The organism is Methylobacterium brachythecii (assembly GCF_014196345.1).
GTDB lineage: Bacteria > Pseudomonadota > Alphaproteobacteria > Rhizobiales > Beijerinckiaceae > Methylobacterium > Methylobacterium brachythecii.
Window position 1 is genome coordinate 1 of the sequence record NZ_JACIDN010000006.1, and the last position, 54,814, is coordinate 54,814.

A 54,814-nucleotide genomic window follows, 5' to 3' on the forward strand; every position below is an offset into this window, starting at 1 on the left:
GGCATCCGCCCGACGGTGTCGACCACGGTCACCGGCGTCGAGATGTTCCGCAAGCTGCTCGACCAGGGTCAGGCCGGCGACAACGTCGGCGTGCTCCTGCGCGGCACCAAGCGCGAGGACGTCGAGCGCGGCCAGGTCGTGTGCAAGCCGGGTTCGGTGAAGCCGCACACCAAGTTCAAGGCCGAGGCCTACATCCTGACGAAGGAAGAGGGCGGCCGCCACACGCCGTTCTTCACCAACTACCGTCCGCAGTTCTACTTCCGCACCACGGACGTGACCGGCATCTGCACGCTGCCCGAGGGCACCGAGATGGTGATGCCGGGCGACAGCGTGACCATGGACGTGGCGCTGATCGTGCCGATCGCCATGGAAGAGAAGCTGCGCTTCGCCATCCGTGAAGGCGGCCGCACCGTCGGTGCAGGCGTCGTCGCCAGCATCCAAGAGTAAAGCCCCTTCAACCAAATCGACAGGGGACGTTGAGGGGCGGGCCCTCCCGCCCGCCCTTCACGTTTCCGCCGAGGTATAGGTTATGTCCGGTCAGAATATTCGCATTCGCCTGAAGGCGTTCGACCATCGCATCCTCGATGCGTCGACCAAGGAAATCGTCTCGACGGCCAAGCGCACTGGTGCGCAGATCCGTGGTCCGATTCCGCTTCCGACCCACATCGAGAAGTTTACCGTGAACCGTTCGCCCCACATCGACAAGAAGTCGCGCGAACAGTTCGAGATGCGCACGCATAAGCGAGTGCTCGATATTGTCGATCCGACCCCCCAGACCGTGGACGCGCTGATGAAGCTCGACCTCGCCGCTGGCGTGGACGTGGAAATCAAGCTCTAAGTCCCGCGGGATTTAGAGCTTCAGCGATCAACGCGCGAGGGAGAGACCTATGCGCTCAGGCGTCATTGCACGAAAGGTCGGCATGACCCGCGTCTTCACGGACGCAGGCGAGCACGTGCCGGTTACCGTGCTTCAAATCGATCAGTGCCAAGTCGTGGCACACCGCACAACCGAGAAGGATGGCTACGTCGCCCTCCAGGTCGGCGTCGGCAAGGCCAAGGTGAAGAATGTGTCGGCTGCCGAACGCGGCCGGTTCGCTGTCGCCAAGGTCGAGCCGAAGCAGAAGCTTGCCGAGTTCCGCGTCAGCGAGGACTCCGTGATCCCGGTCGGTGCCGAGATCACCGCGGACCACTTCATCCCAGGTCAGTTCGTCGACGTGACGGGCACGACCACGGGTAAGGGTTTCGCCGGTGGTATGAAGCGCTGGAACTTCGGTGGCTTGCGTGCCACCCACGGCGTGTCCGTCTCGCACCGTTCGATCGGTTCGACCGGTGGCCGCCAGGACCCGGGCAAGACCTTCAAGAACAAGAAGATGCCCGGTCACATGGGCGTCGAGCGTGTCACCACACAGAACCTCAAGGTCGTGCGCATCGATCCCGAGCGTGGCCTGGTCCTCGTCGAGGGCGCCGTTCCCGGCGTCGCCGGTGGCTGGATCCAGATCCGCGACGCGGTCAAACGCAAGCTGCCCGCCGAGGTGCCGCATCCGGGCAAGTTCCGTGAGAACGGTTCGAATGGTTCGGCTTCCAAGGAGGCGCCCGCTGAGGCGCCCGCAGCCGAGGAGAACGCGTGATGAAGCTCGATATCACCACGCTCGACGGGTCCTCCGCCGGCTCGGTCGAGCTCAACGAGGCCATCTTCGGCCTCGAGCCCCGCGCCGATCTTCTTCAGCGCATGGTTCGTTACCAGCTCGCCAAGCGGCGTGCTGGTACCCATGCCGTCAAGAACCGGTCAGACATCGATCGGTCGACCAAGAAGATCTACAAGCAGAAGGGCACCGGTAACGCCCGCCACGGCGCCGCCTCCGCTCCGCAGTTCCGCGGTGGTGGACGTGCGTTCGGTCCGGTGGTGCGCGACCACAGCCACGACCTGACCAAGAAGTTCCGTGCGCTGGCCCTGCGCCACGCCCTCTCGGCCAAGGCCAAGGCCTCGACCCTGATCATCGTCGACGACATCAAGGTCGACGACCACAAGACCAAGACCATGGTCGAGCGGCTGGGCAAGCTCGGCTGGTCGAGCGCCCTGATCATCGGCGGTGCCGAGGTCGACGAGAATTTCGGCCGCGCCGCCCGCGCCGTGCCGAAGATCGACGTCCTGCCCGTGCAGGGCATCAACGTCTACGACATCCTGCGCCGCGACACGCTCGTGCTGACGCGCGCGGCCGTCGATGCGCTGGAGGAGCGTTTCAAATGAGTGCCGATCCGCGCCACTACGACATCATCGTCTCCCCGGTCATCACCGAGAAGGCGACGAACCTCACCGAGCAGAACAAGGTCGTCTTCCGGGTCGCCCCGAAGGCTACCAAGCCGCAGATCAAGGAAGCGGTCGAGAAGCTGTTCGACGTCAAGGTGACCGGCGTGAACACGCTCGTCACCAAGGGCAAGAAGAAGTTCTTCCGCGGTCAACGCGGTCAGCGGTCCGACGTGAAGAAGGCGATCATCACCCTCGCCGAGGGTGACACGATCGACGTCACGACCGGCCTCTGAGAACGCGATAGTCTAGGATCAAGCCGATGGCCTTGAAGACATTCAAACCGGTCACGCCGAGCCTTCGCCAGCTCGTGCTCGTCGACCGCCGTGAGCTCTACAAGGGCAAGCCGGTGAAGAAGCTGACCGAGGGCAAGTCCTCCTCGGGCGGTCGCAATAATCTTGGCCGCATCACCGTGCGCTTCCGCGGCGGTGGTCACAAGCGCACCCTGCGCAACGTCGACTTCAAGCGTCGCGAGAACCTCGGCCAGACGGCGACCGTGGAGCGGATCGAGTACGATCCCAACCGCACCGCCTTCATCGCGCTGATCACGTTCGAGGACGGCAAGCAGGCCTACATCCTGGCCCCGCAGCGCCTCTCGGCCGGCGACAAGGTCGTGACCGGCGAGAACGTCGACATCAAGCCGGGCAATGCCGGTCCGATCGGCAGCATGCCGGTGGGCACCATCGTCCACAACATCGAGCTGAAGATCGGCAAGGGTGGCGCGATCGCTCGCTCGGCCGGCAACTACGCCCAGATCGTCGGACGCGACCAGGGCTACGTGACGCTGCGCCTCAACTCGGGCGAGCAGCGCCTCGTGCACGGCCAGTGCTTCGCGAGTGTCGGTGCGGTCTCGAACCCTGATCACATGAACATCTCGCTCGGCAAGGCCGGCCGTAACCGCTGGCTCGGCAAGCGTCCTCACAACCGCGGCGTGGCGATGAACCCCGTCGATCACCCGCATGGCGGCGGCGAGGGACGTACCTCGGGCGGCCGCAACCCGGTCACGCCCTGGGGCGTGCCCACCAAGGGGAAGAAGACCCGGTCCAACAAGCGGACCGACACCTTCATCCTGTCCAGCCGTCATAACCGTAAGAAGTAATCGCCATGGCACGCTCCCTCTGGAAGGGGCCGTTCGTCGACGGCTACCTCCTCAAGAAAGCCGACGCCGCCCGCGGCTCCAGCCGCAACGAGGTCGTCAAGATCTGGAGCCGCCGCTCCACGATCCTCCCGCAGTTCGTTGGCATCACCTTCGGTGTGCATAACGGACAGAAGCACATCCCGGTCTACGTCACCGAGGAAATGGTCGGTCACAAGTTCGGCGAGTTCTCGCCGACCCGCACCTTCCCCGGTCACGCGGCCGACAAGAAGGCGAAGAGGCGCTAAGATGGGCAAGGCTGCCACCCCCCGCGCGCTCCCCGAGAACGAGGCCAAGGCCGTTGCGCGCATGCTGCGTGTTTCGCCCCAGAAGCTGAACCTCGTGGCGCAGCTGATCCGCGGCAAGAAGGTCGATACGGCGCTCGCCGATCTTCAGTTCTCCCGCAAGCGTATCGCCGTCGAGGTCAAGAAGTGCCTCGAGAGCGCGATCGCCAACGCCGAGAACAACCACGACCTGGACGTGGACGACCTGGTCGTCTCCCAGGCCTTCGTGGGCAAGGCACTCGTGCTCAAGCGTTTCCACGCCCGTGCCCGCGGCCGCGGCGCGCGCATCCTGAAGCCCTTCGCGAACCTCACGATCGTGGTTCGCGAAGTGCGCGCTGAAGCGGCCTGAGGAGGATTCCATGGGTCAGAAAATCAATCCGATCGGCCTGCGTCTCGGCATCAACCGGACTTGGGATTCCCGCTGGTTCGCCGGCAAGGGCGAATACGCCAAGCTGATGCACGAGGACGTCGCCATCCGCGCCGCCCTCATGAAGCAGCTGAAGCAGGCCGCGGTCTCCAAGATCGTGATCGAGCGTCCGCACCGGAAGTGCCGCGTCACCATCCATTCGGGTCGCCCCGGTGTGGTGATCGGTAAGAAGGGCGCGGATATCGAGAAGCTGCGTAAGCTCGTCGGCTCGATGACCAAGGCCGACGTGACGATCAACATCGTCGAGGTGCGCAAGCCCGAGATCGACGCTACCCTGGTGGCCGACTCGATCGCTCAGCAACTCGAGCGCCGCGTCGCCTTCCGTCGCGCCATGAAGCGCGCCGTGCAGTCGGCGATGCGTCTCGGCGCCGAGGGCATCCGCATCAACTGCGCCGGCCGTCTCGGCGGTGCGGAGATCGCGCGCACGGAATGGTACCGCGAGGGCCGCGTTCCGCTGCACACGCTGCGGGCCGACGTCGATTATGGCGTCGCCACCGCGTTCACCACCTATGGGACCTGCGGCATCAAGGTCTGGGTGTTCAAGGGCGAGATCCTTGAGCACGACCCGATGGCCCAGGACAAGAAGGCCCAGGAAGAGGGCGGCCGCTCCGGCGGGCGTCGTGAGCGTGACGGTGACGACCGTGGTGGCCGCGGCCGCCGCGAGCCGTCTCACGCTTGATCGCCTGAGCCTGAGGAGAGTTTGAGAGGCTGCCATGCTGCAACCCAAGAAGACCAAGTTCCGTAAGCAGTTCAAGGGTCGCATCCATGGCGCGGCCAAGGGCGGGTTCGACCTGAACTTCGGCACGTTCGGCCTCAAGGCCGTCGAGCCGGAGCGCGTCACCGCCCGTCAGATCGAGGCGGCCCGCCGCGCGATCACCCGCGAGATGAAGCGCCAGGGCCGTGTCTGGATCCGGGTGTTCCCGGACGTTCCGGTCACCGCCAAGCCCACCGAGGTCCGCATGGGCTCCGGTAAGGGTGCTCCCGAGTACTGGGCGGCCCGCGTCCATCCGGGTCGTATCATGTTCGAAGTCGATGGCGTCGCCGAGACGGTTGCCCGCGAGGCTCTGCGCCTCGGAGCCGCCAAGCTTTCGGTGCGCACCCGCATCGTTGCCCGCATCGCCGACTGAGAGGGGAGGGGATCATGAAGTCGTCACAGAGACTGTCGGATCTGCGCGCCCTGTCGCCGGATCAACTGAGCGATGAGCTCGTCAACCTGAAGAAGGAGCAGTTCAACCTGCGCTTCCAGGGTGCCACGGGCCAGCTCGAGAACGTCGCCCGCGTCCGTGAGGTTCGCCGCGACATCGCCCGCGTCCGTACGCTTCAGCGTCAGAAGACGCTGGCGTCGGCGCAAGGCTAAGGAGTTCCAGACCATGCCGAAGCGCGTGCTGCAGGGCACTGTCATCAGCGACAAGACCGACAAGACCATCACGGTGAAGGTGGAGCGCCGCTACACCCACCCCGTGATGAAGAAGACCGTGCGTCGCTCGAAGCACTATCATGCTCACGACGAGAACAACGTCGCCAAGACCGGCCAGACGGTGTTCATCGAGGAGTCGCGCCCCTTCTCGAAGACTAAGACCTGGAAGCTGGTTGACGACCAGGCTGCCGCGGCGGAAGCCGCCGGTCAGGCGCCTGCCGCCTGAGCCTCAGGGCTGAACGGGAGGCGGATCGACGGAAGCCTCTTGCATCGACGGTCGGCACGTAGTATCGCGCCGACCTTCGCAGACATTCCGTGAGAGTGTTCGCACTTTCACATGACCGCGGTGACCGCGCCGGCGTTTCCAACGCCGATTGCGCGGTCCGTTACATTCGGGGACCTCAGATCCCCATCAGGCGTCGTCCGCCGGACAATACCGTCCGCGTGCGGATACCCGCCCGAAACAAGGAAAGGTCACTTCCGTGATCCAGATGCAGACGAATCTGGACGTCGCCGACAACTCTGGTGCGCGTCGTGTGATGTGCATCAAGGTACTCGGCGGGTCGAAGCGTAAATATGCCGGCGTCGGCGACATCATCGTCGTGTCCGTCAAGGAAGCGATTCCGCGCGGCCGCGTGAAGAAGGGCGACGTCATGAAGGCGGTCGTCGTTCGGACGGCCAAGGCCGTGAAGCGCGTCGACGGATCGGTGATCCGCTTCGACAAGAACGCCGCCGTTCTGATCAACAATCAGAAGGAGCCGGTCGGCACCCGTATCTTCGGACCCGTGCCGCGTGAGCTTCGCGCCCGCAATCACATGAAGATCATCTCGCTCGCTCCGGAGGTGCTGTGATGGCTGCGAAGATCAAGAAGGGCGACAAGGTCGTCGTTCTCACCGGCCGTGATGAGGGTCGCTCGGGTGAGGTGATTCAGGTGCTTCCGAAGGAGAACCGCGCGTTCGTTCGCGGCGTGAACCTGGTGAAGAAGCATCAGAAGCAGACGCAGAATCAGGAAGGCGGGATCATCTCCAAGGAAGCCGCCATCCATCTTTCCAACATCGCGATCGCCGACCCCAAGGACGGCAAGCCCACGCGCGTTGGTTTCCGTATTCTCGATGACGGCCGCAAGGTCCGCTTCGCCAAGCGCTCGGGGGATCTGATCGATGGCTGATGCCAAGAAGCCTGCAAAGGCTCCCAAGGACGCCGGCAAGGCGGACGAGGCCAAGACCGTGAAGGCGGCTGGCCCGAAGCGCGGCGCGAGCGCCGACGGCTACACCCCGCGGATGCGCAAGCATTACGACGAGGTCGTTCGCCAGAAGCTCATCGAGCAGTTCGGCTACAAGAACCCGATGGAAGTGCCGCAGATCGAAAAGATCGTCATCAACATGGGCGTCGGCGAATCCACCGCGGATTCGAAGAAGGCTACCGTTGCTGCCGGTGATCTGGCGCTCATCGCCGGCCAGAAGCCGGTCATCACCAAGGCCCGCAAGGCCATCGCGACCTTCAAGGTTCGCGAGGGCATGCCGATCGGCTGCAAGGTCACGCTCCGCAAGGCGCGTATGTACGAGTTCATGGATCGTCTGGTCACGATCGCGCTCCCGCGCGTCCGCGACTTCCGCGGTCTGAACCCGCGTTCCTTCGACGGCCGTGGCAACTACGCCATGGGCCTCAAGGAGCACCTCGTGTTCCCGGAAATCTCCTACGACAAGGCGGAGCAGACCTGGGGCATGGACATCGTCGTCCAGACGAGCGCCAAGACCGACGAAGAGGCCAAGGCCCTTCTCGCCCACTTCAAATTCCCGTTCCGGCAGTGAGCCCAAAGCTCATACGCGGACACCGGAGATAGATAGACATGGCTAAAACAAGCTCAGTCGAGAACAACAACCGGCGCAAGGCGCTGGTGAAGCGCTTCGCCGCCAAGCGGCAGGCGCTGCTGGCGATCGCGAACAACGAGGCGAACAGCATGGAGGAGCGCTTCGAGGCGCGCCTCAAGCTCGCCGAGCTGCCGCGCAACTCTTCGCCGACCCGCATTCGTAACCGTTGCGAAGTCACCGGGCGCCCCCGCGCCTTCTACCGCAAGCTCGGCCTGTCCCGAATTGCCCTGCGTGAGCTCGGCAACAAGGGCCTGATCCCGGGCCTCGTGAAGTCCAGCTGGTAAGGGGGAGCCACCATGGTCAACGATCCCGTGGGTGATATGCTCACCCGCATCCGCAACGGCCAGCTTCGCCGCCGCAGCGTCGTCCAGACGCCCGGATCGAAGCTCCGCAAGAGCGTTCTCGATGTCCTCAAGTCCGAGGGCTACATCCGCGACTACGCCGTGAGCGATCTCGGCAATGGTCGGACGGAATTCGCGATCGAGCTGAAGTACTACGATGGCCAGCCGGTCATCCGCTCGCTTCAGCGCGTGTCGAAGCCCGGTCGTCGCGTCTACTCGTCGGTTGGCGAGCTGCCGCGCGTGGCCGATGGCCTCGGCATCACCATCATCTCGACCCCGCAGGGCGTCATGGCCGATCACAATGCGCGCGAGCGCAATGTCGGCGGTGAAGTGCTCTGCAAAGTGTTCTGATCCGGAGGACAGCCGAATGTCTCGCGTAGGCAAGAAGCCCGTCCCCGTTCCGTCCGGCGTCACCGCCACGGTCACGGGTCAGACGGTGAAGATGAAGGGTTCGAAGGGCGAACTGGAATTCGTGGTGCCGTCGCAGGTTACCGTCGAGTTCAAGGACGGCGCCGTCTCGGTGCAGCCCAAGGACCAGTCGAAGCAGGCCCGTTCCCTGTGGGGCACCTCGCGTGCCCAGGTTGCCAACCTCGTCGAGGGTGTGTCGAAGGGTTTCGAGAAGAAGCTCGAGATCACCGGCGTCGGCTACCGTGCAGCGATGGCCGGCAAGGCCCTCAAGCTGTCGCTCGGCTACAGCCACGACATCGAATACGAGATCCCGGCCGGCATCACGATCGTGACGCCGAAGCCGACGGAGATCACCATCACGGGGATCAACCGTCAGCAGGTCGGTCAGGTCGCCGCCGAGATCCGCGACTATCGCGGTCCCGAGCCCTACAAGGGCAAGGGCGTGAAGTACGCGGGCGAGTTTATCTTCCGTAAGGAAGGCAAGAAGAAGTAAGGGGGCGAGAATGTCTTCAAAGAACGAAGCCCTCATCAAGCGCAAGGCGCGCGTGCGCCGCGCGCTTCGGGCAGCAGCAAACGGTCGGCCGCGTCTCTCGGTGTTCCGCTCGTCCAAGCAGATCTACGTCCAGGTCATCGACGACGCTGCCGGCAAGACGCTGGCCGCGGCTTCGAGCCTCGACAAGGATCTCAAGAAGGACCTGAAGACCGGCGCCGACAAGGCTGCGGCAGAGGCCGTCGGCAAGCTCGTCGCAGAGCGCGCCAAGGCTGCCGGTGTCTCCAAGGTCGTCTTCGACCGCTCGGGCTACATTTTCCACGGCCGCGTCAAGGCTCTCGCCGACGCAGCCCGCGAAGGCGGCCTCGAGTTCTGATTGATCCAGTGCCGGGCGGCAGCGCTGCCCGGCCTCGGTACGAGCCGCTGACTCTTAATCAGCGGGTTCGGGCCATCGAGCGAGCGGGTCGTTTCGGCCTGCGCCAGTGAGATGAATAGGACAAGACATGGCACGTGAACGTGAAGGCGGTGGCCGCGGCCGCCGCGAGGATCGCGAGGAGCGCGACAGCGAGTTCGTGGACAAGCTCGTCCACATCAACCGCGTCGCCAAGGTCGTGAAGGGTGGTCGTCGCTTCGGCTTCGCCGCTCTCGTCGTCGTCGGCGACCAGAAGGGCCGCGTTGGCTTCGGCCACGGCAAGGCCCGCGAGGTTCCCGAGGCGATCCGCAAGGCGACGGAAGCCGCCAAGCGTGGCCTGATCCGCGTGTCGCTGCGCGAGGGCCGCACCCTGCACCACGACGTCAATGGACGTCACGGCGCCGGCAAGGTCATCCTGCGCGCTGCGCCCCAGGGTACCGGCATCATCGCCGGCGGCCCAATGCGCGCCGTGTTCGAGACGCTCGGCATGCAGGACGTGGTGGCGAAGAGCCTCGGCTCCTCCAACCCCTACAATCTGGTCCGTGCGACATTCGATGCTCTCAAGAACGAGGATAGCCCCCGTTCCGTCGCCGCCCGTCGTGGCCTCAAGGTGTCCGCTCTGCAGTCGCGTCGCCGCGACGCCGATCCGAACGACACCTCCGAAGCCGCTGTTGCGTAAGGGGAGGGCAGAATGGCTACCAAGACTGTCCGCATCGAGCAGATCGGTTCGCCGATCCGCCGCGAGGCCTCTCAGCGCGCGACGCTGATCGGCCTGAAGTTGAATAAGCTGCACCGCGTGTCCGAGCTGGAGGATACTCCCTCCGTGCGCGGCATGATCCGCAAGGTTGCGCACCTCGTGCGCGTCCACGGCGACGTGGCTTGAGGAGGGCGCGATGAAGCTCAACGAGATCCACGACAACGAAGGCGCAACCAAGAACCGGATGCGCGTCGGCCGGGGCATCGGCTCTGGCAAGGGCAAGACCGCTGGACGCGGCGTGAAGGGCCAGAAGGCCCGTACCGGCGTGTCCATCAAGGGCTTCGAGGGCGGCCAGATGCCGTTGCATCGTCGCCTGCCGAAGCGCGGTTTCAACAACCTGTATTCGACCGACCTCAACGAGGTGAATCTCGGCCGGGTGCAGCAGGCGATCGACGCCGGCAAGCTCGACAAGGCCGCGACCGTGACGGTCGCGTCGCTGATTGAGGCTGGCATCATCAGCCGGGCTCGTGACGGCGTGAAGCTGCTCGGCGTCGGCGAACTGACGACCAAGCTCAGCTTCGAGGTCACCCGCGCTTCGAAGTCCGCCATCGAGGCGGTCGAGAAGGCCGGCGGATCGGTCACGACTACCTTCGCCGCAGGCGTCGCCCACCGGGCGACGGTTGCGTCGGCCTGAGCCAGCGCTTAAGTCGAAACATCTGAGCGGCGGCCCGTGCTACGCGCGTGGCCGCCGTCTCTGTTTCCAGATCCTCCGGACGGCATTCTTCGGGAACCCGTGACATGGCATCAGCCGCCGAGCAGCTTGCCGCCAATCTGAATTTCGGCGCGATCGCCAAGGCCGACGAGCTCAAAAAGCGTATCTGGTTCACGATCGGCGCGCTGATCGTGTTCCGGCTCGGCACCTACATCCCGATTCCCGGCATCGACCCCGAGCAGTTCGCCAAGAACTTCCAGAGCCAGGCCGGTGGCGTGCTCGGCATGTTCAACATGTTCTCCGGCGGTGCCGTCGAGCGCATGGCCGTCTTCGCGCTGAACATCATGCCGTACATCTCGGCCTCGATCATCGTTCAGCTGCTGACCTCCGTCGTGCCGACGCTGGAAGCCCTCAAGAAGGAGGGCGAATCCGGCCGCAAGGTCATCAACCAGTACACGCGCTACCTCACCGTGGTGCTGGCTCTGGTGCAGTCCTGGGGCATCGCCTTCGGCCTGCAGGGCTCGAACGCCGTCATCAATCCCGGCCCGTTCTTCATTCTTTCGACCGTCCTGACGCTGACCGGCGGCACGCTGTTCCTGATGTGGATCGGTGAGCAAATCACCTCGCGCGGCATTGGCAACGGCTCCTCGCTGATCATCTTCGCGGGCATCGTCGCCCACCTTCCGGCGGCGATCTTCGGCGCTCTGGAGCTGACCCGCACCGGCGCGCTCTCGCCGGCCCTGCTCCTCGGCGCCACTGTCGCCGCAGTGGGTCTCGTGTACTTCATCGTGTTTATGGAGCGGGCCCAGCGCCGGCTTCTGATCCAGTATCCTAAGCGGCAGGTCGGCAACCGCATGTACGAGGGCCAGACCTCGTTCCTGCCGCTGAAGCTCAACACCTCGGGCGTCATCCCGCCGATCTTCGCCTCGTCGCTCCTGCTGCTGCCGGCCACGGTGGCGAGCTTCTCGGCAAACCAGGGCTCGACGGGGATCCTCGGCACGCTGACAGCGTATATCGGGCACGGGCGTCCGCTCTACATGCTGCTCTACGCCGCGCTGATCATCTTCTTCACGTTCTTCTACACGGCCGTGGTCTTCAATCCGCAGGAGACCGCCGACAACCTGAAGAAGCATGGCGGCTTCATCCCGGGCCAGCGGCCCGGCGAGCGCACGGCGAGCTACATCGACAAGATCCTCACCCGGATCACGGTCATCGGCGCGCTCTACCTGACCTTCGTCTGCCTGGTGCCGGAGATCGTCGCTTCGCAGACCTCGGCCAGCCTCGGCTTCGGCGGCACATCGCTGCTGATCGTGGTCTCGGTGACCATGGATACGGTCGCCCAGATCCACGGGCACCTGATGGCGCACCAGTACGAGGGCTTGGTGAAGAAGGCCAAGCTGCGCGGCGCATCCACGACGCAGCGCCGCCGCTGAAGCCGGCGGCTCTCGGCCAAAGGTCTACCGGAAGGGGCGCACAAAAGGCGTTCCTTTCCGGCCATTCGATAGACTACCCTGCCTGATGGAATAACGAGCCCGCGAGGCGGGCCTGAGGAGGATCACGGCGCCATGCGGATCATTCTGCTCGGACCCCCTGGGGCAGGGAAGGGTACGCAATCCGAGCGAATCACGAAAGCCTACGGCATTCCCCAGCTCTCGACCGGTGACATGCTGCGCGCCGCCGTCGCGGCCGGCACGCCGGTCGGGCTGGAAGCCAAATCGATCATGGAGAGCGGCGGCCTGGTGCCGGACGCCGTCGTGGTCGGCATCGTCGCCGACCGCGTCGAAGAGGCCGATGCCGAGAACGGCTTCATCCTCGACGGTTTCCCGCGCACGGTCGAGCAGGCCATCGCCCTCGACGCGATGCTCAAGGAGAAACACCTCGAGCTAGACACCGTGGTCGAGTTCGTCGTGGACGAGAATGCCCTGGTCGGCCGCATCGCCAAGCGCGCCGAGGAGACCGCGGCACGCGGACAACCCGTGCGCAAGGACGACACGCCAGAGGTCTTCAAGTCTCGCTTCGAGGCATACAAGAAGCAGACGGCACCGCTGTCGAACTATTATGCCAGCCTCGGCCATTTGCAGACGATCGACGGCATGAAGCCGATCGACGAGGTGACGAAGGATCTCACGACGATCCTCGATCGCTACCGGCAGACCGTCACCTCCTGAGCCGAACGGCTCGGGAGCAGCCTTGACTCCCCGGGTGGCCTGCGCTAGGCGGGCCACCTTCGTCCAGACCGCGATCAGGTCCAGGGTGCCTCATTGAGGCTGCTCTTGGGCCGATTTGTCGTTACGGACCGAGACACTAGCATCCGCGCGCATGGGCCGGCCTCCACCGGACGCGTGCAAAATTCGTGGCTCGGGCTCAGCCCAGCCCAGATGGAGAAGACCTTGGCCCGTATCGCAGGCGTCAACATCCCGACCAACAAGCGCGTCGTCATCGCGCTTCAGTACATCCACGGCATCGGCTCCAAGAAGGCCGGCGAGATCACCGAGAAGGTCGGCATTCCAGCCGAGCGTCGCGTCAACGAGCTGACCGACGCCGAGGTTCTCCAGATCCGTGAGACGATCGACCGTGATTACCTCGTCGAGGGCGACCTCCGCCGCGACGTCTCGATGAACATCAAACGCCTGATGGATCTCGGCTGCTACCGTGGCCTGCGCCACCGCAAGCAGCTCCCGGTTCGCGGCCAGCGCACCCACACCAACGCCCGGACCCGCAAGGGCAAGGCGAAGCCCATCGCCGGCAAGAAGAAGTAATTCGGTTCCATCGGAGGCCGGGCATCGCGCGGCCTCCTTCGTTCGCACGGCGCGATCCGATCGCAACCGTGACCGTTCGAAACGTCCGCCATGGCGGCGTATTCGGTACCGAGAGACACGCAATCCCGAGCGCCTGGCATTACGGGCGCGCCTGAAGGAAGAGACTGAGAACAGATGGCTAAGGAACCGACCCGCGTCCGCCGGCGCGAACGCAAGAACATCGTGTCGGGCGTCGCCCACGTGAACGCCTCGTTCAACAACACGATGATCACCATCACCGACGCACAGGGCAACACGATCTCGTGGTCGTCGGCCGGCGCCATGGGCTTCAAGGGCTCGCGCAAGTCGACCCCGTACGCTGCCCAGGTCGCCGCCGAGGACGCAGCCCGCAAGGCTTCCGAGCACGGCATGCGCACCCTCGAGGTCGAGGTGTCCGGTCCGGGCTCCGGTCGTGAATCGGCCCTGCGCGCTCTCCAGGCCGCGGGCTTTACCGTGACCTCGATCCGCGACGTGACCTCGATCCCGCATAACGGCTGCCGCCCGCGCAAGCGTCGCCGCGTCTGAGCGAGGATCGGAAGGAGTCTCGCGTGTCGGACGGTTCGAAGCCGCTTCCCGGAGTGCTGCGTTGGAACCTCGGTGACCTCACGGTCACCGTGCTCAACGACGGCTGGTTCCAGGACTCGGCCGAGAACCTCGTCACCGGCATTCCCGCTGCGGACGCCGTCGGGCTTCAGAAGTCCGGTCACCGGCCTTCCGATCCGCGCGTCACGCTGAACGCCTTCCTGATCACGGGGCCGGGCCGCAAGCCGCTGTTGATCGATGCGGGCTACGGCCCGCTTTCTCCGGTCGATACGCTCGGCCGGGTTCCTGCGGCTCTGGCCACGACCGGTGTCACGCCGGCCGAGATCGAGACGGTGCTCGTCAGCCACCTGCATCCCGACCATATCGGCGGCCTGCTCGGGGATGACGGCAAGGCACGTTTCCCGAACGCGACCTTGGTGTTGCACGCCGACGAGGCCGCGCATTGGCTTCCCGATGCGGCGCTCGCCAAGGCACCGGACGGGGCCAAGCCGTATTTCGAGAACGCCCGCAAGGTGATCTCGGCCTACGAGGGCCGGGTTGTCGAACATCGGGGCGGCGAGGTCGCACCAGGGATCGTCGCCGTTCCGCTGCCCGGCCACACGCCGGGCCATACCGGTTTCCGGATCACGTCGGGCAGCCGGTCGCTGCTGATGTGGACCGACGTCGTCCACCTGCCGGCGATCCAGTTCGCCAAACCCGAGGCAGGGGTCGGCTTCGACGTCGATGGTGATCAGGCACGGGAGACGCGCAAGCGCATCCTCGCCGAGGTCGCCGACAACGGCACGCTGATCGCCGGATCTCATCTCGAGTTTCCGGCGCTCGGCTACGTGGCGCGCGATGGCGGTGGCTACCGCTTCGTGCCCGAGCTCTGGGTTTCAGGGCAGCAATAGTTTCAGGGACCGATCTCGACGCGGGGGCGCGTGGGGGTCGGCCGAAGCGTGATCCGGGACGCCGGACACGCGAGTACGACGAGAGGTAGGACCGTGGTCATTCAGAAGAACTGGCAAGAGCTCATCAAGCCGAACAAGCTGCAGGTTTCGGCCGGCGACGACCCGAAGCGGGTCGCCACCGTCGTGGCCGAGCCGCTCGAGCGCGGCTTCGGCACGACGCTCGGGAACTCGCTGCGCCGCGTGCTGCTGTCGTCCCTCCAGGGCGCCGCCGTGACCTCGGTGCAGATCGACGGCGTGCTGCACGAGTTCTCGTCGATCCCGGGCGTCCGTGAGGACGTCACCGACATCGTCCTGAACATCAAGACGATCGCCATCCGCTCGCAGACCGACCAGCCGAAGCGCATGACCCTGCGCAAGACCGGCCCGGGTCTCGTGACCGCCGGCGATATCGGTGCGATCGGCGACATCCAGATCCTGAACCCGGACCTCGTGCTCTGCACGCTCGACGACGGCGCTGAGATCCGCATGGAGTTCACGGTGGCCACCGGCAAGGGCTACGTCCCGGCTGAGCGCAATCGCCCCGAGGATGCGCCGATCGGCCTGATCCCGGTCGACGCCCTGTTCTCGCCCGTGACCAAGGTCAGCTACCGCGTCGAGACCACCCGCGAGGGCCAGGATCTCGACAAGGACAAGCTGACCATGACGGTCGAGACCAACGGCGCGATCTCGCCGGAGGATTCGCTGGCCTACGCTGCGCGCATCATCCAGGACCAGCTGCAGATCTTCGTGAACTTCGAGGAGCCCCGCAAGGAAGAGGCCGCGCCGCTCGCGCCGCAGCTCCCCTTCAACCCGGCTCTGCTCAAGAAGGTCGACGAACTCGAGTTGTCGGTGCGTTCGGCGAACTGCCTGAAGAACGACAACATCGTCTACATCGGCGACCTCATCCAGAAGTCCGAGGGCGAGATGCTTCGCACCCCGAACTTCGGCCGCAAGTCGCTCAACGAGATCAAGGAAGTGCTCGCCGGAATGGGCCTGCACCTCGGCATGGACATCCCCGGCTGGCCGCCGGAGAACATCGAAGATCTCGCCAAGCGCTTCGAAGAGCACTACTGAGCCGAAGCTGTCATCCCGGGGCCGCGATGCGGAACCCGGGATGACGTCCGGAGAAGAATCCCGCCGCGGGGTCAAGCGGATAACATCAGAAGGAGCCCCAATCGTGGGGCACTCGGCCGTACCGTGGCACGGCGGCCGTGAGAAAAAAGGATAGCCACCATGCGTCACGGATTTCGCGGTCGTCGCTTCAATCGCACCACCGAGCATCGTAAGGCCATGTTCGCGAACATGACCGCAGCGCTCATCAAGCACGAGCAGATCGTCACCACCCTGCCGAAGGCGAAGGACCTTCGTCCGGTCATGGAGAAGCTGATCTCGCTCGGCCGTATCGACAGCGTCCACACCCGTCGTCTCGCCATGGGCCAGATCCGTGACGCCGATATGGTCGTGAAGCTCTTCACGGTGCTCGGCCCGCGCTACACCTCGCGTCCGGGCGGCTACTGCCGGATCATGAAGGCCGGCTTCCGCAAGGGCGACAACGCCCCGCTTGCCGTCATCGAGTTCGTCGACCGTGACGTCGATGCCCGCGGCAAGGATTCCGGCCCGGTTCAGGGCGGCGAGGCAGAAGCGGCCTGAGCCGCGAACCTCAAAGGATGTTCGAAAAGGCGGCTCTCGGGCCGCCTTTTTTGTGTCTCCGATCCGGCGGGTGGCGGATCGTTGTGATCGGTCGCCTAATCCTTGCGGCGGGTCAGCAAGTCCGGCCGCCGCTCCCGCGTGAGCCGCTCGCTTTCCGCCTCCCGCCACTTCGCGATGGCGCCGTGATTGCCGCCATTGAGGATGTCGGGGATCGCGTGCCCCTCCCATTCGCGGGGCCGTGTGTATTGCGGATATTCGAGGCGCCCGGATTCGAAGCTCTCGTCTTCGCCCGATGCGACCTTGCCCATCACGCCGGGCAGCAGCCGCACGCAGGCATCGACGAGCACGAGGGCCGCGATCTCACCTCCGGACAGCACGTAGTCGCCGATGGACACCTCTTCGAGGCCGCGTGCGCTGATCACCCGTTCATCCACCCCCTCGAAGCGGCCGCAGACGATCACCGCACCGGGTCCGGTGCTCAACGCGCGGACCCGCGCCTGGCTCAGAGGTTTTCCGCGCGGAGACATCAGCAGGCGAGGACGGGGATCGTCGGGGGCGACGACCGCGTCGATGGCGGCGGCCAGCACGTCACAGCGCAGCACCATGCCGGCGCCGCCGCCAGCCGGCGTGTCGTCGACGCTGCGATGGCGTCCGATGCCGTGCTCACGGATCTGACGGGCCTCCAGCGCCCAGGTGCCACGCGTGAGCGCGTCGCCGGAGAGGGAGATCCCAAGCGGCCCGGGGAACATCTCTGGATAGAGCGTAAGGATGGTGGCGCGCCAGGGCGCAGGGTCGGTGGTCATGGCCTCCCATGGCGCGTCGCGCGGGCGGGCGTCAAATGTGCTCGCGGCATCCAAGCCGCCGTTGGGTTATGCTCGCCTGATGATCCTTCGCGCGCTCGCCATCCTCGCCCTCACGGCCGCTTTCGCGAACAGCGCCGTCGCCGAGGACGTCCAACCGATGGCGCCCCCTGGCCTGCCGGCCGACCGTTTCCCGAAGCCTGATCGTCCGGTCGCCGAAATCGTCTCACCGGCCTGGGCGCTCGAGAAGCGGCGCAACCAGGCCGACGAGGTCGGGCAGGTCGCCGCGCTCATGAAGATCCGCGAAGGCCAGACCTTGGCCGATATCGGCGCCGGCAACGGCTACTACGTTTTTCGGCTCGCAAAGCGCGTCGGGCCGAGCGGTAGGGTGCTCGCGGAGGACATCACGCCCGACTATCTGGCCGAGCTCGACAGGAAGGTCCGTGAGAGCGGACAGACCAACATCGCAGTGGTGCGCGGCGAGGCGCATGATCCGCGGCTTCCGGCCGCCTCACTCGATGCCGCCGTGCTCGTTCACATGTATCATGAGATCAGCCAGCCCTACGGCCTGCTACACAACCTCGCGGCTGCGATGAAGCCGGGCGGACGGGTTGGGATCGTCGATGCCGACGACATCCCCTCGAAGCATGGGACGCCGCCGAAGCTGCTGCGCTGTGAGCTCGCTGCCGCCGGCTACAAGGAGGTGAGTCTCGCGACGTTGAAGGGCGGCGTCGGCTATCTCGCGATCTTCGAGGCGCCAACCCCCGAGGGGCGGCCCGATCCGTCGACCATCACGCCCTGCAAGGACGAGACGACGCGAAAGAAAAGGGACTGAGGAAGATCGGCCCAGCGCTTCGCTTTCACTGACGCAAGCGACTTTTCACAAACGGCATGACGCCGTTCACGGCTTGCGAGGATTCCCAGGGTAGCTTGTCCGGTTCCACCCCCGGATGCTCTCATGATCCTCGGCCTTTGGCTCGATCAGCCCGTCTGGCTGATGTTCGCCCTGCTTGCCGTGCCGTTTCTCGGCCTCTGCGCGATCCTATCAGTGTTGACGCTGTGGCGGCGCTCGCGCCCGCTGATGCAGGCCTGCGGCACCGGGATTGTCGCCCCGTATTTCAGCGCGATCTCGGTGTTGCTCGCGCTGTTGACGGGCTTTGTCGCCAATGATGCCTGGGAACGTCAGCGCCAGGCCTCGCGCGTCGTGCAGTCCGAACGCGCCAATGCCCGCGCCGTCTACGATCTCAGCATCGCGACCGTTTCGGACATGAGCGGGATCCGGGCCTCCCTCGCCAACTACCTCGATGCCGTGATCGGAGACGAATGGCCGGCCATGGCGGAGACTGGCCACGCGTCGCAGCGCGCCGGCGCGGCACTGGGACGGCTGCTCCAGGCAGTCGCCGACCCGAAGGCCGGCGCCGAGTCGGGTCCGGCCGCGCAATCGGCCTTGCTCGATGCGGTGATGAACCTGCGCTCGGCACGCGGCGAGCGCCTCGCCTTGGCGGATGCGCAGGGCGACGAGACCAAGTGGTTGACGCTGCTGGTGCTCGCCGCGCTGACACTCGTTGCGCTCGCGCTGATTCACCTGGAGAAGCCACGCGCGCAGGCGACCGTCCTGCTGCTCTTCGCGGCGGCGATGATCTCGACGCTCGGGCTGATCGCCCTGCACGAACGGCCCTTCGACGGCCCGATGGCGCTGAAACCGGATGCCCTGCGCGCAGCCCGGGCCGGGATGGAGATCAAAGCGCCGTAGGCGCGTTCTCGATCAATCCGGCTCGTCGGCAGGCTTGGGTCCAGCCGGCGCAAAGAAATCCTCGGGAGGGTCGACCACGACGCGGCGGTTCGGGACGTCGAGTGTCGGCACGAACGCCTTGGTGAAGGGCAACAGCGCAGTGGCGCCGCCGGTCGCGGACCGGATCTCCAGGAGATCGCCGCCGCCGTAATTCGGCACGGCGACGATGGTGCCGATCGCGAGGCCTTCTACGTCCACCGCGTCGAGGCCGACGAGATCGGCGGCGAAGAACTCGTCCTCGTCCTGCGGCGTCCCGAGTTTGTCCCGATCGCAGTAGAGGGCGACGCGCGTCAGCGCCTCGGCGCCGGTGCGATCGATCACGCCTTGCACGCGAACCACCAGAAGGTCGGGCGAAGAGCCGGGTGCCAGCTTGGCATCGGTGAGAACGAAGCTTCGCCCATCGGCCGCGCGGAGCGGACCATAGCCGGCGATGGCGAGCGGGTCGCTCGTATAGGATTTCAGCCGAATCTCGCCACGCAGGCCCTGCGCGCGGCCGAATTCGCCGAGGATGACGAGATTTTCGGGGACCGACCGTGGCTCGCTCGCGGCGCGCGATGGGGGGCCGGGGCGACGGGGCATGTAGAGATCTCGAAAGGTGGGGCAGCTATTCCCTCTGCCCTTTCAGGCAGAGGTCGGGGGGGCGTTTGCCGCCATCGGCGTGTCGGCACGACCCCCACCCTCGATCCCTCCCCGCAAGGGGGAGGGACGTCGGTCCAGCTTACGCTGCGGCGTCTTCGGCCGGGGCGGCGGCCTTCTCGGCGCGCTTGGCGGCACGCTCCTTGGCCTTCTCACCGGGCTCGGCCTTCTGCGGATTGTTGCGGGCCGGGCGCTTGGCGAGGCCAGCCTGGTCGAGGAAGCGCAGGACACGGTCCGTCGGCTGGGCGCCCTTGGCGAGCCAGGACGTGATCTTGTCGGTGTCGAGCACGACGCGGGCCGGATCGTCCTTGGCCTTCATCGGGTCATAGGCGCCGACCTTCTCGATGAAGCGGCCGTCGCGCGGTGCGCGGGCGTCGGCGACGACGATGCGGTAGTAGGGGCGCTTCTTGGCGCCGCCGCGGGTGAGGCGGATCTTGAGGGACATCAGTCTTTCCTTTCGGTGTCGTTGTTCAGATCGGCATTGAGTGCGATCGTCTGGTGGTGCCGGATGACTTCCTTGACCACGAAGGCCAGGAACTTCTCGGCGAAGTCGGGGTCGAGCTTGGCATCGACCGCGAGTTTTCTCAGTCGGGTCACCTGTCGTGCCTCCCGGTCGGGATCGGAGGCCGGCATACCCTTGCGAGCTTTGAGCTCGCCGACCCGCTGCGTGCAGCGAAAGCGCTCAGCGAGTAGGTGGATCAGCGCCGCATCGAAATTGTCGATGCTGTCGCGCAGACGGACGAGTTCCGGGTCGACGCCCTGTGCAGCCAGGATCGTCATTTCTTCTTCCCCGGGATGAAGCCGCCGAGGCCCGGCAGCTTGGGTCCGCCCAGGCCCGGCAGGCCGGGCATCTTCGGCATCCCGCCACCCAGGCCCGGAGGCATGGGCGGAAGCTTGCCGCCGAACTGCTTCTGCATCTGCTCGATCTGCTCCGGCGTCGGCTCGGGCATGCCGGCCGGCATCTTCATGCCGCCGGGGAGCCCGCCAGGCATGCCGCCACCGAGGCCGAACATCGAGCCGAGCGCCTGGCCGATGCCGCGTTTGCCCGAACCCATCGCCTTCATCATGTCGGCCATGGTCCGGTGCATCTTCAGAAGCTTGTTGATCTCCGAGACGTCGACGCCGGAACCGGCTGCGATGCGCTTCTTGCGGCTGTTCTTGAGGATGTCGGGGTTTTTCCGCTCCTGCGCGGTCATCGAGGAGATGATCGCTCGCTGGCGCTTGAACATCTTCTCGTCGAGGTTGGCGCCCTCGACCTGCTTTTTCATCTGGCCCATGCCGGGCAGCATGCCCATCAGGCCGCCGATGCCGCCCATCTTCTCCATCTGGGCGAGCTGCATGGACAAGTCCTCGAGATCGAACTTGCCCTTGCGCATCTTCTCGGCGGTGCGCATCGCCGCCTCGGCGTCGATGGTCTCCGCCGCCTTCTCGACGAGGGAGACGATGTCGCCCATGCCGAGGATACGGTTGGCCACGCGTGCCGGGTGAAATTCCTCGAGCGCGTCGACCTTCTCGCCGACGCCGACGAGCTTGATCGGCTTGCCCGTGACGGCGCGCATCGACAGCGCCGCGCCACCGCGGGAATCGCCGTCCATCCGGGTCAGGACGATGCCGGTGACGCCGATGCGCTGGTCGAAGGCGCGCGCCGTGTTGACGGCGTCCTGGCCGGTGAGGGCGTCGGCGACGAGCAGCACTTCGTGCGGCTTGGCGACGGCCTTCACCTCGGCGGCCTCGGCCATCAGCGCGTCATCGACCGTGGTGCGGCCGGCTGTATCGAGCATCACCACGTCGAAGCCGCCGAGGCGCGCGGCCTCCATGGCACGCCGCGCGATCTGCACAGCGGTCTGGCCGGCGACGATCGGCAGGCTCTCGACCTCGACCTGCTTGGCCAGAACTGCAAGCTGCTCCATCGCCGCCGGACGGCGGGTGTCGAGGGAGGCGAGCAGCACCTTGCGCTTGTCGCGCTGATTCAGCCGGCGGGCGATCTTGGCGGTGGTGGTGGTCTTGCCCGAGCCCTGCAGGCCGACCATCAGGATTGCGACGGGGGCAGGGGCGTTGAGATCGATGACACCGGCCTCGGTGCCGAGCATCGCCACGAGTTCGTCGTTGACGATCTTCACGACCATCTGGCCGGGCGTGACCGACTTCACGACCGTGGCGCCGACGGCCTTTTCGCGCACGGCATCGGTGAAGCTGCGGACGACTTCGAGAGAGACGTCGGCCTCGAGCAGCGCACGGCGCACTTCGCGCATCGCGGCGGTGACGTCGGCCTCCGTCAGGGCGCCACGGCGGGTAAGCCCGGAGAGAATGCCGGAGAGGCGGTCGGAAAGGCCTTCGAACATGCGGGTTCCGGTCGCCTACTGATAGATGCCGGCATTCGCCGCGCGGCGCGCCTGCAGCGCATCCTCGAAGCTCGCCAGGGCACGGGCGAACTTGTCCCGGCAGTCGGGATTGCAGAAGCCGACCACGGCGCCGTTGTAGAGCGTCAGCGAGTCGGCCGCGATCGGCTTGCCCGACCAGGGGCAATTCTCGTTGATCGCATCCTCGATGCGCAGGGTGGTCTCGCTTGCAGGCGCCATGGGCTGCTGCTCGCCTCGCCGGTGAGGACGCCGTACCGCCAACGCAAAGCCCGCCCGAGGGCGCAGACGCGCTGTCGGGCGTTGACCTCCGGCCTCTCGGGCCAGTCGGCGGCTCTCGGTGACGACATGTCGTCGGATTGAGCCGTGGGCGGTAGGCCCTGCGGGCGTGTAAGTCAAGATCCCGCACCGGCACGCCCTCAGGCGTGTTAACCTTTACCGTTCATTAAGCATGTCTGGTTGAAATAGCCTCGAAATCGAGGATCCAGCCGATGTCGGAACCTGCTCGTAACTCTTCTCTACACGACACCACGAGCCGGTCTGCCGCTCAGTCGGGTCCCTTGCGCGACTGGCTCGCCGCCATGAGGGCGACCACGCCGGAGGCCCGCCAGCCCGAGCCGGAGGCACCGCAGCCCGTCGTCGAGGAATCGAAGCCGAGCGGCTGGGCGCCGCGCCTCGTTGTTCCGGCCGAGGTGCAGCAAGCTCAGACCCAGGTTCAGGCACAGGCCCAGGACGACGAGGTCGCCGAGCTGATCGCCGAGAACATGATGCTGAAGGCCAAGCTGCGGCTCGCCGCGGATCGCCAGGACGAGTTCCAGATCCTGTTGGCGCAGGAGGTCCGCGAGCTGCGCGCGCATGTCAGCGAGGAGATCGGCAAGCTCGAAGACCTGCGCGGAGAGCGCGACCTCTGGAAGGCTCGCTGCGAGGCGCTGATGCAGCCGCTCTTCAACGGCGCTCGCTGACCCGATCCAACACCCCGAAAAGCCGAAGGGCCGCCCCGATGAGGGCGGCCCTTCCATTGTCGAACCGCGGTTCGACGAAACCTGTCGCGTATCCCGCGAAAGCTAGATGCTCTCGCCGGAGGTAACGGTCCAGGTCTTGGTCGCCGACAGCGGCTGATGACAATGAGACACTGGATCACCTCCTTTCGTTCGTTGCTGGGACTACGAAGGTAGGGAGTGCGGGCGGCTTTCGTAAAGCCCCCCGCCTGCGTTCTCTCGCCGCAACGCACAAGTGGGTGCTGGGCCACGCTGCTGGCAACGCCTCCGGCGGCGGCGTAAGAGGGCTCGACCGCGCCTCGCCGGCGCAGCCTCAGACGCAGCAGGCCCCGCATGCTCGCCGCGACGACGCGCGCCGCAGACGACACCGTAACGGACGCCCTCGATCCGAAGGCCATGCGCGAGCCGCTGCCGAATGCCTGGTATTGCATCGGGCAGGCGGCAACGCTCAAGCCGGGTGGTATGCGGCCGGTGGAGCTGAACGGCGAGCAGATCGTCGTCGGCCGCGATGCCTCCGGTGCGCTCTTCGCGATGCGCGATCGCTGCCCCCATCGCGGGATGGCGCTCTCCAAGGGCCGCTTCGACGGAAGCACCGTGATGTGCCCCTTCCACGGCTGGCGCTTCGGAACAGATGGCCGATGCCGCGACGTCCCGACCCTGTCGGAGACCGATTCCTCCGACTTCTCCCGCATCGTCGTGCAACGCTTCCCGGTGATCGAGAGCGCCGGCTTTCTCTGGATCAATCCCTATCTCGGGCCGGCCGTCACCGAAGATATCCCAGCAGTGCCCGAACTCGGTTTCGAGGCGGCCGGATGCCTCGTGGTCGAGCTGGTTGTGGAGGCGAGCTTCGACCTGACGACGCTCAGCCTGGTCGATCCCGGCCATGTCGCCTTCGTCCACGATTCCTGGTGGTTCCGGCCGTCCAAGGAACTGCGCGAAAAGGTGAAGACCTTCATCCCGGTGCCGCACGGCTTCGTCATGTCGAGCCACGCGACCACGAAATCCTCGCCGGTCTACAAGCTGCTCGGTGGGGTACCGGACGTCGAGATCGAGTTCCGGCTGCCAGGCGTGCGACTGGAGCGGATCGTAGCCGGCGACAAGCGGGTAGCGAACTATACCTTCGCGACGCCGCTCTCGAACAACCGCACCATGCTCACCAACGCGCTCTACTGGAGCATGCCGCTGCTCAACCTTCTGAAGCCGGTCGCACGGCCGCTGATGAGGCAGTTCCTCACCCAGGACCAGCAGGTGCTGCAGCACGCCCAGGCCGGCCTCGACCGCAAGCCGACCATGGTACTGCTCGGCCAGGGCGATCTGCCCTCGCAATGGTATTTCCGCCTGAAGCGCGAGGCGCTGGAGGCGGCGCGTGCCGGACGCTCGTTCGAGAACCCGCTCAGCCGACAGGAACTCCGCTGGCGCTCGTGAGGCTTCGCCTTCACTGACGACGGAGTGTCGAACCGCGCTCAGTTCGCCGAGGCGGTGTGCTGGCCGAGCGGCTCGCCGGCCACGTGAACGGCATCGCCCGTGGTCAGGAACTCCTGCGGATTATCGATCAGCCGCGAGCTCATCATGACGCCGCTGCGCACCTCGACGTCGTTGCCGAGATTGCGGCCGAGGTTCACCGGCTTCAGCTCGACCTTGTTGGCCTGCACCTCTGCGACGAAGGTGCCGTTCCGGTTGAACATCAGCGCCGTCGCCGGGATGCGCAGGGTGTCCGGGTTCGACGGGATATGGAACTGCACCTGCGTGAAGGCGCCCGGCCAGAGATCGCCGTTCGGATTGTCGGCCTGCAATTCGACCAGTCCCTTGCGCGATTCCTCGGAGACCGCGTTCGCGGTCGAGGTCACCGCCGCCTCGAAGCTCTTCTCGTGGCCCGGAACGGTGAGGGAGGCCTTCAGGCCGGGCTTCATCGCGGCGAGGAAGGCCTGCGGAACGTCTACATGGATGCGCACACGTCGGATGTCGGAGATCCGGAACAGCGGGCGCCCCGCAGTGCCGCCGGCGGTGAGCAGATCGCCGACATTGATCGCGCGAGCGGTCACGATCCCGTCGAAGGGCGCCTTGATCTCTTTGAACCGCGCAAGCTCCTCCAGCCGGCCGACGACTGCCTTCTGCACGACGAGGTTCGCCTTGGCGACCGACAGAGCCGCGGTCCGTGACGCGGCGGTGAAGCGGTCGGTATCGCCGCGCTCCTCGCTCGACCATCCCTGCTGGACGAGCCGCGAGGTCCTGCGGTTGGTGGCCTCGCTCATGTCGGAATTGGCCTGGGCCTGCTGCACGGCCGCGTCGAGCTGCAACAGCGTGGCGCGCGCCTCGGCCAGTTGCTGGTCGAGGTCGGGCGCCGAGATCTCCGCGAGCACGTCGCCCTTTTTGACGCGCGCGCCGATATCCTTGTTCCAGGCGCTGACGTAGCCGCTCGCGCGGGCGTAGAGCGGCGCCGAGGCGATGGCGGCGAGTGAGCCGGGCAGCGTCAAGTCTTCGCTTTGCGGGCCGAGCTTGGCTTGGACCACGCTCACCGTCGGGATGGATTGGGCCTCGGTCCAGGCTGCCGTCTCCTGCATGCCCTTCGCCCGGCCGGTGATGCCGGAATAGGCGAGGAAGGCACCGCCGACGGCCACGCCGCAGAGCAGCAGGAAGAGCTTGCGCTTCGAGGGCGCGGGAGCCGTGATGGTGCCTTCGGCGGAATGCATGGCGTGCGGCTCAGACGGACGGGGACGGGAGGGCGGCGGGCAGATCCGCGTCGGCGCGCTTTTTGGCGCGGCCATGCACGATACTGAAGACCACCGGGACGAAGAGCAGCGTTGCGGTCGTGGCGAAAAGCAGGCCACCGATGACGGCGCGGCCGAGTGGCGCGTTCTGGCCAGGCTCGATTGCCATCGGCGCCATGCCGATCACCATGGCGAGCGCCGTCATGACGACTGGACGCAGACGGGTCGCACCGGCTGCGAGCGCCGCTTGGACCGCGTCGCGGCCGGCACTGAGCTGCTCGCGCGCGAAGCTGATCACCAGGATCGAGTTCGCCGTCGCCACGCCCATGCACATGATCGCGCCAGTGAGTGCCGGGACCGAGACGTAGGTCTGCGTGACGAACAGCATCCAGACGATCCCGGCGAGCGCCGCCGGCAGCGCCATGACGATCACGAACGGGTCGAGCCACGACTGGAAGTTCACGACGATCAGCAGATAGATGAGCACGATGGAGAAGGCCAAGCCGATGAGCAGTTGCTTGTAGGCGCTCGCCATCGTGGCGGATTGCCCGCGGATGGAGATGGTCGATCCCCTCGGCAGACTGCCCTTCGTCTCGTCGATGATCCGCTGCACCTCTGCGGCTGTGCTGCCGAGGTCGCGATCCTGCGTCGCCGCCAGGATGTTGACCGTCGGCGCGACGTTGTAGTGCGTGACCACGGCGCTCTGCGGCTGCGGCGTGAGGTTCGACAGGCCTCCGACGAGCTGCATCGAGCGTGCGGTGGTGATGGGCACGTTGCGGAGGTCGCCGAGGGTGTCGATCGCGTATTGCGGCGTCTGGATGGAAACCGAGTAGGAGACGCCGTTCTTGGGATCGAGCCAGTAGGTCGGTGCAGTCTGCGTGCTGCCCGAGAGGCTGGCCTGCATGCTCGCGGCGGCATCTCGCTCGGTGAGGCCTACCGTGCCGGCGAACTCGCGATTGAAGTCGAGCCTCAGGCCCGGCCCCCTGGCCTGCTCCTGGATGCGGGCATCGGCGACGCCGGCGACGTGCCGGATTCGCGACAGCAGCTGGTAGGCATAGGCTTGATTGCCCTCCGCGTTGGCGCCCGCAATCTGGATGTCGAGCGCGGCCGGCGAGCCGAAATTCAGGATCTGGCTGACCATGTCCGGCGGCAGGAACGAGAAGGTCATGCCGGGGAAGTCCCGCGGCAACCGCTCGCGCAGGGCTTTGGTCAGCTCGGCGCTCGACGTCTCGCCCTCGTGCAGGGTCACCAGCATGTCGGCGTCGAAGGTGCCGATGGTGCCGCTATTGCCGTAGGACATGTTGATGCCGCTGATCGGCAGACCGATGTTGTTCACGACGCTCGCGACACGATCCGGCGGCATCAGCGCGCGCACCCGCTGCTCCACGCGACCGGTCAACGCCGTCATTTCCTCGATGCGCGTGCCCGTCGCCGCCCGGAGATGGATGCGCAGCGCGCCAGCATCGGTCGTCGGGAAGAAGTCCGTCCCGAGGAAGGGCAGAAGGCCGAACGAGAGGACCACCACGCCGAGGAAGCCCAGCGAGAAGTGATACTTGCGCGTCAACGCCAGGCCGAGCAGGCCGAGATAAGCCTGCCGGAAGCTCTCGAAACGCCGCTCGAAACCTTGCTGGAAGCGGCCGAAAAACCCGGGATTGCTCGGCGCCCCGTCGGTACCCGGAGCATGGTGCTGGGCCTGATGCGCCAGCAGGAAGCGCGCGAGCGTCGGGACCACGGTGTAGGTCAGGACGTAGGACGCGATCATCGCGAAGACGACGGCCATCGCCAGCGGCCGAAACAGGAAGCCGGCGACTCCGCCAAGCGCCAGCAGCGGCACGAAGGCGATGCAGATGCAGAACAGCGCGATGGTGGCGGGCGGCATGATCTCCTGCGCGCCCAGCGTGATCGCCGTGACGATGTCCTCGCCGAATTCCTCCATGTGCCGATTGATGTTCTCGATCGTCACCGTGGCGTCGTCGACGAGGATGCCCACCGCGAGGGCGAGGCCGCCGAGCGTCATCACGTTGATGGTCTGACCGAGCACCGAGAGTGCGATCAGCGCGCAGAGCACGGCGAGCGGGATCGACACGGTGATGATCAGCGTCGAGCGCCACGAGCCGAGGAAGACCAGGATCATCAGGCCGGTGAGCGTCGCCGCGATCACGCCCTCGCGCACGACCGACACAACCGAGCCCTTCACGAAGCCGGACTGGTCGGCCACGTATTTCAGATCCACTCCGGGTGGCAGCGTCGCCTGGATGGCGGGGAGCCGCTCCTTGATCCCTGCGATGATGTCGAGGGTCGAGGCGCTGCCGATCTTCATGATCGAAAGCAGGACGCCCTTCTTGCCGTCGAGCTGGACCACGTTGGTCTGCGGCGGCGACCCGTTGCGGACATGCGCGACGTCCCGGATGAACACGGTCGCACCGTCGACAACCTTGATCGGCAGATTGTTGAACTCGTCGATCGTCTTCGGCGAGTTGTTGAGATCGATGATCCATTCGAAGGACCCGATCTTCTGGGTGCCCACCGGCGTGATCAGGTTCTGGTTCGCGAGGGCGGCTCCGACATCCGTGGCCGACAGGTTGTGCGCATGGAGGGCGGACTGATCGAGATCGATCTGCACCTGACGCGCCACACCGCCATACGGATAGGGCATCTGCGCGCCGGGCACCGTGGTCAGAGCCGGCCTGATGAAGTTCAGGGCCAGATCCTGCAAGTCGCTCTGGGAGAGCGTGTTGCTCGACAGGGCGAGCTGGATGATCGGCACGCTCGACGCGTTGTAGGTCAGCATCAACGGCGGCGTGATGCCTGCCGGGAGCTGCTTGAGCATCGTCTGTGAGATCGACGTGACCTGCGCCTGGGCCGCGGTGATGTCGACGGTCGGCTGGAAGTAGATCTTCACGATTCCGTAGCCGGGAACCGATTGCGACTCGGTGTGCTCGATGTCGTTGACGGTGGTGGTCAGCACCCGCTCGAAGACGGAGACGATGCGGCCGGACATGTCGTCGGGCGGCAAGCCGGCATACTGCCAGACCACGCTGATGACCGGGATGCCGATACTCGGGAAGATGTCGGTTGGCGTCCGGAAGATCGACATGATCCCGAAGATCAGGATCAAGATCGACATTACGACGAACGTGTAGGGGCGAACCAGCGCAAGTCGGACGATCGACGCCATGGCCTCGGGTCTGTCTGTTGTCCTGGTGGCTCGGATGGGCCGCCTCGTCGAGGCCGTGCTTGCGATGGCGCATATCACAGATTTTTAGGCAATTCTATGACTCCAAATGGTTACAAACTGGAAACAAACCTCTACATCATCACTGAAAATTGATCACCGATAGCAAATTGAGCAGTTTATAAAACATTGATTGAATTTGCATTCATAATTACAGTAACTAAACTAACTTTACTACTTTAAGAAATGAAGATTGCTCCGAAGTGATCGATCGGATCGTTTGCTTGGGTCATCGGCAGGGGGGCGTTCTCGGCCGGTCAGGCACCTCATCGCAGACGAACCGCGCAACGCTTGAAGCGGCGCGGCGACTCGCCATGTCTTGAACGATGAAACGACGAAGCATGATCACGGCCGCAAGCGCGGCCACGGTGATGACTCTGGGCGGCGTCGGCTACGCCGCGCATAAGCGCAACTCGAACCCGTATTATCGCGGCCCGGTCAGCGACCATTTCGACGGCCTGCGCTTCTTCGGACCCGAACAGTCGCCCGACAAGGACTTTTCGGACATCGTCCGCTGGCGGATGAGCGCCAAGCGCGAGGACTGGCCGGCCGCCGCACCGAGCCCCTTCGCCGCCGACGTGCCACCACAGCGCTTCGAGGGATTGCGGGTCGTGCTGATCGGTCACGCGAGCTACCTGTTTCAGGTCGCCGGCCGCAACATCCTGGTTGATCCGGTCTTCGCCAAGCGCGCCAGCCCTGTCCGCTTCGCCGGGCCGAAACGAGCCAACCCGCCGGGCATCGCCTTCGATGATCTGCCGTCGATCGACGCGGTGCTGATCACCCACAACCACTACGACCACCTCGACGGGCCGACCATGGCGCGTCTCTGGCAGGCGCATCAGCCGCTGATCGTCGCGCCGCTCGGCAACGACGCGATCCTGCGCGGCTACGACGAGACCATGCATGTCGAGACGCGAGATTGGGGCGAGTCGATCGATCTCGGCGGCGGCATCACGGTGCATCTCACGCCAGCAAACCATTGGTCGGCGCGCGGGCTCAACGACCGCCGCATGGCACTCTGGTGCGCCTTCGTGCTGACCACGCCGCGCGGCGTGCACTACCATGTCGGCGATACCGGCCTCGGCAGCGGCCAGATCTTTCGCGAGATCCGCGCCCGCTTCGGCCCGCCGCGTCTCGCGACGCTGCCGATCGGCGCCTACGAACCCCGCTGGTTCATGGAGCCGCAGCACATGAATCCGGCTGACGCTGTGGAGGCATTTCGGCTTCTCGGCACCGAGCAGGCGCTCGGCCACCACTGGGGCACTTTCAAGCTCACGGACGAAGGCATCGAACGGCCCGCCGAGGCCCTCTCGGCCGCGCTCGGTGCCGCCGGCTTGAGCCAGGAGGTGTTCCTGCCGCTCCGCCCCGGCCAAGTCTGGACGGCCTGATCACGCCTCTGCGCTGAAGGTTTGAGGCGATCCCAGCCTGCATGTGCCCGTTCACTCGACGCTAACCGCAATATGGAAAAGTCTCCCGCAAAGCCTGCATCCGGGGGATTAGTCATGCTGCGGCTCACAAGCCTGACATCGAAGGTCATCGTTCTCGCAGCCGTCGCCATTGCCATCACCTCGGGTGCCCTATGGTTCGGCGCCAGCTACGAGATGCAGTCGCATCTCGAGAGCAAGCAGAGCGAAGAGGGCGAGCACAATATCGGCGCCCTGGCCCGCGTCTTCGCCGACATCGTTCCCGGAACCACGCTGCGCCTCGACGGCAGCCGCGTGCTCCAGACCGTGACGCCGGACCTGAGCAACCTGAGCGACCTCTCGATCGTCGACCGTACCGCCGCCTATGTCGGCGGCAATGCGACGGTTTTCGCCTATGAGCCCACCCGCGACGCCTTCGTCCGTAAGATCACGAACGTGAAGAAGGAGAACGGCGAGCGCGCGGTCGGCACCGCATTGGCGGCCGACCATCCGGCCCAGGCCATTCTGCGAAAAGGTCAGACCTATTCCGGCCCGGCCGACCTGTTCGGGCGTCGCTTCTACACCGTGTACCAGCCGACCCTCGATCTCGCAGGCAAGGTCAACGGCATTCTCTATGTCGGCATCCCGATCGAGCGCTACGACGCGATGCATCGTGAGACGATGGTCGCGATGGGCTGGGTCGCAGCCGGCGTCGCGTTGGTCGCCATGCTGATCATCGGCTGGGTCGCGGCGCGGCTGTTCCGGCCACTCGGCGACATCGCCGAGCGCACCACTCAGCTCACGGCCGGCGATCTCGACAGCCCGATCCGTCATCGCGACCGCGCCGACGAGATCGGCGCGGTCGCCCGCGCACTAGACGGCCTGCTCCATACCAGCCGCCACGCCCGGGTCATGGAGATCGATCAGAAGACCGCGTCGGAAGCCGATGGCCTGCGCCGCGCGCAGATCGAGAGCGAGATCGAGCGGTTTCGAGGAGAGGTCGGCGCGGCCATCGCCGCGTTCCGCGCGCGGACCGACGAGCTTCGCCAGCGCTCGCACACGATGTCGGGCCTCTCGAGCGAGGCGCAGAGCGGCGCCGACAGCGCCTCCGTCGGCTTCGATCAGAGCTCAGGCCACGTCCAGGCCGTCGCCGCTGCCGCCGAAGAGCTGTCGGCCTCGATCTCCGAGATCGCGGCGCGTGTCGAGGATGCCAAGCGCGAGGTCGAGGGCGCCGTCGACGAGGCCGGCGCGACCAACGACGAGGTCGTGAAGCTCGCCTCGTTCACGCAGCGCATCGGCGACGTGGTCGGGCTGATCCGCAGCATCGCCGAGCAGACCAACCTGCTTGCTCTCAACGCCACGATCGAGGCAGCGCGCGCCGGCGAGGCGGGTCGCGGCTTCGCCGTGGTCGCGGCCGAGGTGAAGACCCTGGCGACCCAGACCGCGAAGGCAACGGACGAGATCGCGGAGCAGATCGCCACCGTCCAGAGCTCGACCGGCTCGGCCGTCGAAGCGATCGGTCGGATGTCGCGGCGCATGGTAGCCATCAACGCCACCACCGCCGAGATCTCTCAGGCCGTCTCCGCCCAGGGCGCCGCCACCAGCGAAATCTCGGAAAGCGCCGCGCAATCGGCCATGACGGCCGCGAGCATCTCCGGAGCGCTCGGAATCGTCCGCGAGGCCGCGCATCGAACCTCGGAAATGTCCGCGACCGTGCAGAGCGCGGCATCGTCCGTCGAAGAGGTCGCCTCCGGTCTCGAAAGCGAGATCGAGCGTTTCCTGGAGGCCGTGGCAGCCTAGCCTTACGTTCGTTGGATCAAGCGTCGGCCGCCGGCACGTGCCGGCGGCTTCCCAAGGTGATACCGGCAGAGGCCGCGATCACGCAGCCGATGGCGACGCTCTGAAGCAGGCTCAGGCGCTCTCCGAGGACCGCGAGGGCAGCCAGGGCTGCGACGGCCGGCTCCAGGCTCATCGTGACCCCGAACACCTGGCGAGGCAGCCGACGAAGTCCGTACATCTCAAGGGAGTAGGGCAGGGCGCTCGACATCACGGCGACGATCAGCCCGGTCAGGAGAGCCTGCGGTTCGAGCAGCTTCACGCCCTCCTCGACGATTCCGAACGGCGCGGCCAGCAGCGCGGCGACCGCCATGCCCAACGACACAGCCTGCCCGCCATGCGCCTGACCCGCACGCTGGCCGAAGACGATGTAGAGCGCCCAGCACACGCCTGCTGCGAGCGCGCAGGCCGCGCCGAGCGGATCGATCGCGGCCTCGTCGTGCAGCGGCAGCAGCAACCCGAGACCGATCACGGACAAGCCGATCCAGGCGAAATCCCCAGGTCGGCGAGACGAGAACAGCGCGACGGAGAGCGGGCCCACGAACTCGATCGCCACGGCGATCCCGAGCGGGATCGTACGCAGCGACTGATAGAACAGCAGGTTCATCGCTCCGAGTGCGCAGCCATAGAGGACGATGGCTCGGGCATCGGCGAGCGCCAGATGACGCCGCCACGGCCGCCATGCCGCGACCAGGATCAAGGCCGAGATGCCGACGCGCAGGGCCGTGACGCCTGACGCGCCGACGACCGGAAACAGCGACTTGGCCAGCGCCGCCCCGACCTGGATCGAGACCATGCCGGCGACCAGCGCCAGGAGCGGAAGCAGCATCCCGTTCCGCCCGTCCGACGAAATCACCGCTAGAGAATGAACCGGCTGAGATCCGCGTTCGCCGCCAGATCCTCGACGCGGTCGCGAACGTAACCGGCGTCGATCGTCAGCGTTTCTCCCGAGCGATCGGTGGCAGTGAAGGAGATCTCGTCGATCACGCGCTCCAGCACCGTCTGGAGCCGGCGCGCGCCGATGTTCTCGACGGAGGAATTCACCTCGACAGCGACGCGGGCCAGCGCGTCCACGGCATCGTCCGTGAAGTCGAGGGTGACGCCCTCGGTCAGCATCAAGGCAACGGTCTGCTTGAGCAGGCTCGCCTCGGTGGTGGTGAGGATCTGCTTGAAATCTTCGACAGTCAGCGGCTGCAGCTCGACGCGGATCGGCAGGCGCCCTTGCAGCTCGGGCAGCAGGTCGGACGGCTTCGAGACATGGAAGGCGCCGCTGGCGATGAACAGCACGTGGTCGGTCTTCACCGCGCCGTGCTTGGTCGCCACCGTCGTGCCTTCGATCAACGGCAGCAGGTCGCGCTGCACGCCCTCGCGGGAGACGTCGGCGCCGGAGCGGCTCTCGCGGGCGCAGATCTTGTCGATCTCGTCGAGGAAGACGATGCCGTTATCCTCGACCTCGCGGATCGCCTCACGGGTCAGCGCATCGTCGTCGACGAGCTTGTCGCTCTCCTCGGCGAGGAGCGGCGCGTAGGCATCTCGCACGGTGATGCGCTTCGGCTTGCCGCGCTGGCCGCCCATGGCCTTGCCGAGCATCTCCCCGATATTGATCGCGCCCATCGAGGCGCCGGGCATGCCCGGGATCTCGAACATGGGCAGCCCCTGCGACCCGCCTTGGGCAAGCTCCACTTCGACCTCCTTGTCGTCGAGCTCGCTGTTGCGCAGCTTCTTACGGAAGGAATCGCGGGTGGTCTGGCTGGCGGTCGGGCCGACCAGGGCGTCGAGGATGCGGTTTTCGGCGGCGGCTTCCGCCTTGGCCTTGACCTCCTTGCGCTTTTCCTCGCGGCGCAGGCTGATGCCGACCTCCACGAGGTCGCGGATGATCTGTTCGACGTCGCGGCCGACATAGCCGACCTCGGTGAACTTGGTGGCCTCGACCTTGAGGAATGGCGCGCCCGCGAGCTTCGCCAGCCGCCGGGCGATCTCGGTCTTGCCGCAGCCGGTCGGCCCGATCATCAGGATGTTCTTGGGAGCGACCTCCTCCTTCAGCGGCCCGGTGAGCTGCTGGCGCCGCCAGCGGTTGCGCAGCGCGATGGCGACGGCGCGCTTGGCATCCTTCTGGCCGACGATGAAGCGGTCGAGTTCGGAGACGATCTCACGGGGAGAGAAGGTGGTCATCGGGTTCCTGGCAGGCCACGGCGCGCGGCATCGAGGCGGACGAATCTCGCACCGATCTAAGCGGGCCGGCACGCTCTTTCCAGACGCGACGGAGCCTGCCGCATGCCTGCCGCGACGACCTGCGCTGTGGATGGGACACCTGAACGACCGTCCCACCTGTCCCAGGCCGTCCCACGCTCGAACGGGCCCCGGAACGGTCGAGCTTGCGTCTCGCGCGCCCGAGGCTCGGCCCGAAACGCCATTGACAACGTGACGATGATTAGCTTATATTCCTATAAACGGACGATTTGCTGACCGGCATCCTATGCCCGGCCTAACTCAGGAGTTTTGCCGGGAAGCCTCGCGTCGCCATCGGCAGATGGGTCGTTTGGTCGATCCGAGGAACTCGGCAGCGCAGCCTATCGCGTCTTTGATGGGTGCTTTCAGTCTGTCTGTCTCTATCACGCCGAGCCCCGCAAAGGACATCCACTGGGCATCGGCAATCCGCGGCCTCGCGCCCTTCAAGTCGATTGAGCGGCTGCGGCACGGGCTTCAAGCGATCGATGTCAGCGATCGCCATTCGACCGTCGTCCTATCATCGTCGCGAGAGACCGCATTCCGACGTCGCTCGTTCAAGGCCATGCCGGCTCAGAATGCGACAATGTCCGCGGCCAAGTTCGATCAGCCCCTGGCGCTTCCAGGCCTGAAGCTGTCGGTTGACGGTCTCGCGCGTCGTGTTGGCGAAAACGGCCAACTCGTCCTGGGTCACTTGGACGTCGTCGCCGTAATCTTCGGCAAGATCCACGAGCCGGCGGCCGATGCGCGCGGCGGGCGACAAGAGGTTCGTTTCTTCCATGCGCTCGCTCATCCACCGCACGCGCGCACACATCAGGTCGATCACGCGGAGTGCTAGGGTCGATTCTCGCGCAAGCAGGTCGAGAAAATCGGACCGACGGATGACCGACAGGATCGTCACTTCGGTGGCGATCGCGTCTGCGGTGCGGCACCCTCCGTCCAGAAGGGCTATCTCGCCGAAAACGTCGCCGGGACCGAGCAGATTGAGCGTGAGTTCGCGCCCCTCGGTCGTTCGCGTGACGATCCTCACCTCCCCGCGCCGTACGGCGTAGAGGGCATCGGCAGCGTCGTTCTTTTGGAAAAGAATTTCGTGAGCGGCCAATTCGCGGTTCGCAGAGAGTCTGGCGACCGTCTGCAGAGCGTCGTCAGCAATACCGGCGAATAGAGGATTTGCAGCTAGGATCTTGCCCAGCTTCACGTTTTCCAGCATCGGAGCCACCCGGCGATCAGTCAATCATGGTTATCGATGACAATGAAGCCTTTGCTCTTGTCGAAATAAGTGTCACCGGAAATAATCCGATTCGGACCTGTCATAAAGAAAATTGAATATTGCCGGGGGACGCCGCCGAAATTGTAGAATCATAAGAAAATATTCGCTCCCGAGGTTATCGTCTGCTGCGGAGTTGGTTCGTATACCACCCCACCGCGGACGGTGAGGTTCGCCGACATGCCTCGACATGAGAGATGGGGTGGCCATGAACTCGGTTCCGACGAACCGAGCCTTGTCTCGGATGAAGCACCTTAGCTCGGGTCGGACGCGCCATGATCGGAGCAAAGGCTCGGCCCCATAGGTCGTTGTTCGGAAAATACTTCGTCGCTCTTTTCGCAGCGGTGGCGCTCCCACTTTTCACGAACGGGAGCGTGGAAGCTTGGCTGGGCTATCGTGACCGGCGTGAGCAACTGCAAGACCAACTCGGCTTGGAGGGGCGTGCCGCAGCCTTTCGAATTAACGCCTTCATCGACACCATCCGAGAGCAGCTGGGCTGGATGGTTCAGCTCTCGTGGACTGCGTCGTCCGCTGATCGTCACAAGGTCGATGCCGCTCTCCTGCTCCGGCGAGTGCCCGCCATCATGAGCCTTACGCTCGCCGACGGAGACGGGCAGGAGCGGCTTCACGTTTCTCGGGTGGAGTTGAACAGATTCGACGGGGGCTTCGACCTAGCTGCCGATCCAGGCGTCGTTGGCGCCCGAACGAGCCGGATCTGGTACGGTCCGGTCACCTATCACCGCGGCTCCGAGCCCTTCATGACGATCGCGGTCGCAGGGAACCGCACGTCGGCTGGCTATGCCCTCGCAGAGATCAACCTCAAGCTGATCCAAGAAGTCGTTTCGGGCATCAAAGTGGGAGAGACGGGACAAGCCTTCGTCCTCGACAGTCCGGGACGGCTCATAGCGCATCCCGACATCAACCTCGTCCTCCGCGGCGCCGACGATCCCGCGGCACGTCCTCTGGTGGCGCTTCGCGAGGTCATTCACGCTTCCGGCGGGATCGCGACGGGGAAAGACGCCTCGGGGCAAAGCGTCATGGCCTCGATGTCGACGATCCCAGCGGTCGGCTGGACGGTGATCGTCATGTTGCCGACGGCAGAGGCCTTCGGGCCCATCTCTCGGGCTCTGGTGCGCACGGGGGCACTTCTGGTCGTCGGCGCGCTGTTCGCTGCCGTGCTCGCCTATTGGCTTGCACGCCGAATGACCGGTCCGATCCAGCGTCTGGAGTACGGCACCGAGCAAATCGGTGCCGGCAATTTCGAACACCGAATTGCGATCACGTCCGTCGACGAATTGGGCCGGCTCGCCGCGCGCTTCAATGCCATGGCAGGAGAGCTGGCGATTTCACAGGAACGACAGGAGCGCATCAGACGCCTGAAGCGATTCCTTTCGCCCCAGATTGCCGAGCTCGTCGATCGCACGGGAGACGACAACATTCTCGATGGCCAGCGCGTGACCGTCTCGGTCATCTTCTGCGACCTGCGCGGCTTTACGGCTTTCTCCGCCGCCTCGTCACCTGACGCTGTGATGGATGTGCTCGGCAGCTATTTCGAGGCACTCGGTCGCGTTGTCACGGCGCATCGTGCGACCTTGATTTCCTTCACCGGCGACGGCCTCATGGCGATCTTGAACGCTCCCGTGCGCGTGACGGACCCCGCCTTGGCTGCTGCTCGACTGGCCATCGACATGCAAGCCGCAGTTCAAAGCCTGCTCGTCTCGTGGCGCGGCAAGGGCCATCAGATCGGCTTCGGCGTCGGTGCCGCGATGGGGGCCGCCACCGTCGGGCGGATCGGATACGAGCAGCGATACGACTACACTGCCATCGGCCCCGTCGTGAATCTGGCGGCACGGCTGTGTGCGTCAGCGGCGGACGGACAGATTCTGGTCGATGTGAGCTTGGCCGATAGTCTCGGCGGCCGTGTGACGATCGCCTCCCTCGGCTCACGACCGTTGAAGGGGCTGAAGGACGATGTACCCGTCTTCTCGGTCTCCGACGGTGTTCCGCGCGAGCCCCGATGACGGAGAGGACTCTCGCTCATTCGATGACTGTATCGGCACCACTGAGCAGGGACGGCGGTATGATCAAGCCCAGGAGGCCGGCGGTCTTCGCATTGATGAAGAACTCGACCTTCGTCACGAGCTGCACCGGCAGATCCTTCGGGGATTTTCCCTTCAGGACCTCCCCTGTGTAGATCCCTGCCTGCAGGTGCGATTGCGTGAAGTCTCCGCCATAGCTCAGCAATCCGCCACACAGAACGAAATCTCTCGACTGCGTGATGGCCGGCACCTTGTAGCGAAGGGCCAGCTCGGCGAGGAGTTGACTGCGATTGGCGAAGTAAGGGTCGGACGTGAAGACGATCCCGCTCGTTCGTCCGCTGAAGACGCTCGCGAAGATCGGCTCGAACTCTTCCTGACGAGCGACGGGTGAGACCTGAAGTTCGACACCGAGACTTTCGGCGGCCTCGTTCAAGGAGCGCAGTTGCGAGCGCGCCGTCGGGCTGGTGGGATTGATGATGACCGTGAACGCCGTTGCTTTCCGCACCACGTCACGAAGAAACTCCAAGCGCTTGCGCGAGACATCGACGCTCAGACTCGAGATTCCTGTCACGTTCCCTGGCGGTCGAGCCAGGTTGTCGACGACGCCGAGCGCGACAGGATCTCCACCCATTTCGAAAATGACCGGGATCGTCGGCGTGGCCGACTTCGCTGCAAGCGCAACGGGAGCGCCACCTGGTGCCACGAGGACCTTGACGCCATGCTCGACGAGTTGCCGAGCAAGCCCCGGGAGCCTGTCATAGTGGCCTTCGGCCCAGCGAAATTCGAGGATCACGTTTCGGCCCTCGTGATAGCCGGACTCGGCCAGACCTTCGCGGAAATAGGCGAGGCGCGTTGCGAAGAGCCGAGGCGACTCGGGACCGAGGTATCCAACAATGGGGTTGGCGGATGACTGAGCGAGTGCAGACGGTATTCCCGCTGTCATGACGCCCAGCCAGCCGAGAGCATCCCGTCGGGTTGTACGACTCGTCAACTGACGTGAGATCGACTCGGACATTCCATCGAGAGACCGTGGCGTTTCCATTGCGGACGGGCTCAAAGAGCATCTAATCGTTCGCGCGAATACTATAGATCTCAAACAATTCGATGAAAATGATTATTGTCAGGATTTTTTGGATGAGGCAAGCTCGGTGAGCAGAACGACGGCACATATCTGATTGGACGCATGATCACCGCACGATCAGGCTAGAAATTGTCGAAATGATCTTCTCCGCTCGGTAGCACTCGAATGGAGAAGATCGAGCCGTTGCCAGTGTTTTTGAGCGCATGCCAACGTTGTTTTACGAATCATTCGTCATCTGGACTTGCAGCTTGAGACCCCAATGTTGTCATACATGCGGTCGAATCGATTTTCCCCTCCATCGAAGGCGCCCGTGCATGTATTTGTCGGCGATCGATCGAGCCGCATATACTGCCCACGGATCGGGGTCATCCGCATGCGAGCCTCGTCGACCGCCTTCTGAGCTGGGCGTGCCTGCGAACTCGCGGCGCTCATCGTGGAAGCGGCCACGATAAGTAGAGCAGAACAGATCTTATTCATGAGTTGAGCCTTTCGAGTTGTACGGCAACCGCGCCGTGGACAATCTCGATTTCACAGATCTCAAGCCGGCGATCTGTGATCCGCATCACACTCGCCAAATCAGCGGCTGCCGAAGCGGCGTTCGGGCGAAACCTCGGGCCGCGGATTCCATGTCCAGAAAGTTCGACATTCGGCAACTTGCCGTCTCCCAGGCAATTCTGAGCTCAGGTCCAACTCCCGCAGCTTCTCGGGCGACAGAGTCGGGCCGAACGGGGTCGGAACGGCAACCCGCTCCCGCGGTTAGGCGAAGGCTAGGCGCTCAAATGCCGTGATGGGACTCGCGAAGCTCTGGTCAGCGCAATCGAGTCATTGGGGCAAACGTGTCAGGCCCCATCGGTCTCGAGCGCCTCGATCACGAGATTGCCATTCGTGTAGACGCAGATTTCGGCCGCGATCTTCATCGCCTTGCGCACGATGGCCTCGGCGTCGAGATTCTGGTCTTCGAGGGCGCGTGCGGCGGCCAGCGCGTAGTTGCCGCCGGAGCCGATAGCCATGACGCCGCCCTCGGGGTCGAGCACATCGCCGGCTCCCGATAGGAGCAGGCTGACGTACTTGTCGGCGACGACCATCATTGCCTCGAGCCGGCGCAGGTAGCGGTCGGTGCGCCAGTCCTTGGTCAGCTCGACGCAGGCACGGGTGAGCTGGCCGGGATACTGCTCCAGCTTGGCCTCCAGCCGCTCGAACAGCGTGAAGGCATCGGCCGTCGCCCCGGCGAAGCCGCCGATCACCGTGCCCTTGGCGAGGCGCCGCACCTTGCGGGCATTGCCTTTGACGATCGTCTGCCCGAGGCTGACCTGACCGTCACCGCCGATGACGACCCGGCCGTTCTTGCGCACCATCAGGATGGTGGTGGCGTGCATGAGCGGCGTGGAGCTTGCGTCGGCGTGAGGCAATGGGGCTTTCCGTGTCGGCTGTGATCGTTGCGATCAGGTAGGCGCTGGCCGGCTCGCCTCCAAGACGTGTGGCCGGATCGCCGGCTCTCGTATAGCCCCGACCTGACGGATCGACACCGGCTCGTCGCAGCCCTCGGGCTACGACAGGCCAACCTTCATCGATGGACGTGAACCCATGCAGATCGCCACGCCCTACCTGATGTTCCTCGGAGACGTGCCCGACCGGCTCGCGGCCAAGACCGCCTACGGCATCGCAGACTGGCGTCCGGAATGGTGCATCGGCCAGATCCGCATGGAGGGCTGCGCCGCCGATCTCGGCATTCCGGACCTGACGCTGAACGAGGCCGTGGAGAAGGGCTGTCGCACGATGGTGGTCGGCGTGGTCAATGCCGGCGGACGGCTGCCGGAGCAATGGGTCGCCGAGATCGTCGAAGCGCTGGAAGCCGGGCTCGACGTGGCCAGCGGCCTGCACGTGCGCCTCGGTTCGATCCCCGAGATCGCCGACGCCGCGCAAAAGCATGGCCGCCAGCTCCACGACGTCCGCCACAGCGACGAGCGGTTCGACACCGGCAAGGGCACAAAGCGCTCGGGGCTGCGCCTGCTCACGGTCGGCACCGACTGCTCGGTGGGCAAGAAATACGCGGCTTTGGCTCTCGAAAAGGGCATGCGCGAGCGCGGCTTCGATGCGGATTTTCGTGCGACGGGCCAGACTGGCGTGTTCATCTCCGGACGCGGCGTCGCCATCGATGCCGTGGTGGCCGATTTCATCTCCGGCGCGGTGGAATGGATCTCTCCGGATTCCGATCCCGCGCATTGGGATCTGATCGAGGGCCAGGGCTCGCTGTTCCACCCGTCCTTCGCCGGTGTCAGCCTCGGCCTGCTGCACGGCGCGCAGCCCGACGCCTTCGTGATCTGCCATGAGCCGACCCGCACAACCATGCGCGGCGTGAAGCATCCGCTGCCGTCCATCGCCGAGGTGATCGCGCAGACGATCGCCAGCGGCCGCCTGACCAATCCGGGCATCCGGCCGGTCGGCATCGCCGTGAACACGCAGGCACTGGAGGAGGCGGCGGCCCGGAAACTGCTCGACGATCTCGCCAGGGAGCACGATCTCCCGGCGACCGACCCGGTGCGTTTCGGCGTCGAGGGTATCGTCGATCGCATCGCCGCCGAGTTTCCGAAGGCCTGAGCCCATGACCCGCCGTCTCTCCGTCTCGGTCGAGCGCTTCCCGATCTCCGGCGCCTTCACCATCGCCCGCGGCAGCCGGACGGAAGCCGTCGTCGTGGTCGCGACGGTGGAGGAGGGGGAGATCCGCGGACGTGGCGAGTGCGTGCCCTATGCGCGCTACGGCGAGACGGTGGAGAGCGTCATCGCGCTGATCGAGGCGCAAGAGAGGGCCGTGGCCGACGGCCTCTCGTCGCGCGATCTGCTCGACCGCATGAAACCGGGCGCCGCCCGCAACGCCGTCGATTGCGCCCTCTGGGATTTCGAGGCGAAGCGCTCCGGCCAGCCAGTCTGGGAAATGCTGGCGCTCGATGCGCCTGCGCCGACGACGACGGCCTACACGCTGAGCCTCGGCGATCCCGAATCCATGGAGGCGGCTGCCCGCAAGGCCGCGTATCGCCCGCTGCTGAAGGTGAAGCTCGGAGGGGAGGGCGATCCCGCCCGCATCGCCGCCGTACGGCGGGGCGCTCCGGAGTCGCGCTTGATCGTCGACGCCAACGAGGCCTGGCGGCCCGAGACCATCATCGAAAACCTCGCCGCCTGCACGGCGGCGGGCGTCGGGCTGATCGAACAGCCGCTGCCGGCCGGCGAGGACGCGCTCCTCGAAACCATCGACCGCACCATCCCGATCTGCGCCGACGAGAGCCTGCACGACCGCGCCGGGCTCGACGCGCTGGCCAGGCGCTACGACGCCATCAACATCAAGCTCGATAAGGCCGGTGGGCTGACGGAAGCGGTGATGCTGTCGGCGGAGGCGCAATCGCGCGGTCTCGCGATCATGGTCGGCTGCATGGTCGGCACCTCGCTCGCCATGGCGCCGGCCATGCTGCTCGCCTCACGCGCAGCCTATGTCGATCTCGATGGGCCTCTGCTGCTTGCGCGCGACCGTGAGCCGGGTCTGCACTACGAAGGCAGCCTCGTGCACCCGCCGACGCAAGCGCTCTGGGGATAGGTCTGCCGCTCAGCGAAGATCGCTGCCGCGCCATTCCGGACGACGGTCGACGGCCAGCAGCGTGTCGCGCGAGGCGGTCTGCGTCGAGAGCCGCTTGACCAGCTCAGCCGTGGCGGCCTGGGCCGCCGCATCGCGCATCCCCGCCGGTAGTGCCCCTGCCAGCGCCGCGAGCTGTTCGCCCTGCCGCTCGGCCGCCGCCTTGAGTTCGACGACCGGCGGTGCGGTGCCGTCGCGCTGCATGGCGAAGTAGGACAGGCCGCCGATCACGAGGGCGGCCCGAAAAAGGAACGACATGGTGCGACCTGCTGGATGCTGGGCGTCGCGCCCGCATGATGGCGTCGAGCCTCAACTTCGCACCTGAGCGTGAAGCGCATCCCACGCAGCGGTTGAAAAAGGAGGGCGTGGTGAACGAAGCCTTGTCCCAATCGCATCGCCCTTGGGGAATCGCCGAAAAGCGAGAAGCGTGGCTGTGGAAAACTTCTCCGGTTTGATCGTCGGAGTGCCTCCCGCATCCAATATCGGACGCATGCGACTCGATCCGACGCTTTCGCTTCATCGTCACTTAAACCGCCTCTGCGACGGTTCGCATCGGATGAAGCTGTGAGCTTGAAGGGCGCGAAATCCGGTCGTCGTTTGCGGCCGATCGCGTTGGGCGTGACGAGTTTGCGTATCACCACGACCTTTGCGTCCCTGTTCGACGCCCGCCTGGCGGGCCTCGTTCACGAGACGGCTCTCGAAGAGCCCGGAATGCGCTTCCGGCACGAGCGTTTCCTCGTGTCGCGTCTCGCCGCAGGCGCGGTGATGATGGCGGCCCTTCCGCCCTATCTGCTGTGGCGCGGTGTCCCGAGCGGCATCGAAGCGCTCGGCATCGCCTCGCTGTTCCTGCCGGTGCTGGCCGCCGCCGTGCTCTCGCGGACCGGCATCCTCTGGATCGCGCACGCCCTGTCCTCGGCCGGCCTGACCGGCGTGGTGGTCTGCCTCGCCGCACTCACCGGTGGTTCGAGCTCGGCAGCCGCCCTCTGGCTGGTGGCCATCCCGCTCGAAGCGCTGGTCTCCGGTTCGATCCGCGCCACGGTCGCAGCCGCGCTCATCGCGGCTCTCGGCGCACTCGCGGTCGCCGTGGCTGGTCAGTTCGACCTGACTGCTCATGCCATCGGTTGGCCGAGCGCCATCGCGATGCCGCTCTTCGCGATCACCGCAATCGGTCACATCTCGGCGCAGGCCATCGAGCACCTGCGCCGTGAGGGCGAATGGCGCTCGCGGATGCGCGACAACGAAGCCCGTGACCGCCTGCTTCTCTCGGCCATCGACGACCTCGTGACCTGGCACGACGGCAACGGCCGTGTGCTGGAGGCGAGCGCCTCAGCGCTGAAGTTCGTCGGCACCGAGCCCGGCCGCCTGCGCGGCCTCGGCCTGCTCGACCGTGTCCATATCGGCGACCGTCCGGCTCTGCTGAAGGCGATCAGCGACGTGGCCGCGAGCGGCGAACCGGTCACCGTTCCGTTCCGCCTCCACCTCGCCGCACCGAGCGCCGATGGAAGTCTCACCATCTTCGCCGAGATGCGTGCTCATCGGATCGAGGCAGGCCTCGGCGGTGCCGCCGCCGCGACCGTCGTCGCGGTCACCCGCGACGTCTCGGAGCATCACCGCCACGCCGCCGAGCTCGACAAGGCCCGCGCGGATGCCGAGCGCGCCGATGCGGTGAAGAGCCGGTTTCTGGCGACCGTCACGCACGAGCTGCGCACGCCCCTCAACGCCATCATCGGCTTCTCCGAGGTGCTCGGAGGGGAGGGCGCCTGCACGATCACGGCCGAGCGCTCGAAGGAATACGCCGACATCATCGCCTCGTCGGGTCGGCACCTGCTCGGCGTCGTCAACACGCTGCTCGACATGTCGCGCATCCAGAGCGGACATTTCGACTTCGATCCCGAGATGCTCGACGTTTCGGAGCTCGTGAACGGCTGCTGCGACCTGATGCAGATGAAGGCCGACGGCGCCGGCATCCGTCTCGTTCGCGGGGTGATCCCGCACGGCGCGGTTCTGACGGCCGACGCGCGGGCCTGCCGGCAGGTGCTGATCAACCTGATCTCGAATGCCGTGAAGTTCACGCCGAAAGGCGGCCGCATCGAGGTCGGGGTTCGCAGCGGCGGGAACTACCTCGACCTGGTCGTGGGCGATACCGGCTGCGGCATCGCCGAGGCCGACCTGCCGCGCATCGGCGACCCCTTCTTCCAGGCGAATGGTGGCTACGAGCGGGCGCATGAGGGGACCGGCCTCGGTCTCTCGGTGGTGCGTGGCCTCGTCGGGCTGCATGGCGGATCGGTTTCCATCGAGAGTGCGCCGGGCCTGGGCACGACCGTCTCCGTGACGCTGCCGGTCGAACCCCGCCGCAGCGACGCTCTGGCCGAGCCGGCACCGATCCGCGCCAGCCTGCGCGGCGCGGCGTCGGCCGACGAGCCCGCTCCGACCGTCGTGCGCCTGCCGATCGGCCTCTTCGACGACACCCCTTTGCCTCGCAGCGAGAGCGCGCCCGCGCTCCGGAAAGCCGGCTGACCATGCCGCGCTTCCCGTCCCCCGCAGCACCCCGAACCATCGAAGGAGCCCGTTGATGCGCGAGCCAAGCACGCGGCGGGATCAGCGCGAGATCGTCGTGCCGCGCGACATGCGCCCCGCGAAAGCCGCCGCCAAGGCCGCGCCGCGCCGTACCGCCCACGAACCGTCCTCCGGCTCGGCAGGCGCCGAATTCCTCGCGACCGTGGCCAGCTTCGGCCGCTGGCTCGTGAAGACCTGCATGAGCCGTCCCGGCGAAGCCTTGGGGTCCGTCGCCGCGCTCGTCGCGGTCGGTTATGTGAGCGTGAACGCGCTCGGCCGCCAGTCCGGGCCTCATCCGGCTCCGATCCTGCCGAAGGCGGCGATTCAGCAGGCCAAGGCCGGCCCGGCGCCAGCGGTCACGGCTCCGGCGACGCCCGTCGCGGCGGCCGCAGAACCTGCCGCGCGAGAGAAAGCCGAACCGCGGCAGGCAGAAAGGTCACCCGCCCGCGACCCGATCGCGGACATTCTGCGCACACCCGGAGACACCACGGCGTCGGTGACGCCGAAGCCGATCGACAAGGTGACCCAGGCTCAGCGCGCGCTGGCGAAGCTCGGCTACGGCACGATCAAGGCCGACGGCGTGATGGGACCGGCGACGAAGACGGCCATCGAGAAGTTCGAGCGCGACCGCAAACTTCCGGTGACCGGCGAGGCCTCCGGCCGCACCTTGCGTGAACTCGCCGCCAAGGCCGGCGCAGCCAAGGGCTGACGCCGACGGCGGGATGCAACACGGCGCCCGACACGCTATCGCGGTGTCATGCCTCGTCTCCGTGCCGATTTCTGGGTCTCCGCGCATCTGCGCCGTCTCGCCGTCGAGGGCATTCCCGCCGTGCAGCGCCGGCGCGGATCGCCCGAGGCCGGCGCGATCTTCCTCAAGGTCGACCGCCTGAACGGCACCGCCGATCTCTACGGTCCAGCCCCGCAGGCTCTGATCGAGGCAGATGACGGCGAGCGGCGGTTCGCGGCGATCCTGACGGGTGCCGACAGCCCCGACGTCGAGACGCGCATCGCCAAGGAAATCCGCTTCGACGAGGATCTCTGGATCATCGAGATCGACGACCGCGACGGACGCCACGGCCTCGAACTGGTCGAGTGATGGCTCAGACCGTCTGTCGGGCGCGAGCCGGCAGGATGTTGCGCGGAGAAATCCGCTCGGCCACCGGCCGCGGCTTGTCCGCATCTGGGGCGTAGTAGGGCCGGTGCTCCGAGCCGACTGACCGCTCCGGCAGCTTCAAATCGAGAACCGCCGCAAGGAGGTCGCGTGAGGCCGGACGCGTCAGCGAGCGGAAGAGCTGAACCAGCGAAAATACCCGGTCGGCCGAGCGCGCGACCGTCGCGTTCAGCGTGAGGAAGACATAGACCGCCTCGGCCTCGGCCAGGTTGGCCGCGCGCAAGGCGAGCGTCAGCAGATCGTAGCGTGAGGCGGGATTTGGCGCCGAAGCGAGAAAATTCGTCGGGAGGCCGAGCGCGCCGGCAAGCGCTGCGGTGAAGCCTTTGACGTCTCCGTCGCGAGACAGCCCGGTGAGCGTCTGGCCGAGATCGCGCTGAGCCTGGGGATGCGAGCGAAGAGCCGCCGTCGCCGCGACCGCCTCGTGGATCTTCACGCGCAAAGCCGACTCCGCGTGCAGCCAGAGCGGGGCGAGGTCGGCGACGGCGACATCGGAGCGCGCGAGCAGAGCGCTGGCGACGTCGCTCTCGTGACGGGCTCGACTGATGAGGTCGTCGAACGTCGAGCGGTCGAGCGCAACGTCGCTTTTGGGTGGCTGAACCAGCTCAGCGGCTTCGGCGCTATGCCTCGACTTCAGGTCGCGCTCGGCGCGGGCAGCGATGGCCGCGCCGACATCGGCTCCTGAGGCGAGGGCGGCAGCGATGACGATCGGCTCGAGCAGGTGTGCTGTCTCGATCACCTCCAGGCAGGCTTCTCCGCCGCGGGCGGCCAGGGCGGCGAGCACCGGTTGCGGCGTCTCGGGGCAGCGCGCGAGCTTGCGAGCGACGGTGAGCACAGTCTCGTCGTCCACTGTCGAGATCAGACCGGTCGCGAGAGAAGCGAAGGAGGACAGCACGGCCCGGTCGCGGATCGGCGCGGCCAGAAACAGATCGGTCTGAACCCGCAAGAGAACCGGTTTCAGGTCGAGCCCCGGATCGCGCGACAGTTCGATGAGGCCGGTGAGGTCCGGCGTGTCGATGACGGATGAGGTCATGGGCTTTCGATAACGCAGAACTCGCTTTGCCCAGGTTAAGCGAGTTTGCGTGAATCGAGCTTTAAACCGCGCGAATCGCGGATGTCCCGGCCCCGCTCACGAGAGGCCGCGCAGCTCCGGAGGCTCGTTGCTGCCCGCCGCCTGTCCGGCCTTGAAGACGGGCGGTACGGGCGGCGTGCCGCTGTCGACGAGATAGGCGCTTCCGGCAACCGGATCGCCCTTCGGCTTGGCCGTCATCGTGGGGCCGTCCGCGCGAGCCGTGGATGAGGCGAGGTTCTTGACCCCCGTCGGTGCCGACTCCGGCTCGTGCTCCGCATCATCCGCCCCGGGTCCACCGAGCAGCTCCGGCGGCGTCTTCCAGACGAAGGCGTCGACCCGCCCGGAGATTGGCGAGACGGGAGCCCAGCGCTCCGAGACGATGCCGTCAGCGATCCAGGCCGGATCGCGCGGCGCGCGCGTGGCGCGGGCGAGCCATTCGCGGGCGCGGCCCGTCTCGGCACCGTGCTCGCCCTGCTCGATTCGCGCCATCTGCAGGCAGATGCGCACTGTCGGATGGTCGGCGACAAGTGGCGCCAGCACGTCCCGCGCCTTGGCGAAGTCCCGCGCCTCGGTGGCCGCCTGAGCCACCGCGAGGCGAGCCTCGGGATGCCAGCTGGACAGCCGCGCCAGCACTTCGGCGCGGTTCAAGCGATCCTGCGTCGAGTCGCCGGGGCGCAGCGTCAGGTAGACCTTCGCGAGATCGGGATGCGGCTCGGCCTTCCACGCCGTCTGCAGCACCTTCGCCGCCTTGCGCAGGTCGCCCTTGCGGGCGAGCAGCCGGCCGGCGATGCAGGCGGCAGGCACGAGATCCGGTACGAGATTGACCGCTTTCTGCGCCTCGGCGAGCGCCGCATCCGGCTCGCCGGCCTCATGGAGCTGAGCGGAGGCGGTGAGCAGCACGGCGCGCTGGCGGCGAGCGGCATTCTTGTCCATCAGCCCGAGCGACGCGCGGCGCTCGACCGTCTCCGTCGCGCCCGCCCAGTCCCCGTCGGCGCATTGCGCTTCGAGCACGGCATCGTTCGCCCAGGTCACGCTGGGCGCGAGACGGGCCGCCTCGGTGGCATAGGCGCGCGCTGCGGAATCGTCCTCGCGGCGGCGCGCCTCGACGTAGAGGCCGCGCAGCCCGAGCACTCGTGTCTCCGGATCGTCCGCCATGCTGCGGAACGCCTTCTCGGCCGCGTCGCGGTCGCCGGAAATCTGTGCCGCTTGCGCCTTGAGCAGCAGCGTCAGCGGCTGCGCGCCGAGCAAACGCTCGGCATCGCCGGCATGGCGCCGGGCCGCGAGCGGATCACCCGAGCCGACGGCGATCATGCCGCGCGAGAGCGCCGACATTCCCTTGGCGCGTCGGCGCTCGCGCGTCGAGCGGCTGAGGAAGCCCGGCAGGCCGATCACGCCGCGTACCACCGCGAGGATCAGCCCCACCACGAGCACGGCGACGAGAACGCCGACCAAGGCCACGGCGAGGCTGACGCCGATCTGGTAGCCGCTCCAGACGATGGTGACGGTGCCGGGATGGTCGGCGACCCAGACGGCGCCGAAGGCGGCAACGGCCAGGAGGGCGAGGAAGACGAGAGCGCGCCACATTCGGTCAAGAACTCCAGAACGTCGAATGGCCGGATCGCCAGCGATCGGCCGCGCTAAACTGTTGCGGTGTAACACGGTCCGGCGACGGCGCGTCATCCGCGCCGCCGATCCGCGCCAGGATCGTCCACCCCAGTTTCAGGGGGCTTTCGAGCTCTGAAGTCACCTTCAGCGGCCGGCCGCGGGCGCCGAGAGCGCCTTGAAGGCATCGGCCTGCAGCGCCTGAGCGGCAGCTCGGGCGTCGGCCGCGGATTTGAGCCGCGCGCCGAACTCCTTGGCCTGGGCGCGGTCAGCCTCCGACATCGCCGCGAAGGCCTTGGCCGCGGCATCGAGACGACCCCGGTCGAGCGCGTCCTGCACCTTGGCCTCGGGCTCGTCATCGGCCGCCGGCACCGCCGTCGTCGAGCCACCAGACGTGCCGACGCGCTTCACCTGCACCACCGACTCCGCCATGCCCAGCAGGCGGTCGCCGATGCTGCCGCTGGAAGCGCGCGCGGCCGAGCGCGCCGAGCGGCGTGCCGACGCGATCTTTTCTGCGATCGGCCGGAATTCGTCCGCGAGCGCCTGGGCGGTCGGAGCACCGGAATCGGCAAAGGCCGCAAGGGGCTGGAACTGCGCGCCGTCCCCTGGGTCGTTGCCGCGCAGGCTGGCCAACGCATCCGCGTAGGGAGCACCCGTTGCCAGCGCATCCGAGACCCGGTTGGCCGCGACGGCGCGCAGCGCCGACTGGACCGTCGCCGCCTTGGCGCTTCCGTCGACCGTCTTGTCGAGGACGGCGATGCGGTCGCCCTGCTCCTGAAGGCGGCGATCGACGGCCTTCGCAGCCTCCTCGGCCTGGGCCTTGCCAGCCTCGGCCGTCTGACGGCTCGCCTGGGTCACTTGCTGAACGGCTTCGATCGCCGACGCGATCCGGCCATCGAGCGATTGCTGAAGCTGGTCGAGGCGCTGGCCGAGCGCCTTGTCGGCCGCCTCGTTGTTCTTGGCACGAGCCTCGACGTCGCCCTGCAAGGCCGCGAGCTTCGGCGCCAGATCCTCCTCGGGAACGCTGGCACCCTGCGCCTGGCTCTTGGTCTCGATCGCCTTCAGCCGCACATCGAGGTCGGCGAGGCGAACCGGATCGTCACCGCTGCGCGCGGCACCGGGCTTCGCCTCCGATCCCTGATCGCGGGCCGGCTCTTCCTGCAGGGCCGAGACGCGCTGGTCGAGGGCATCGAGCCGCGCGGCCAGATCAGCCGGAGCCGCCGGTGTCCCCTCGGCGGCAGGGGCAGAGGAGCCCGACGCCTTCTGCAGCGCCTGATCCGCCTTCTCGCCAGCGCTGGACGCGGCGGCCTGGGCTTTGGTGATCGCTTCGGCCAGCGGTTTCAGCGCCGTCTCGTTGGCGCTGACCCGCTTGTCGAGCGCCGTCACCGCGCTGCCGGAAGCGAGCGCTGCAATGCGCTTGTCCAGATCGTCGAGCCGAGCCTGGTCGCCCTTCGGAGCCAGTGCGCCCGTCTGTGCGAGCAGGAACAGCAGCAAGGCGCCGATCACGCCGCCGACGAGGCCGGCGATGGCCAGAGGGGCGAATCCAGGTCCCGCAGCGGCAGCAGCCGCTCCTGCGGGCGGTGGTGTACTGCCCGCATCCTTGGCCGCTGGCTTGGGACCCGCGGGATTGGCGCTGGGGTTCGCCTTCATGTCGATGATCGGGCCGTCGGTGAGCGCGTCGTCACGGCCGACCCGCGAGGCACTCGTCTGTGGCTTGGCCGACGCACCGGAAGCGGATGGGTTCGGTCCCGAGCCTGCCTTGTCGGCTCCGACTCCGACGCCAGCCGTGCTGGTGCTGCCCTTGAGAGGTTCACTCGGCTTCGGCGCGCCGGACGCAGCGGACGGCGGCACGGGCGGGACCGCGCTGCTTCCAGTGGCGCCGGGCTTGGCCGGCTGTGCCGGCGTCGGTCCAGATGTCTTCGCGGCGCCGGCGGCGGATGACGCGCTCGATGCGGTTGCGTGAGGACCCGAGCTGCTGGCAGCCGACGAGGCGGTGCTGGCGCCGTCTTTCGAAGCTGCCTGCGATGCCGTCTCGGACGGCTTGGCGCCAGCGTTGCTGACGGTTGCGCCGGGCTTTACCGGCTCGGCCGCCTTCGAAGCCTCATTCGGCTTAGCGGTGGCGCTCGGCAGCGGCGTGCTGCTTCCGGTCGAACCGGGCTTGGCCGGTGCCGATCCCGGCTTTCCGGCGGTGTCGTCCGGTCGGTCGCTGGATTTGCCGCGCTCGTCTACCGGTGATGTCACGGGCGTGTCGTCCCTCTCGTTCGGCCTTGCATCGGCGGCGGCCGTTCGGGATGCCACCGTCGCGCAGGCCCGCCGTCTTCCGCCGGCTTCGTCTCGTTGTTCAGCTCGGGCGAGGGCCTCGCGCTCAGGTCGGTTCGGGGAGACCGGCCAGAAGCGCATCCTCGCTCGGCTGTGCCGCAACGAAATGGGCCGCGATCCCGGCCTCGACCAGGGGTAAGGCCACGTCTGCGGACAGGCTGTAGTGATCAACTATCCGAAATGGCGCGTCGAGTCCGGCAGAATGCGCGAGCCGAAGGGCCGTCTCCGAGCTGCGGCGGGAATAGTGCAAAGCCGCCGCGAGGCTTCCTTCGCGCAAGGCCTCCGCCACCGGCTCGGGAAGCGTGGCGACGGGTCGCGCCGCGTAGGCCTCCCAAGGCGTTACGTCGTAACCGACCGCGACGAGGCTCGCCATCGGCTCCGCCTTGCGATCCTCGCCAGCCACGTGAAGCAACCTCGAACCGACGGGCAGATGCGATTGGACGAGGCGCGCCAGGGCCACCGCATCGCCGTCCGCGTCATGCACCCGGTCGAGACCGGCCGCGCGGGCAGCATCGGCCGTTCGGCCTCCGACAGCGAAAACCGGAACCGGCGCTTCGAGATCGCTCTCGGCGAGGACGGATACCCCTTGGGCGCTGGTGAGCAGCACGGCGTCGAAACGGCCGGCCGGCCTGAGCCGCCCTGTGGGCGCGACCGTAAGGATTGGCTCGACCAGAGGCTCATGCCCAAGCGCCCGAAGTCTCGCCGCCGTGCGCGAGGCGCCCGGCTCGGGACGGGCTACCCAGATCCGCATCGAGCCCTCCCTTCGATCGGCCGCGCTGTTCGGCTTGATGGATCTGCCGTAAACCCTCGGCCCATCCTTTTCCATGTATGCTCGGCTCATCCCGGCCGGACCGCCTGGCGACCTTACCCTTCCGGCGACCCGGCCCGCGACGGCCGACGCCTCCGTGAGCGAAACCCGATGAAGATCCTCGGCATTGAGACCACCTGCGACGAGACCGCCGCCGCGGTGGTCGCCAAGCCCGACGGCGACGAGCCGGGCGGCCAGATCCTCTCCAACGAGGTCTTGAGCCAGATTGCCGAGCACGCGGCCTATGGCGGCGTTGTGCCGGAGATCGCGGCGCGCGCCCATGTCGAAGTGCTCGACCGCCTGATCGAGCGCGCGCTGGATAAGGCTGGCACGACGCTGGCCGAACTCGACGGAATCGCCGTGGCCGCGGGTCCTGGCCTGATCGGCGGCGTGTTGGTGGGGCTCGTCACGGCCAAGGCGCTGGCGCTCGTCTCGCGCAAGCCACTGCTCGCGATCAATCATCTCGAGGCCCATGCGCTGACGCCGCGCCTCACCGACGGGGTCGCCTTTCCGTATCTCCTGCTGCTCGCCTCGGGCGGCCATACACAGCTCGTGGCGGTGCGCGGTGTCGGCGATTACGTCCGGCTCGGAGGCACCATCGACGACGCCATCGGTGAGGCCTTCGACAAAATCGCGAAGCTGCTCGGGCTCGGCTATCCAGGCGGCCCAGAGGTCGAGCGGATGGCCGAGGCCGGCAATCCGGAACGCTTCGCCCTGCCGCGGCCCATGCTCGGCCGGCGCGAGGCTGATTTCTCCCTGTCGGGCCTCAAGACGGCCCTGCGCATCGAGGCCGAGAAGATCGCTCCGCTGGCGCGCGCCGACGTCGCCGATCTCTGCGCGAGCTTCCAGGCTGCCGTGGTCGACGTGGTTGCCGACCGGGTGCGCGTGGCGCTCCGCGGCTTCGACGCCGTCGCCGGCCAGCCGACGGCTCTCGTCGCATCCGGCGGTGTCGCGGCCAATGGTGCGATCCGTCGAGCGCTTGCGGCGCAGGCAGGCCAGGTCGGCCTCAGCTTCGTAGCGCCTCCGCTGCCACTCTGCGGCGATAACGGTGCGATGATCGCCTGGGCAGGCCTCGAGCGCTTGCGCGCCGGTTTCGTCGACGATCTGACGGCCCCCGCCCGAGCTCGGTGGCCCTTCGCCGTGGCGGCGACGGCAGCTTAAGGGGAATCGGCCTGCGTTAGCGGCTCTCGATCCGGGTATTGGGCAGGCCTCGAAGCGTGTCGAGATCGCCCGGCAAGCATCCATGCGGAGATCAACAGATAAAGGGCCGCGACGGAGGGAAATGCGGCGAGAATGTGTTCTGATCGCCAATGGTTGACCTTGGAGCTTGGCCACCTAGCTCCCAGCCATCTTCCATAGTCTGCGAAACGCAATGCACCACGCCGTACGTCTGCTGCTCGTCCTGATCTCGCTTGCCTCCATCTCCATCCCAGCCACTGCCGGCGATCCGAGCTGGAGTGGCACCTGGAACACCCGCTGGCGCCAGGGCGGGGCGCGGGTGGCGCTGCAGCAGGAAGGCAGCCACGTCCACGGCACCTACCTGTCCTATGACGGCTCGATCGAAGGCGAGGTCCAGGGGCGGACGCTGAAAGGGCGCTGGATCCAGGGACAGCGCTCGGGCGGCATCGAGTTCGTGCTGTCGAATGACGGCCAGTCCTTCATGGGCCGCTTCGATACCGGAGAGTGGTGGACCGGCGGCCGGACCGCAGGAGACCCGGAGGCGGTCGGCATCGACCAGCGCGGCCCGCGCCAGGCCCTGCGCACCTTCGCGGATGCCGGCAACAGCGCCCGCTACGACGCGCCTGACCAGATGACCCGCGCCGTTTCCGTCATCGATTTCGGCGAGAATGCCGGCACGATCACCCCGGAGCAGAAGCTCGGGCTGGCCCAGACGCTGTTCAACCTCGTCGACCAGACCACCTTCCGCCTGCATGGCGTCCCGGGCCGCAAGACCGACAAGGATGCAGTCGACCTCAAGCTCGAACAGGCCGGCACCGGTGCGACGCTTCCGCTGCGCCTCGTGAAGAAGGGGGAGAAGTGGTTCATCGCCATGCCCGACGAGGCGGCGCTGGAGGCGGGTCGCAAGGCCCTGTTCGCCCGCTCGGGAGGCCGGCCGCCGAGCCCCGAGGCCTATAAGCTCCGCAAGAGCGCGCGCGATGCCATGCGCAGCTTCACCCGCGCCTTTTCGGAATGGGAGACGGGCGGCCGCGCCCAGGCGCTTGCCACCCTCGACACCTCCGAGCTGAGCGAGGCCGTCCGCGACGACCAGGGCGTGCTGGCGCTCCAGTACCTCAACGGGATCGTGAACCGCATCGGCCTGATGGGGCCGCAGGAGGTCTCGGACGATCCCCAGAATCGAGAGCCGCTGGTCGTGTTCAGCCATCCGGCCGGCCGCATCGTCATCGCGCCGAAGGGCACCGGCGATGCCATGAGCTGGAAATTCACAGCCGAGACCGTTCGCAGTGCGCGCGATCTGTACATCGCCGTCGAGGAGATGCCGATCACCGAGGCCAAGGGCCTTCCGGCACCGCCTTCGGTCTTCTTCAAGGTGCGCAAGTGGGTACGCGGTTTCGCACCGCCGATGCTGACGGAATTCGGGCCCTTGGAAGCCTGGCAGATCGCCGGCTGGGCCTCGATCATCCTGCTCGCGATCGGCCTCGGATGGCTGATCGCGCGGGCGATCATGATGTTCCTGGTGCGATCCGTCGGAGAGGCCGACCCACGGGCGGCCCGGCGCGCTTTCCGTTGGCCGCTCTGGGGCACCGTGGTCTTCGTCGTCTACAACGCCCTGGTGCCGGCCCTGGGCCTGCCCGATCTGGCGACCCGTATCTCGGTCGGCATCACCGGCGTGATGCTCGCCGTCTCGGTGA

General features: G+C 66.5%; 61 protein-coding genes (1 of these 61 cut by a window edge). 43 read left to right on the forward strand and 18 right to left on the reverse strand.

Features of this window, described 5'->3' with window-relative positions; genetic code table 11:
* The 29 genes from GGR33_RS15975 to rplQ form a co-directional block, all read left to right on the forward strand.
* The coding region (locus GGR33_RS15975) for an EF-Tu C-terminal domain-related protein (protein ID WP_246413195.1) at positions 1-447 on the forward strand (447 nt) is incomplete at its 5' end.
* Between the two features lie 82 nt (positions 448-529).
* Positions 530-838 (forward strand): 30S ribosomal protein S10, encoded by a 309-nt coding sequence (rpsJ, locus tag GGR33_RS15980; RefSeq protein WP_147082408.1) that lies wholly within the window; start codon positions 530-532, stop codon positions 836-838.
* Between the two features lie 49 nt (positions 839-887).
* Positions 888-1,628, forward strand: a complete 741-nt coding sequence (gene rplC, locus GGR33_RS15985; protein ID WP_183506993.1) for a 50S ribosomal protein L3 — start codon at positions 888-890, stop codon at positions 1,626-1,628.
* Entirely contained in the window at positions 1,628-2,248 is a 621-nt protein-coding gene (gene rplD, locus GGR33_RS15990; RefSeq protein WP_183506995.1) for a 50S ribosomal protein L4, read from the forward strand. Before rplC ends, rplD begins: the two co-directional genes overlap by 1 nt.
* On the forward strand, positions 2,245-2,541 hold the full coding sequence (locus GGR33_RS15995; RefSeq protein ID WP_183506997.1) for a 50S ribosomal protein L23: 297 nt from the start codon (positions 2,245-2,247) through the stop codon (positions 2,539-2,541). Before rplD ends, GGR33_RS15995 begins: the two co-directional genes overlap by 4 nt.
* Positions 2,542-2,567: 26 nt before the next feature.
* The gene (gene rplB, locus GGR33_RS16000) at positions 2,568-3,404 is read left to right on the forward strand and encodes a 50S ribosomal protein L2 (RefSeq protein WP_183506999.1); all 837 of its coding nucleotides are present in this window, start codon (positions 2,568-2,570) and stop codon (positions 3,402-3,404) included.
* 5 nt (positions 3,405-3,409) lie between these two features.
* Positions 3,410-3,688: a 30S ribosomal protein S19 gene (gene rpsS / locus GGR33_RS16005; RefSeq protein ID WP_147047086.1), complete on the forward strand. Its 279-nt coding sequence runs from the start codon at positions 3,410-3,412 to the stop codon at positions 3,686-3,688.
* Position 3,689: 1 nt separating this feature from the next.
* Positions 3,690-4,073, forward strand: coding sequence for a 50S ribosomal protein L22 (gene rplV, locus GGR33_RS16010; RefSeq protein WP_147047087.1), 384 nt, complete (start codon positions 3,690-3,692; stop codon positions 4,071-4,073).
* Positions 4,074-4,083: 10 nt separating this feature from the next.
* Positions 4,084-4,830, forward strand: coding sequence for a 30S ribosomal protein S3 (gene rpsC / locus GGR33_RS16015; RefSeq protein WP_183507001.1), 747 nt, complete (start codon positions 4,084-4,086; stop codon positions 4,828-4,830).
* A gap of 34 nt (positions 4,831-4,864) precedes the next feature.
* Positions 4,865-5,278 (forward strand): 50S ribosomal protein L16, encoded by a 414-nt coding sequence (gene rplP, locus GGR33_RS16020; RefSeq protein ID WP_183507003.1) that lies wholly within the window; start codon positions 4,865-4,867, stop codon positions 5,276-5,278.
* A gap of 14 nt (positions 5,279-5,292) precedes the next feature.
* Positions 5,293-5,508, forward strand: a complete 216-nt coding sequence (gene rpmC, locus GGR33_RS16025) for a 50S ribosomal protein L29 (protein ID WP_183507005.1) — start codon at positions 5,293-5,295, stop codon at positions 5,506-5,508.
* Positions 5,509-5,521: 13 nt separating this feature from the next.
* Entirely contained in the window at positions 5,522-5,794 is a 273-nt protein-coding gene (gene rpsQ / locus GGR33_RS16030; RefSeq protein WP_183507007.1) for a 30S ribosomal protein S17, read from the forward strand.
* A gap of 256 nt (positions 5,795-6,050) precedes the next feature.
* A complete protein-coding gene (rplN, locus tag GGR33_RS16035) occupies positions 6,051-6,419 on the forward strand; it encodes a 50S ribosomal protein L14 (RefSeq protein ID WP_147047092.1) in 369 nt (122 codons plus the stop codon).
* Positions 6,419-6,736 (forward strand): 50S ribosomal protein L24, encoded by a 318-nt coding sequence (gene rplX, locus GGR33_RS16040; RefSeq protein WP_147047093.1) that lies wholly within the window; start codon positions 6,419-6,421, stop codon positions 6,734-6,736. Before rplN ends, rplX begins: the two co-directional genes overlap by 1 nt.
* Positions 6,737-6,848: 112 nt before the next feature.
* Positions 6,849-7,379 (forward strand): 50S ribosomal protein L5, encoded by a 531-nt coding sequence (gene rplE, locus GGR33_RS16045; protein ID WP_183507708.1) that lies wholly within the window; start codon positions 6,849-6,851, stop codon positions 7,377-7,379.
* A gap of 38 nt (positions 7,380-7,417) precedes the next feature.
* Positions 7,418-7,723: a 30S ribosomal protein S14 gene (gene rpsN, locus GGR33_RS16050; RefSeq protein ID WP_183507009.1), complete on the forward strand. Its 306-nt coding sequence runs from the start codon at positions 7,418-7,420 to the stop codon at positions 7,721-7,723.
* A 12-nt stretch (positions 7,724-7,735) separates the two neighbouring features.
* A complete protein-coding gene (rpsH, locus tag GGR33_RS16055) occupies positions 7,736-8,131 on the forward strand; it encodes a 30S ribosomal protein S8 (RefSeq protein ID WP_183507011.1) in 396 nt (131 codons plus the stop codon).
* Between the two features lie 16 nt (positions 8,132-8,147).
* Complete coding sequence (rplF, locus tag GGR33_RS16060) at positions 8,148-8,681, forward strand: 50S ribosomal protein L6 (protein WP_183507013.1); 534 nt, start codon at positions 8,148-8,150, stop codon at positions 8,679-8,681.
* 10 nt (positions 8,682-8,691) lie between these two features.
* The gene (gene rplR / locus GGR33_RS16065) at positions 8,692-9,054 is read left to right on the forward strand and encodes a 50S ribosomal protein L18 (RefSeq protein ID WP_183507016.1); all 363 of its coding nucleotides are present in this window, start codon (positions 8,692-8,694) and stop codon (positions 9,052-9,054) included.
* 127 nt (positions 9,055-9,181) lie between these two features.
* Positions 9,182-9,769, forward strand: coding sequence for a 30S ribosomal protein S5 (gene rpsE / locus GGR33_RS16070; protein WP_183507018.1), 588 nt, complete (start codon positions 9,182-9,184; stop codon positions 9,767-9,769).
* 12 nt (positions 9,770-9,781) lie between these two features.
* The gene (gene rpmD, locus GGR33_RS16075) at positions 9,782-9,973 is read left to right on the forward strand and encodes a 50S ribosomal protein L30 (protein ID WP_147047099.1); all 192 of its coding nucleotides are present in this window, start codon (positions 9,782-9,784) and stop codon (positions 9,971-9,973) included.
* Positions 9,974-9,983: 10 nt separating this feature from the next.
* Positions 9,984-10,481, forward strand: coding sequence for a 50S ribosomal protein L15 (gene rplO, locus GGR33_RS16080; protein ID WP_183507020.1), 498 nt, complete (start codon positions 9,984-9,986; stop codon positions 10,479-10,481).
* Positions 10,482-10,585: 104 nt separating this feature from the next.
* A complete protein-coding gene (secY, locus tag GGR33_RS16085; protein ID WP_183507022.1) occupies positions 10,586-11,932 on the forward strand; it encodes a preprotein translocase subunit SecY in 1,347 nt (448 codons plus the stop codon).
* A gap of 132 nt (positions 11,933-12,064) precedes the next feature.
* On the forward strand, positions 12,065-12,667 hold the full coding sequence (locus GGR33_RS16090; RefSeq protein WP_183507023.1) for an adenylate kinase: 603 nt from the start codon (positions 12,065-12,067) through the stop codon (positions 12,665-12,667).
* Between the two features lie 222 nt (positions 12,668-12,889).
* Positions 12,890-13,258, forward strand: a complete 369-nt coding sequence (rpsM, locus tag GGR33_RS16095) for a 30S ribosomal protein S13 (RefSeq protein WP_183507025.1) — start codon at positions 12,890-12,892, stop codon at positions 13,256-13,258.
* Between the two features lie 174 nt (positions 13,259-13,432).
* Positions 13,433-13,822, forward strand: a complete 390-nt coding sequence (gene rpsK, locus GGR33_RS16100) for a 30S ribosomal protein S11 (RefSeq protein ID WP_109895534.1) — start codon at positions 13,433-13,435, stop codon at positions 13,820-13,822.
* Positions 13,823-13,845: 23 nt separating this feature from the next.
* Complete coding sequence (locus GGR33_RS16105; protein ID WP_183507027.1) at positions 13,846-14,730, forward strand: MBL fold metallo-hydrolase; 885 nt, start codon at positions 13,846-13,848, stop codon at positions 14,728-14,730.
* A 93-nt stretch (positions 14,731-14,823) separates the two neighbouring features.
* Complete coding sequence (locus tag GGR33_RS16110) at positions 14,824-15,843, forward strand: DNA-directed RNA polymerase subunit alpha (protein ID WP_284211563.1); 1,020 nt, start codon at positions 14,824-14,826, stop codon at positions 15,841-15,843.
* 159 nt (positions 15,844-16,002) lie between these two features.
* Entirely contained in the window at positions 16,003-16,419 is a 417-nt protein-coding gene (rplQ, locus tag GGR33_RS16115) for a 50S ribosomal protein L17 (protein WP_183507029.1), read from the forward strand.
* Between the two features lie 95 nt (positions 16,420-16,514).
* Here the strand turns inward: rplQ and trmD are convergent, their stop codons facing one another.
* Positions 16,515-17,222, reverse strand: coding sequence for a tRNA (guanosine(37)-N1)-methyltransferase TrmD (gene trmD / locus GGR33_RS16120; RefSeq protein ID WP_183507031.1), 708 nt, complete (start codon positions 17,220-17,222; stop codon positions 16,515-16,517).
* Positions 17,223-17,301: 79 nt separating this feature from the next.
* On the opposite strand from trmD, the gene GGR33_RS16125 reads away from it, so the two are divergent.
* Together GGR33_RS16125 and GGR33_RS16130 are read left to right on the forward strand one after the other, a co-directional pair.
* A complete protein-coding gene (locus GGR33_RS16125) occupies positions 17,302-18,054 on the forward strand; it encodes a class I SAM-dependent methyltransferase (protein WP_183507033.1) in 753 nt (250 codons plus the stop codon).
* A gap of 123 nt (positions 18,055-18,177) precedes the next feature.
* A complete protein-coding gene (locus GGR33_RS16130) occupies positions 18,178-18,972 on the forward strand; it encodes a bestrophin-like domain (RefSeq protein WP_183507035.1) in 795 nt (264 codons plus the stop codon).
* Between the two features lie 12 nt (positions 18,973-18,984).
* Here GGR33_RS16130 and rimM read toward each other — a convergent pair whose 3' ends face one another.
* From rimM to GGR33_RS16155, 5 genes are all read right to left on the reverse strand, one after another.
* Entirely contained in the window at positions 18,985-19,590 is a 606-nt protein-coding gene (rimM, locus tag GGR33_RS16135) for a ribosome maturation factor RimM (protein WP_183507037.1), read from the reverse strand.
* 139 nt (positions 19,591-19,729) lie between these two features.
* Complete coding sequence (gene rpsP, locus GGR33_RS16140) at positions 19,730-20,092, reverse strand: 30S ribosomal protein S16 (RefSeq protein WP_183507039.1); 363 nt, start codon at positions 20,090-20,092, stop codon at positions 19,730-19,732.
* Positions 20,092-20,427, reverse strand: coding sequence for a chorismate mutase (locus GGR33_RS16145; protein ID WP_183507041.1), 336 nt, complete (start codon positions 20,425-20,427; stop codon positions 20,092-20,094). The genes rpsP and GGR33_RS16145 overlap by 1 nt, the downstream gene beginning before the upstream one ends.
* On the reverse strand, positions 20,424-21,989 hold the full coding sequence (gene ffh, locus GGR33_RS16150) for a signal recognition particle protein (protein WP_183507043.1): 1,566 nt from the start codon (positions 21,987-21,989) through the stop codon (positions 20,424-20,426). Before ffh ends, GGR33_RS16145 begins: the two co-directional genes overlap by 4 nt.
* Positions 21,990-22,004: 15 nt before the next feature.
* Positions 22,005-22,226, reverse strand: a complete 222-nt coding sequence (locus tag GGR33_RS16155; protein WP_183507045.1) for an eL24 family ribosomal protein — start codon at positions 22,224-22,226, stop codon at positions 22,005-22,007.
* Between the two features lie 269 nt (positions 22,227-22,495).
* Here GGR33_RS16155 and GGR33_RS16160 point away from each other — a divergent pair, with 269 nt between their 5' ends.
* Together GGR33_RS16160 and GGR33_RS16165 are read left to right on the forward strand one after the other, a co-directional pair.
* The gene (locus GGR33_RS16160; protein WP_183507047.1) at positions 22,496-22,966 is read left to right on the forward strand and encodes a hypothetical protein; all 471 of its coding nucleotides are present in this window, start codon (positions 22,496-22,498) and stop codon (positions 22,964-22,966) included.
* A gap of 369 nt (positions 22,967-23,335) precedes the next feature.
* Positions 23,336-24,427: an aromatic ring-hydroxylating oxygenase subunit alpha gene (locus GGR33_RS16165; RefSeq protein ID WP_183507049.1), complete on the forward strand. Its 1,092-nt coding sequence runs from the start codon at positions 23,336-23,338 to the stop codon at positions 24,425-24,427.
* A 38-nt stretch (positions 24,428-24,465) separates the two neighbouring features.
* Here the strand turns inward: GGR33_RS16165 and GGR33_RS16170 are convergent, their stop codons facing one another.
* On the reverse strand, positions 24,466-25,692 hold the full coding sequence (locus GGR33_RS16170; RefSeq protein WP_183507051.1) for an efflux RND transporter periplasmic adaptor subunit: 1,227 nt from the start codon (positions 25,690-25,692) through the stop codon (positions 24,466-24,468).
* Between the two features lie 10 nt (positions 25,693-25,702).
* Complete coding sequence (locus tag GGR33_RS16175; RefSeq protein WP_183507053.1) at positions 25,703-28,888, reverse strand: efflux RND transporter permease subunit; 3,186 nt, start codon at positions 28,886-28,888, stop codon at positions 25,703-25,705.
* A gap of 383 nt (positions 28,889-29,271) precedes the next feature.
* Between GGR33_RS16175 and GGR33_RS16180 the strand changes: the two genes are divergently transcribed.
* Both GGR33_RS16180 and GGR33_RS16185 read left to right on the forward strand, forming a co-directional pair.
* Positions 29,272-30,333 carry an MBL fold metallo-hydrolase gene (locus GGR33_RS16180; protein ID WP_183507055.1) on the forward strand — a complete coding sequence of 354 codons (1,062 nt, stop codon included), beginning with the start codon at positions 29,272-29,274 and terminating at the stop codon, positions 30,331-30,333.
* Between the two features lie 114 nt (positions 30,334-30,447).
* A complete protein-coding gene (locus tag GGR33_RS16185; RefSeq protein ID WP_183507057.1) occupies positions 30,448-32,148 on the forward strand; it encodes a methyl-accepting chemotaxis protein in 1,701 nt (566 codons plus the stop codon).
* 16 nt (positions 32,149-32,164) lie between these two features.
* Here GGR33_RS16185 and GGR33_RS16190 read toward each other — a convergent pair whose 3' ends face one another.
* The 3 genes from GGR33_RS16190 to GGR33_RS16200 form a co-directional block, all read right to left on the reverse strand.
* A complete protein-coding gene (locus tag GGR33_RS16190; protein WP_183507059.1) occupies positions 32,165-33,013 on the reverse strand; it encodes an EamA family transporter in 849 nt (282 codons plus the stop codon).
* Between the two features lie 29 nt (positions 33,014-33,042).
* A complete protein-coding gene (gene hslU / locus GGR33_RS16195; protein ID WP_183507061.1) occupies positions 33,043-34,356 on the reverse strand; it encodes an ATP-dependent protease ATPase subunit HslU in 1,314 nt (437 codons plus the stop codon).
* A gap of 574 nt (positions 34,357-34,930) precedes the next feature.
* Positions 34,931-35,620: a Crp/Fnr family transcriptional regulator gene (locus GGR33_RS16200; protein WP_183507063.1), complete on the reverse strand. Its 690-nt coding sequence runs from the start codon at positions 35,618-35,620 to the stop codon at positions 34,931-34,933.
* 332 nt (positions 35,621-35,952) lie between these two features.
* Here GGR33_RS16200 and GGR33_RS16205 point away from each other — a divergent pair, with 332 nt between their 5' ends.
* Positions 35,953-37,698 (forward strand): adenylate/guanylate cyclase domain-containing protein, encoded by a 1,746-nt coding sequence (locus tag GGR33_RS16205; RefSeq protein ID WP_183507065.1) that lies wholly within the window; start codon positions 35,953-35,955, stop codon positions 37,696-37,698.
* A 16-nt stretch (positions 37,699-37,714) separates the two neighbouring features.
* Here GGR33_RS16205 and GGR33_RS16210 read toward each other — a convergent pair whose 3' ends face one another.
* The gene (locus tag GGR33_RS16210; RefSeq protein WP_306484341.1) at positions 37,715-38,731 is read right to left on the reverse strand and encodes an ABC transporter substrate-binding protein; all 1,017 of its coding nucleotides are present in this window, start codon (positions 38,729-38,731) and stop codon (positions 37,715-37,717) included.
* A gap of 905 nt (positions 38,732-39,636) precedes the next feature.
* Complete coding sequence (hslV, locus tag GGR33_RS16215; protein WP_183507067.1) at positions 39,637-40,173, reverse strand: ATP-dependent protease subunit HslV; 537 nt, start codon at positions 40,171-40,173, stop codon at positions 39,637-39,639.
* Positions 40,174-40,381: 208 nt separating this feature from the next.
* Here hslV and dgcN point away from each other — a divergent pair, with 208 nt between their 5' ends.
* Together dgcN and dgcA are read left to right on the forward strand one after the other, a co-directional pair.
* Positions 40,382-41,395 carry an N-acetyltransferase DgcN gene (dgcN, locus tag GGR33_RS16220; RefSeq protein WP_183507069.1) on the forward strand — a complete coding sequence of 338 codons (1,014 nt, stop codon included), beginning with the start codon at positions 40,382-40,384 and terminating at the stop codon, positions 41,393-41,395.
* 4 nt (positions 41,396-41,399) lie between these two features.
* Complete coding sequence (gene dgcA, locus GGR33_RS16225; protein ID WP_183507071.1) at positions 41,400-42,383, forward strand: N-acetyl-D-Glu racemase DgcA; 984 nt, start codon at positions 41,400-41,402, stop codon at positions 42,381-42,383.
* A gap of 9 nt (positions 42,384-42,392) precedes the next feature.
* Here the strand turns inward: dgcA and GGR33_RS16230 are convergent, their stop codons facing one another.
* Positions 42,393-42,677, reverse strand: coding sequence for a hypothetical protein (locus tag GGR33_RS16230; protein ID WP_183507073.1), 285 nt, complete (start codon positions 42,675-42,677; stop codon positions 42,393-42,395).
* Positions 42,678-43,037: 360 nt separating this feature from the next.
* Between GGR33_RS16230 and GGR33_RS16235 the strand changes: the two genes are divergently transcribed.
* Genes GGR33_RS16235 through GGR33_RS16245 form a run of 3 tightly spaced genes read left to right on the forward strand, consistent with a single transcriptional unit; the run spans position 43,038 to position 46,071 of the window.
* Positions 43,038-44,936 (forward strand): sensor histidine kinase, encoded by a 1,899-nt coding sequence (locus GGR33_RS16235; RefSeq protein ID WP_284211557.1) that lies wholly within the window; start codon positions 43,038-43,040, stop codon positions 44,934-44,936.
* Positions 44,937-44,991: 55 nt separating this feature from the next.
* A complete protein-coding gene (locus GGR33_RS16240; RefSeq protein ID WP_183507075.1) occupies positions 44,992-45,684 on the forward strand; it encodes a peptidoglycan-binding domain-containing protein in 693 nt (230 codons plus the stop codon).
* A gap of 48 nt (positions 45,685-45,732) precedes the next feature.
* The gene (locus GGR33_RS16245) at positions 45,733-46,071 is read left to right on the forward strand and encodes a DUF1491 family protein (protein WP_183507077.1); all 339 of its coding nucleotides are present in this window, start codon (positions 45,733-45,735) and stop codon (positions 46,069-46,071) included.
* 4 nt (positions 46,072-46,075) lie between these two features.
* Here the strand turns inward: GGR33_RS16245 and GGR33_RS16250 are convergent, their stop codons facing one another.
* The 4 genes from GGR33_RS16250 to GGR33_RS16265 form a co-directional block, all read right to left on the reverse strand.
* Positions 46,076-47,176, reverse strand: a complete 1,101-nt coding sequence (locus GGR33_RS16250) for a hypothetical protein (RefSeq protein WP_183507079.1) — start codon at positions 47,174-47,176, stop codon at positions 46,076-46,078.
* A 96-nt stretch (positions 47,177-47,272) separates the two neighbouring features.
* On the reverse strand, positions 47,273-48,799 hold the full coding sequence (locus tag GGR33_RS16255) for a heme biosynthesis protein HemY (RefSeq protein WP_183507081.1): 1,527 nt from the start codon (positions 48,797-48,799) through the stop codon (positions 47,273-47,275).
* A gap of 165 nt (positions 48,800-48,964) precedes the next feature.
* On the reverse strand, positions 48,965-51,058 hold the full coding sequence (locus GGR33_RS16260; RefSeq protein WP_183507083.1) for a hypothetical protein: 2,094 nt from the start codon (positions 51,056-51,058) through the stop codon (positions 48,965-48,967).
* A gap of 124 nt (positions 51,059-51,182) precedes the next feature.
* Entirely contained in the window at positions 51,183-51,887 is a 705-nt protein-coding gene (locus GGR33_RS16265) for a uroporphyrinogen-III synthase (RefSeq protein ID WP_183507085.1), read from the reverse strand.
* A gap of 168 nt (positions 51,888-52,055) precedes the next feature.
* Between GGR33_RS16265 and tsaD the strand changes: the two genes are divergently transcribed.
* Together tsaD and GGR33_RS16275 are read left to right on the forward strand one after the other, a co-directional pair.
* Positions 52,056-53,105 (forward strand): tRNA (adenosine(37)-N6)-threonylcarbamoyltransferase complex transferase subunit TsaD, encoded by a 1,050-nt coding sequence (gene tsaD / locus GGR33_RS16270; protein ID WP_183507087.1) that lies wholly within the window; start codon positions 52,056-52,058, stop codon positions 53,103-53,105.
* Positions 53,106-53,316: 211 nt separating this feature from the next.
* Positions 53,317-54,814: the 5' portion of a mechanosensitive ion channel family protein gene (locus GGR33_RS16275; RefSeq protein WP_183507089.1), read on the forward strand. Its footprint extends 740 nt past the window's final position; the window shows 1,498 of its 2,238 coding nt (coding positions 1-1,498); the start codon lies at positions 53,317-53,319; its stop codon lies off the right edge, out of view.

Bases quoted from the DNA above. Each gene is read 5' to 3' on its own strand.
- GGR33_RS16165 (WP_183507049.1), top strand. From the start codon at position 23,336: ATGCTCGCCGCGACGACGCGCGCCGCAGACGACACCGTAACGGACGCC.
- rimM (WP_183507037.1), bottom strand. From the start codon at position 19,590: ATGCCCCGTCGCCCCGGCCCCCCATCGCGCGCCGCGAGCGAGCCACGG.
- trmD (WP_183507031.1), bottom strand. From the start codon at position 17,222: ATGACCACCGACCCTGCGCCCTGGCGCGCCACCATCCTTACGCTCTAT.
- rplB (WP_183506999.1), top strand. From the start codon at position 2,568: ATGGCCTTGAAGACATTCAAACCGGTCACGCCGAGCCTTCGCCAGCTC.
- dgcA (WP_183507071.1), top strand. From the start codon at position 41,400: ATGACCCGCCGTCTCTCCGTCTCGGTCGAGCGCTTCCCGATCTCCGGC.
- GGR33_RS16240 (WP_183507075.1), top strand. From the start codon at position 44,992: ATGCGCGAGCCAAGCACGCGGCGGGATCAGCGCGAGATCGTCGTGCCG.
- GGR33_RS16160 (WP_183507047.1), top strand. From the start codon at position 22,496: ATGTCGGAACCTGCTCGTAACTCTTCTCTACACGACACCACGAGCCGG.
- GGR33_RS16155 (WP_183507045.1), bottom strand. From the start codon at position 22,226: ATGGCGCCTGCAAGCGAGACCACCCTGCGCATCGAGGATGCGATCAAC.
- rplF (WP_183507013.1), top strand. From the start codon at position 8,148: ATGTCTCGCGTAGGCAAGAAGCCCGTCCCCGTTCCGTCCGGCGTCACC.
- rpmD (WP_147047099.1), top strand. From the start codon at position 9,782: ATGGCTACCAAGACTGTCCGCATCGAGCAGATCGGTTCGCCGATCCGC.
- GGR33_RS16210 (WP_306484341.1), bottom strand. From the start codon at position 38,731: ATGTCCGAGTCGATCTCACGTCAGTTGACGAGTCGTACAACCCGACGG.
- rplC (WP_183506993.1), top strand. From the start codon at position 888: ATGCGCTCAGGCGTCATTGCACGAAAGGTCGGCATGACCCGCGTCTTC.
- rpsQ (WP_183507007.1), top strand. From the start codon at position 5,522: ATGCCGAAGCGCGTGCTGCAGGGCACTGTCATCAGCGACAAGACCGAC.
- hslU (WP_183507061.1), bottom strand. From the start codon at position 34,356: ATGACCACCTTCTCTCCCCGTGAGATCGTCTCCGAACTCGACCGCTTC.
- rplX (WP_147047093.1), top strand. From the start codon at position 6,419: ATGGCTGCGAAGATCAAGAAGGGCGACAAGGTCGTCGTTCTCACCGGC.
- GGR33_RS16130 (WP_183507035.1), top strand. From the start codon at position 18,178: ATGATCCTCGGCCTTTGGCTCGATCAGCCCGTCTGGCTGATGTTCGCC.
- rpmC (WP_183507005.1), top strand. From the start codon at position 5,293: ATGAAGTCGTCACAGAGACTGTCGGATCTGCGCGCCCTGTCGCCGGAT.
- rpsJ (WP_147082408.1), top strand. From the start codon at position 530: ATGTCCGGTCAGAATATTCGCATTCGCCTGAAGGCGTTCGACCATCGC.
- GGR33_RS16180 (WP_183507055.1), top strand. From the start codon at position 29,272: ATGAAACGACGAAGCATGATCACGGCCGCAAGCGCGGCCACGGTGATG.
- rpsH (WP_183507011.1), top strand. From the start codon at position 7,736: ATGGTCAACGATCCCGTGGGTGATATGCTCACCCGCATCCGCAACGGC.
- rpsE (WP_183507018.1), top strand. From the start codon at position 9,182: ATGGCACGTGAACGTGAAGGCGGTGGCCGCGGCCGCCGCGAGGATCGC.
- ffh (WP_183507043.1), bottom strand. From the start codon at position 21,989: ATGTTCGAAGGCCTTTCCGACCGCCTCTCCGGCATTCTCTCCGGGCTT.
- GGR33_RS16125 (WP_183507033.1), top strand. From the start codon at position 17,302: ATGATCCTTCGCGCGCTCGCCATCCTCGCCCTCACGGCCGCTTTCGCG.
- GGR33_RS16190 (WP_183507059.1), bottom strand. From the start codon at position 33,013: ATGCTGCTTCCGCTCCTGGCGCTGGTCGCCGGCATGGTCTCGATCCAG.
- GGR33_RS16090 (WP_183507023.1), top strand. From the start codon at position 12,065: ATGCGGATCATTCTGCTCGGACCCCCTGGGGCAGGGAAGGGTACGCAA.
- GGR33_RS16230 (WP_183507073.1), bottom strand. From the start codon at position 42,677: ATGTCGTTCCTTTTTCGGGCCGCCCTCGTGATCGGCGGCCTGTCCTAC.
- dgcN (WP_183507069.1), top strand. From the start codon at position 40,382: ATGCAGATCGCCACGCCCTACCTGATGTTCCTCGGAGACGTGCCCGAC.
- rplV (WP_147047087.1), top strand. From the start codon at position 3,690: ATGGGCAAGGCTGCCACCCCCCGCGCGCTCCCCGAGAACGAGGCCAAG.
- rplQ (WP_183507029.1), top strand. From the start codon at position 16,003: ATGCGTCACGGATTTCGCGGTCGTCGCTTCAATCGCACCACCGAGCAT.
- hslV (WP_183507067.1), bottom strand. From the start codon at position 40,173: ATGCACGCCACCACCATCCTGATGGTGCGCAAGAACGGCCGGGTCGTC.
- rplD (WP_183506995.1), top strand. From the start codon at position 1,628: ATGAAGCTCGATATCACCACGCTCGACGGGTCCTCCGCCGGCTCGGTC.
- GGR33_RS16265 (WP_183507085.1), bottom strand. From the start codon at position 51,887: ATGCGGATCTGGGTAGCCCGTCCCGAGCCGGGCGCCTCGCGCACGGCG.
- rpsC (WP_183507001.1), top strand. From the start codon at position 4,084: ATGGGTCAGAAAATCAATCCGATCGGCCTGCGTCTCGGCATCAACCGG.
- secY (WP_183507022.1), top strand. From the start codon at position 10,586: ATGGCATCAGCCGCCGAGCAGCTTGCCGCCAATCTGAATTTCGGCGCG.
- GGR33_RS16245 (WP_183507077.1), top strand. From the start codon at position 45,733: ATGCCTCGTCTCCGTGCCGATTTCTGGGTCTCCGCGCATCTGCGCCGT.
- rplE (WP_183507708.1), top strand. From the start codon at position 6,849: ATGCGCAAGCATTACGACGAGGTCGTTCGCCAGAAGCTCATCGAGCAG.
- GGR33_RS16255 (WP_183507081.1), bottom strand. From the start codon at position 48,799: ATGTGGCGCGCTCTCGTCTTCCTCGCCCTCCTGGCCGTTGCCGCCTTC.
- GGR33_RS16170 (WP_183507051.1), bottom strand. From the start codon at position 25,692: ATGCATTCCGCCGAAGGCACCATCACGGCTCCCGCGCCCTCGAAGCGC.
- rpsP (WP_183507039.1), bottom strand. From the start codon at position 20,092: ATGTCCCTCAAGATCCGCCTCACCCGCGGCGGCGCCAAGAAGCGCCCC.
- rplR (WP_183507016.1), top strand. From the start codon at position 8,692: ATGTCTTCAAAGAACGAAGCCCTCATCAAGCGCAAGGCGCGCGTGCGC.
- tsaD (WP_183507087.1), top strand. From the start codon at position 52,056: ATGAAGATCCTCGGCATTGAGACCACCTGCGACGAGACCGCCGCCGCG.
- rpsK (WP_109895534.1), top strand. From the start codon at position 13,433: ATGGCTAAGGAACCGACCCGCGTCCGCCGGCGCGAACGCAAGAACATC.
- GGR33_RS15995 (WP_183506997.1), top strand. From the start codon at position 2,245: ATGAGTGCCGATCCGCGCCACTACGACATCATCGTCTCCCCGGTCATC.
- GGR33_RS16175 (WP_183507053.1), bottom strand. From the start codon at position 28,888: ATGGCGTCGATCGTCCGACTTGCGCTGGTTCGCCCCTACACGTTCGTC.
- rplP (WP_183507003.1), top strand. From the start codon at position 4,865: ATGCTGCAACCCAAGAAGACCAAGTTCCGTAAGCAGTTCAAGGGTCGC.
- GGR33_RS16185 (WP_183507057.1), top strand. From the start codon at position 30,448: ATGCTGCGGCTCACAAGCCTGACATCGAAGGTCATCGTTCTCGCAGCC.
- rpsN (WP_183507009.1), top strand. From the start codon at position 7,418: ATGGCTAAAACAAGCTCAGTCGAGAACAACAACCGGCGCAAGGCGCTG.
- GGR33_RS16145 (WP_183507041.1), bottom strand. From the start codon at position 20,427: ATGACGATCCTGGCTGCACAGGGCGTCGACCCGGAACTCGTCCGTCTG.
- GGR33_RS16205 (WP_183507065.1), top strand. From the start codon at position 35,953: ATGATCGGAGCAAAGGCTCGGCCCCATAGGTCGTTGTTCGGAAAATAC.
- rplO (WP_183507020.1), top strand. From the start codon at position 9,984: ATGAAGCTCAACGAGATCCACGACAACGAAGGCGCAACCAAGAACCGG.
- GGR33_RS16250 (WP_183507079.1), bottom strand. From the start codon at position 47,176: ATGACCTCATCCGTCATCGACACGCCGGACCTCACCGGCCTCATCGAA.
- rpsS (WP_147047086.1), top strand. From the start codon at position 3,410: ATGGCACGCTCCCTCTGGAAGGGGCCGTTCGTCGACGGCTACCTCCTC.
- GGR33_RS16200 (WP_183507063.1), bottom strand. From the start codon at position 35,620: ATGCTGGAAAACGTGAAGCTGGGCAAGATCCTAGCTGCAAATCCTCTA.